Annotated in this window: 42 protein-coding genes and 3 pseudogenes; 22 read left to right on the forward strand and 23 right to left on the reverse strand. The window is 68.7% G+C overall.

Annotated elements, in window-relative coordinates; genetic code table 11:
* Window positions 1-16: 16 nt before the first annotated feature.
* The 3 genes from ACFXC1_RS48835 to ACFXC1_RS48845 all read left to right on the forward strand — a co-directional run bounded on the left by ACFXC1_RS48835 (window position 17) and on the right by ACFXC1_RS48845 (window position 2,614).
* A complete protein-coding gene (locus tag ACFXC1_RS48835; RefSeq protein ID WP_381256277.1) occupies window positions 17-1,207 on the forward strand; it encodes a thiamine pyrophosphate-dependent enzyme in 1,191 nt (396 codons plus the stop codon).
* Window positions 1,204-2,001, forward strand: a complete 798-nt coding sequence (locus ACFXC1_RS48840; protein ID WP_381256280.1) for an SDR family NAD(P)-dependent oxidoreductase — start codon at window positions 1,204-1,206, stop codon at window positions 1,999-2,001. The genes ACFXC1_RS48835 and ACFXC1_RS48840 overlap by 4 nt, the downstream gene beginning before the upstream one ends.
* Before the next feature lie 64 nt (window positions 2,002-2,065).
* Complete coding sequence (locus ACFXC1_RS48845) at window positions 2,066-2,614, forward strand: VOC family protein (RefSeq protein WP_351716234.1); 549 nt, start codon at window positions 2,066-2,068, stop codon at window positions 2,612-2,614.
* 280 nt (window positions 2,615-2,894) lie between these two features.
* On the opposite strand, the gene ACFXC1_RS48850 is transcribed toward ACFXC1_RS48845, so the two are convergent.
* The gene (locus tag ACFXC1_RS48850; RefSeq protein WP_381256282.1) at window positions 2,895-3,500 is read right to left on the reverse strand and encodes a TetR/AcrR family transcriptional regulator; all 606 of its coding nucleotides are present in this window, start codon (window positions 3,498-3,500) and stop codon (window positions 2,895-2,897) included.
* A gap of 383 nt (window positions 3,501-3,883) precedes the next feature.
* On the opposite strand from ACFXC1_RS48850, the gene ACFXC1_RS48855 reads away from it, so the two are divergent.
* The 11 genes from ACFXC1_RS48855 (at window position 3,884) to ACFXC1_RS48905 (ending at window position 16,186) form a co-directional block, all read left to right on the forward strand.
* Window positions 3,884-4,954, forward strand: a complete 1,071-nt coding sequence (locus tag ACFXC1_RS48855) for a lipocalin family protein (RefSeq protein WP_381256285.1) — start codon at window positions 3,884-3,886, stop codon at window positions 4,952-4,954.
* 207 nt (window positions 4,955-5,161) lie between these two features.
* On the forward strand, window positions 5,162-5,803 hold the full coding sequence (locus ACFXC1_RS48860; protein WP_381256288.1) for a (2Fe-2S)-binding protein: 642 nt from the start codon (window positions 5,162-5,164) through the stop codon (window positions 5,801-5,803).
* A 12-nt stretch (window positions 5,804-5,815) separates the two neighbouring features.
* Window positions 5,816-6,796, forward strand: a complete 981-nt coding sequence (locus ACFXC1_RS48865) for an FAD binding domain-containing protein (RefSeq protein ID WP_381256291.1) — start codon at window positions 5,816-5,818, stop codon at window positions 6,794-6,796.
* Window positions 6,793-8,979 carry a xanthine dehydrogenase family protein molybdopterin-binding subunit gene (locus tag ACFXC1_RS48870; RefSeq protein WP_381256293.1) on the forward strand — a complete coding sequence of 729 codons (2,187 nt, stop codon included), beginning with the start codon at window positions 6,793-6,795 and terminating at the stop codon, window positions 8,977-8,979. The genes ACFXC1_RS48865 and ACFXC1_RS48870 overlap by 4 nt, the downstream gene beginning before the upstream one ends.
* A gap of 97 nt (window positions 8,980-9,076) precedes the next feature.
* On the forward strand, window positions 9,077-10,210 hold the full coding sequence (locus ACFXC1_RS48875; RefSeq protein WP_381256296.1) for an XdhC family protein: 1,134 nt from the start codon (window positions 9,077-9,079) through the stop codon (window positions 10,208-10,210).
* A gap of 633 nt (window positions 10,211-10,843) precedes the next feature.
* Window positions 10,844-12,427, forward strand: a complete 1,584-nt coding sequence (locus tag ACFXC1_RS48880; RefSeq protein WP_381256299.1) for a sugar ABC transporter ATP-binding protein — start codon at window positions 10,844-10,846, stop codon at window positions 12,425-12,427.
* Window positions 12,427-13,443 carry an ABC transporter permease gene (locus tag ACFXC1_RS48885; RefSeq protein ID WP_381256302.1) on the forward strand — a complete coding sequence of 339 codons (1,017 nt, stop codon included), beginning with the start codon at window positions 12,427-12,429 and terminating at the stop codon, window positions 13,441-13,443. The genes ACFXC1_RS48880 and ACFXC1_RS48885 overlap by 1 nt, the downstream gene beginning before the upstream one ends.
* Window positions 13,444-13,773: 330 nt before the next feature.
* Complete coding sequence (locus tag ACFXC1_RS48890) at window positions 13,774-14,940, forward strand: sugar ABC transporter substrate-binding protein (protein WP_381256305.1); 1,167 nt, start codon at window positions 13,774-13,776, stop codon at window positions 14,938-14,940.
* Window positions 14,941-15,318 carry a nuclear transport factor 2 family protein gene (locus tag ACFXC1_RS48895; protein WP_381256308.1) on the forward strand — a complete coding sequence of 126 codons (378 nt, stop codon included), beginning with the start codon at window positions 14,941-14,943 and terminating at the stop codon, window positions 15,316-15,318. It abuts the gene before it with no gap.
* On the forward strand, window positions 15,276-15,734 hold the full coding sequence (locus ACFXC1_RS48900) for a nuclear transport factor 2 family protein (protein ID WP_381256311.1): 459 nt from the start codon (window positions 15,276-15,278) through the stop codon (window positions 15,732-15,734). Before ACFXC1_RS48895 ends, ACFXC1_RS48900 begins: the two co-directional genes overlap by 43 nt.
* A 62-nt stretch (window positions 15,735-15,796) precedes the next feature.
* On the forward strand, window positions 15,797-16,186 hold the full coding sequence (locus ACFXC1_RS48905) for a nuclear transport factor 2 family protein (protein WP_381256313.1): 390 nt from the start codon (window positions 15,797-15,799) through the stop codon (window positions 16,184-16,186).
* Between the two features lie 604 nt (window positions 16,187-16,790).
* Here ACFXC1_RS48905 and ACFXC1_RS48910 read toward each other — a convergent pair.
* From ACFXC1_RS48910 to ACFXC1_RS48950, 9 genes are all read right to left on the reverse strand, one after another.
* Entirely contained in the window at window positions 16,791-17,012 is a 222-nt protein-coding gene (locus ACFXC1_RS48910; RefSeq protein WP_381256315.1) for a hypothetical protein, read from the reverse strand.
* A gap of 82 nt (window positions 17,013-17,094) precedes the next feature.
* Entirely contained in the window at window positions 17,095-17,820 is a 726-nt protein-coding gene (locus ACFXC1_RS48915; RefSeq protein ID WP_381256318.1) for an MBL fold metallo-hydrolase, read from the reverse strand.
* 27 nt (window positions 17,821-17,847) lie between these two features.
* Window positions 17,848-18,786: a dioxygenase family protein gene (locus ACFXC1_RS48920; protein WP_381256321.1), complete on the reverse strand. Its 939-nt coding sequence runs from the start codon at window positions 18,784-18,786 to the stop codon at window positions 17,848-17,850.
* Window positions 18,787-18,797: 11 nt separating this feature from the next.
* Window positions 18,798-19,865, reverse strand: a complete 1,068-nt coding sequence (locus ACFXC1_RS48925; RefSeq protein ID WP_381256323.1) for a maleylacetate reductase — start codon at window positions 19,863-19,865, stop codon at window positions 18,798-18,800.
* A gap of 28 nt (window positions 19,866-19,893) precedes the next feature.
* On the reverse strand, window positions 19,894-20,490 hold the full coding sequence (locus ACFXC1_RS48930; protein ID WP_381256326.1) for a nuclear transport factor 2 family protein: 597 nt from the start codon (window positions 20,488-20,490) through the stop codon (window positions 19,894-19,896).
* 236 nt (window positions 20,491-20,726) lie between these two features.
* Entirely contained in the window at window positions 20,727-22,217 is a 1,491-nt protein-coding gene (locus ACFXC1_RS48935) for an aldehyde dehydrogenase (protein WP_381256328.1), read from the reverse strand.
* A 152-nt stretch (window positions 22,218-22,369) separates the two neighbouring features.
* On the reverse strand, window positions 22,370-22,777 hold the full coding sequence (locus ACFXC1_RS48940) for a nuclear transport factor 2 family protein (RefSeq protein ID WP_381256331.1): 408 nt from the start codon (window positions 22,775-22,777) through the stop codon (window positions 22,370-22,372).
* Window positions 22,774-23,736 carry a PDR/VanB family oxidoreductase gene (locus ACFXC1_RS48945; RefSeq protein WP_381256334.1) on the reverse strand — a complete coding sequence of 321 codons (963 nt, stop codon included), beginning with the start codon at window positions 23,734-23,736 and terminating at the stop codon, window positions 22,774-22,776. The genes ACFXC1_RS48940 and ACFXC1_RS48945 overlap by 4 nt, the downstream gene beginning before the upstream one ends.
* A 9-nt stretch (window positions 23,737-23,745) precedes the next feature.
* Window positions 23,746-25,038 carry a Rieske 2Fe-2S domain-containing protein gene (locus tag ACFXC1_RS48950; RefSeq protein ID WP_381256336.1) on the reverse strand — a complete coding sequence of 431 codons (1,293 nt, stop codon included), beginning with the start codon at window positions 25,036-25,038 and terminating at the stop codon, window positions 23,746-23,748.
* 337 nt (window positions 25,039-25,375) lie between these two features.
* Here ACFXC1_RS48950 and ACFXC1_RS48955 point away from each other — a divergent pair, with 337 nt between their 5' ends.
* Together ACFXC1_RS48955 and ACFXC1_RS48960 are read left to right on the forward strand one after the other, a co-directional pair.
* Entirely contained in the window at window positions 25,376-26,017 is a 642-nt protein-coding gene (locus tag ACFXC1_RS48955) for a TetR/AcrR family transcriptional regulator (RefSeq protein WP_381256339.1), read from the forward strand.
* A gap of 187 nt (window positions 26,018-26,204) precedes the next feature.
* On the forward strand, window positions 26,205-26,627 hold the full coding sequence (locus ACFXC1_RS48960) for a GlcG/HbpS family heme-binding protein (RefSeq protein ID WP_381256342.1): 423 nt from the start codon (window positions 26,205-26,207) through the stop codon (window positions 26,625-26,627).
* A gap of 282 nt (window positions 26,628-26,909) precedes the next feature.
* Here the strand turns inward: ACFXC1_RS48960 and ACFXC1_RS48965 are convergent, their stop codons facing one another.
* A complete protein-coding gene (locus ACFXC1_RS48965) occupies window positions 26,910-27,791 on the reverse strand; it encodes a LysR family transcriptional regulator (RefSeq protein ID WP_381256344.1) in 882 nt (293 codons plus the stop codon).
* A gap of 71 nt (window positions 27,792-27,862) precedes the next feature.
* Here ACFXC1_RS48965 and ACFXC1_RS48970 point away from each other — a divergent pair, with 71 nt between their 5' ends.
* From ACFXC1_RS48970 to ACFXC1_RS48985, 4 genes and pseudogenes are all read left to right on the forward strand, one after another.
* Window positions 27,863-29,068 carry a thiolase family protein gene (locus tag ACFXC1_RS48970; protein WP_381256346.1) on the forward strand — a complete coding sequence of 402 codons (1,206 nt, stop codon included), beginning with the start codon at window positions 27,863-27,865 and terminating at the stop codon, window positions 29,066-29,068.
* Window positions 29,065-29,760: a 3-oxoacid CoA-transferase subunit A gene (locus ACFXC1_RS48975; protein ID WP_381256349.1), complete on the forward strand. Its 696-nt coding sequence runs from the start codon at window positions 29,065-29,067 to the stop codon at window positions 29,758-29,760. Before ACFXC1_RS48970 ends, ACFXC1_RS48975 begins: the two co-directional genes overlap by 4 nt.
* Window positions 29,757-30,434 carry a 3-oxoacid CoA-transferase subunit B gene (locus ACFXC1_RS48980; protein ID WP_381256352.1) on the forward strand — a complete coding sequence of 226 codons (678 nt, stop codon included), beginning with the start codon at window positions 29,757-29,759 and terminating at the stop codon, window positions 30,432-30,434. Before ACFXC1_RS48975 ends, ACFXC1_RS48980 begins: the two co-directional genes overlap by 4 nt.
* Window positions 30,435-30,587: pseudogene (locus ACFXC1_RS48985) on the forward strand (IS30 family transposase); the annotation flags it as partial.
* A gap of 78 nt (window positions 30,588-30,665) precedes the next feature.
* On the opposite strand, the gene ACFXC1_RS48990 reads toward ACFXC1_RS48985, so the two are convergent.
* The 6 genes from ACFXC1_RS48990 to ACFXC1_RS49015 all read right to left on the reverse strand — a co-directional run bounded on the left by ACFXC1_RS48990 (window position 30,666) and on the right by ACFXC1_RS49015 (window position 38,637).
* Window positions 30,666-32,459, reverse strand: coding sequence for an RICIN domain-containing protein (locus tag ACFXC1_RS48990; protein ID WP_381256355.1), 1,794 nt, complete (start codon window positions 32,457-32,459; stop codon window positions 30,666-30,668).
* Between the two features lie 129 nt (window positions 32,460-32,588).
* Window positions 32,589-34,343: an amylo-alpha-1,6-glucosidase gene (locus tag ACFXC1_RS48995; protein WP_381256358.1), complete on the reverse strand. Its 1,755-nt coding sequence runs from the start codon at window positions 34,341-34,343 to the stop codon at window positions 32,589-32,591.
* A 54-nt stretch (window positions 34,344-34,397) separates the two neighbouring features.
* Window positions 34,398-35,222 (reverse strand): carbohydrate ABC transporter permease, encoded by an 825-nt coding sequence (locus ACFXC1_RS49000; RefSeq protein ID WP_381256386.1) that lies wholly within the window; start codon window positions 35,220-35,222, stop codon window positions 34,398-34,400.
* An 11-nt stretch (window positions 35,223-35,233) separates the two neighbouring features.
* A complete protein-coding gene (locus ACFXC1_RS49005) occupies window positions 35,234-36,205 on the reverse strand; it encodes a carbohydrate ABC transporter permease (RefSeq protein WP_381256361.1) in 972 nt (323 codons plus the stop codon).
* A gap of 20 nt (window positions 36,206-36,225) precedes the next feature.
* Window positions 36,226-37,473, reverse strand: coding sequence for a sugar ABC transporter substrate-binding protein (locus ACFXC1_RS49010; protein ID WP_381256364.1), 1,248 nt, complete (start codon window positions 37,471-37,473; stop codon window positions 36,226-36,228).
* 132 nt (window positions 37,474-37,605) lie between these two features.
* On the reverse strand, window positions 37,606-38,637 hold the full coding sequence (locus ACFXC1_RS49015; protein WP_381256366.1) for a LacI family DNA-binding transcriptional regulator: 1,032 nt from the start codon (window positions 38,635-38,637) through the stop codon (window positions 37,606-37,608).
* Between the two features lie 371 nt (window positions 38,638-39,008).
* Between ACFXC1_RS49015 and ACFXC1_RS49020 the strand changes: the two genes are divergently transcribed.
* Window positions 39,009-42,668 (forward strand): LamG-like jellyroll fold domain-containing protein, encoded by a 3,660-nt coding sequence (locus tag ACFXC1_RS49020; protein ID WP_381256369.1) that lies wholly within the window; start codon window positions 39,009-39,011, stop codon window positions 42,666-42,668.
* Window positions 42,669-43,418: 750 nt separating this feature from the next.
* Here ACFXC1_RS49020 and ACFXC1_RS51270 read toward each other — a convergent pair.
* The 6 genes and pseudogenes from ACFXC1_RS51270 to ACFXC1_RS49055 all read right to left on the reverse strand — a co-directional run.
* A pseudogene (locus ACFXC1_RS51270) lies at window positions 43,419-43,771 on the reverse strand (transposase); the annotation flags it as partial.
* Between the two features lie 75 nt (window positions 43,772-43,846).
* Window positions 43,847-44,402 (reverse strand): annotated as a pseudogene (locus ACFXC1_RS49035) (hypothetical protein).
* Window positions 44,403-44,926: 524 nt separating this feature from the next.
* Complete coding sequence (locus ACFXC1_RS49040) at window positions 44,927-49,507, reverse strand: phosphorylase family protein (RefSeq protein ID WP_381256372.1); 4,581 nt, start codon at window positions 49,505-49,507, stop codon at window positions 44,927-44,929.
* A gap of 320 nt (window positions 49,508-49,827) precedes the next feature.
* Entirely contained in the window at window positions 49,828-49,974 is a 147-nt protein-coding gene (locus ACFXC1_RS49045) for a transposase (protein WP_381256373.1), read from the reverse strand.
* 445 nt (window positions 49,975-50,419) lie between these two features.
* A complete protein-coding gene (locus ACFXC1_RS49050) occupies window positions 50,420-50,944 on the reverse strand; it encodes a hypothetical protein (protein ID WP_381256375.1) in 525 nt (174 codons plus the stop codon).
* A 9-nt stretch (window positions 50,945-50,953) separates the two neighbouring features.
* Window positions 50,954-54,382 carry a CHAT domain-containing protein gene (locus tag ACFXC1_RS49055; protein ID WP_381256378.1) on the reverse strand — a complete coding sequence of 1,143 codons (3,429 nt, stop codon included), beginning with the start codon at window positions 54,380-54,382 and terminating at the stop codon, window positions 50,954-50,956.
* A gap of 182 nt (window positions 54,383-54,564) precedes the next feature.
* Between ACFXC1_RS49055 and ACFXC1_RS49060 the strand changes: the two genes are divergently transcribed.
* A complete protein-coding gene (locus ACFXC1_RS49060) occupies window positions 54,565-54,792 on the forward strand; it encodes a hypothetical protein (protein WP_381256381.1) in 228 nt (75 codons plus the stop codon).
* The last annotated feature ends 1,284 nt before the right edge of the window (window positions 54,793-56,076 follow it).

Genomic DNA, 56,076 nt, shown 5'->3' on the forward strand with positions numbered 1-56,076 from the left:
TGTGTCCCTCTAGAGCGTGGGTCTCTTACCGCCCTTCCCACCAGCAGGCGGGGCCGTCCGCGCGCCGGTCCGCCCCCCCCCCCCCCCCGCCCACCGCATCGTCGATGCGCTGAGCACCGCCCGGCGCCCCGTCGCGCTGGTCGGCAAGTCCTTCGTGACCGCCGAAGCCCGGGCGCAGTTGCACGAGTTCGCCGCCCGTACCGGAGTGCCCCTCTTCTCCGACTGGGAGGGCCTCGGAGCGATCGTCGGCTCCGAGCAACACGTCGGTCTCATCCAGACCCTGGCCACCGTCCCCGAGGACGAGCGACCCGACCTGGTCCTGCTGCTCGGCCTGCGCTTCGGCATGACCACCCAGTTCGGTACGGGCCGGCTGCTTCCCAAGAGCTCCCGGTTGTTCCAGATCGACCCCGACGGGCGTGAGCTCGGCCGTCTCCAGGATGTCGAACTCGGCGTCCAGGCCGACCCGGTCGGCACGGTCGGCCTGCTGAACGAGCGCCTGGGCGACGGCCCTGTGCCCTCCGGGCGCGACGACTGGCTGAAGACCCTGCGCGAGGTCTCGGCCACCCGGCGGTCCGCGCTCGCGGACGAGACCGAGCAGCACGAGGGCGCGATCCACCCGTACCTCGCCGTCCGCACGATCGCCGAGAGCGTCCCCGACCAGGCCACCGTGGTCGTCGACGGCGCTCTGACCGAGCTGTGGCTCTCCGAGACGATCGCCCTGGCGCCGCTGGCCCACTACTTGGGGCACGGCTACCTCAGCTCGATGGGGAGCACCTTCGGCGTGGCCGTCGGAGCGCAGTACGCGATCCCCGACAAGGCGACCATCCTCGTCACCGGAGACGGAGCCGTCGGCTACAGCCTCGCCGAGTTCGACACCCTCGTCCGGGCGGGGCTCCCCGTCGTCGTGATCGTCCTCAACAACCAGGCGTGGGGCGCCACCCTGCACACCCAGCAGTTCATCTTCGGGGAGAACCGCGTCACCAACAACCGCCTGGAGAACGGCTCCTACAGCGGCGTGGCACGAGCTCTCGGTGCGGACGGCGTCGACGTCACAGAGCTGGACCAGCTGCGCCCGGCGATCGAGGCGGCCCTCGCGGCCCGCCGGCCGACGTGCATCGACGTACGCGTCAGCCTCGCGCCCATTCCTCCGGAGGAGCGCGTCCTGAACGGCGGGGCTCCGTTCGGTGGCATCGAGGTCGACTCATGAGCGACGAGCCGCCCGCCGCGGACCGGCGGCGGCGATTCCTCGGGAAGACCTGCCTCGTCACCGGCGGCAGCAGGGGACTGGGCCTGGCAGCCGCACGGGCCTTCGCCCGCGAGGGCGCCCGCGTGGTCATCGTCGCGCGGGACCCCGACCGGCTGAAGACGGCGAGCGATCTGATCGGCGACGGCACGATCGCCGTGTCCGCGGACCTCTCCTCCGTGGCCGGCATCAAGGCCGCGTTCAGCGAGGTCGCCGCACGGGTGGAACGTATCGACGCCGCCTACGTCAATGCCGGGCAGGCGGGCATGAAGCGCCTCGACGACATGGACGAGGCCACCTGGGACTCGGTGTTCGACACCAACGTCAAGGGCTCGTTCTTCGTGATGCAGAGTCTCAAGCCTCTGCTCTCCCCCGGCGCGGCGGTCGTCTTCTGCGGCTCGGCGGCCGGTCGCAGGGCCAGCGCGGGGACCGCCGCCTACGGCACCAGCAAGGCGGCGCTCGAGCACCTGACCCGCATCCTCGCCGCCGAGGTCATCGCGGAGGGAATCCGGGTCAACATCGTCATTCCGGCCGGCATGAACACCGATATCTCCGCACGTACGACGGGCCTGCCGCCCGGCGGGGCGGACGCCTTCCGGGAGCGGCTCAGGCTCAGCACTCCCATGCTCCGAGAGGGAGAGCCGGAGGAACTCGCCGACGCCGTGCTCTTCCTGGCCTCGTCCGAAGCCGGCTACATCACGGGGACGGCCCTTCTCGTGGACGGTGGCCTCACCGGCTTCTTCCGCCCCTCGGCATAGCGGCGAAGGCCGCTGTCGATCACCCGCAGAGCCGCAGGACCCGACCCGAGTGAGGACGACCACCATGCAGTTTCCCTTCGGTCAGCCGACGGACGCCATCATCCAGGTCGCGTACATGGTCCCCGACCTCACCGCCGGGATGCGCTGGTGGACCGACGAACTCGGCGTCGGGCCCTGGTTCGTGAACGGAAGGCTCGGCGGCGAGGGCTCCACCTACCGCGGTGAGCCGGGGAAGGCGGAGTTCACCCTCGCCCTCGCCTTCTCCGGGCACATGATGGTCGAGCTGATCCAGACCCTCGACGACGAGCCTTCCATCTACAAGGACGCCCACGAACGCCATGGCTACGGCTTCCATCACGTCGCCAAGATCGTGCCCGACGTCCGGGAGGAGGTCGAACGTCGTGAGGCGCGCGGAGCGTCGGTACGTTTTCACGATCTGACCCCGGGCGGTGACGTCTTCTTCCTCGACGGCGGTGAGGATGGCCCGGGGATGATCGAGCTCGTCCAGGACAGCGAGATCACGCGAGAGATCTTCACATCGGCCTGGCGGGCATCGGTCGGCTGGGACGGATCGCGGTCGGTGCGCGACTTCGCGGAGTTGCTGCCGGCCTGACCGTGGGGCGGGCGAACGGCCGTGTCGGGAGGCGGCACGGCGGTGTCGGGCGAGGGGTGCGACACGGCCTGCCCGGGATTGTCCGCGGGACCAGTCAGCCCGGCGCATGCGACCGCAGTTACGGCGAGACAAGCACCGTCGGCGCCGGGCACCTGTCCGGGAACCGGGGCAGCGGCGGGCGGGCCGGCAGCGCTCGGTCGGCGTCAGTGCGACGGGCCGCCGGCAAACGACCGCCTCGCTCCGCCCTGCGGCCATGGAGCGCGGGCGGTTCGACACTTCCCTACCGGGGCTTCGCGCCGCCCGGGGCCAACAGGCCGTCCATCACCAGTCCGGCCAGGGCCTCCGCCCTGGCGAGACGTTCTGCCCGCGGCAGATGCTCGGGGCGCCCCAGGCGCCGGGCGAGAGCCTCATGCATCAGTCCTGACACCGGAGCGGTGATGGCGAAGAACAGGACGTCCATCGGAACCCGTGCGATGCGCCCGGACGCCATCAGCCGCTCGATACTGGGCACGACGAGAGCCAGTGTCGGCTCGATGTGACGCTGGTAGAGGTAGTCCAGCCGCTCGGTGTCCCGTGCGAACGCGTCCTCCATCAGCAGGGCCAGCCGCGGTTCGTCGATGTGAATCCGGTAGAACTCCAGGACGAACTGCCGTACCACGGCCTCGTCCTCGCTTCCCGGCGGGGGCGGCGTCATGCGCGTGAGCTGAGCCCCGAGGGCGGCATCCACCACCGCACGCCAGAAGGCCGCCTTCGACCCGTAGCGGTCGTTGATGAAGACGTGGCTGACCCCCAGTCGGCGCGCCAGCTCCCGTGCCGACGCCCGGTCGTACCCCAGCTCCGCGAACGCCTCCAGGCCCCGCAGCAGGACGTCCCGCTCCGTGGGCACCGCAGGGGAATCCCCGCTGGGGCGCCCCGGGCGTCGGGTGGTACTCGCCTTGCCTCCCACGTGTCCTCCTCAGACGGTTGTACGCGTGTGCCCACGACTCGGGGCCAGCGTAGCCACCCTGATCGGTGCATCTGCGCATCGCCCCAGATCAGCGCCTCGCACGAGGGCAGATGCGGCGGCCTCGTCGGATCAGCGGTTGACATCGGCCGAGCGCCAGCTAATCTTACAGGTGTCAGTTATCGCAAGGGGGTACACACCAGCCCCCCTTCCGGCACCACGGGTTTTCCTCCCACGGGTTACGTGCACCCATCCATGGTACGAAACCGTTTCGTACATGATGGTGCTCTGTGCATCCGTGCGGGACATCCGCGCAAGGAGCCATCATGCGCAAGACCACCGTAGGCGCGGCCGCCATCGCATCCGCGCTCGTCGCCTCGCTCACCCTCGCCTCGGGGGGACCGGCCACCGCGACAGCCGCCGACTACACCGCGACGCACAAAACCACCTCCGGACCTGGTCTGGCACAGACCGACCTTCCGGTTCTCGTCGACCCCGCCGCGGACCTCGCCGCCACCACCGACCGGCAGAACCAGTCCTGGTACGTGACCGCACAGGTGACCGCCGGGGGCCACCGGTACGGATTCCTGGCCCACTACGTGAACATCGGCGACGTCAAGAACGGGTTCGGCTCGTCGGCCGTGTCGATCATCGACCAGGACACCGGCTGGTACACCAAGTCGGAGATCCGCCTCCCCGCCGGGTCGGGTCTGTCCGACAAGCAGGGCGTGGACATCCACACGGACAACATCACCTGGACCGGCGACACCAGCGAGCAGAAGCTGCGCGCGAAGGTGCCCGAGGGAACCATCGACGTCACGCTCCGCCCGCGCGGAAACGTCCTCTACAACATGGGGACCGGGTACTTCCCGATGTTCGGCGACGCCAAGTACCCGAACTACGAGTACGCCCTCCCCACCATCGACACCTCCGGGACGCTGACGATCAACGGCCGCACCGACAAGCTCCGGGGGCAGTCCTGGCTGGACCGCCAGTGGGGCCCCCTGCCCCTCAGCAACACCGCCGACCGCGCGTGGACCTGGATGAACCTCAGCCTGTCCAACGGCGACCGGATCAGCGTCTGGAACACGAAGCTGGAGAAGAAGAACAACTTCGCGACGATCCTCAAGCCCGACGGCACCCAGACCGTCGCCGAGGCGACCCTCACGCCCGGCGAATCCACCCTCTGGACCAGCCCGACCACCGGAAAGACCTACCCGACGCGCTGGAAGGTCAGCATCCCCGGCGAGGACGCCAAGTTGAACGTCGTCTCCTACACCGCGAACCAGGAACTGCCGGAAACCGGACCCCGCTACGAAGGCAGCGCCGCCGTCACCGGAAGCTACGGCCACCGCCCGGTCACCGGCACCACCTACGTCGAGGTCACCGGCGGCTGAACGGCTGAACGGCGGCCGGCCCTCCCGCCTGCCGCACGCCCCCCGGCGGATTCGGCCGGACCAGGGCAGGAGGGCCGGCCGCGTCGCGAGCACTCAACCGGCGGCGCGGCCGGATGCCCTCACCTGTGCAACCCCTTCGCGCGACTCCCTCCCGGTGAGTCCGCCCCACGCCCTGACAACCCACGCACCCATCGAGGGAGAGTGGACATGTCCACCGAACGTCCCGTCCCGGTCGGGACCTCATCCGCCGAGTCCGAATCCGCGCCCACCCGGCGTACTTTCATCGCCACCACCACCGCCGTCGGAGGAGCCGTGGTGATCGGCGGCCTGGCCACCGCGCCGCCCGCCCTCGCCACCGACGAAGCGGTGGCCACCGAGGCACCGCCCGACAGCCTGGTGTCCCTGACGGTCAACGGCGTCCGGCGCACCGTCACGGTCGACAACCGCACCTCGCTGCTGGACCTGCTGCGCGAACACCTCGACCTGACCGGTTCGAAGAAGGGCTGCAACGCGGGTGCCTGTGGCGCCTGCACGGTCCTGGTCGACGGAAGACGGGTCGCCTCCTGTCTGACGCTGGCGGTGCGGCTGGAGGGCGCCGAGGTCACCACGATCGAGGGCCTGGAAAAGGGCGGCCGACTCCACCCGCTGCAGCAGGCGTTCATCGACCAGGACGCCTTCCAGTGCGGCTTCTGCACGTCGGGGCAGATCGTGTCCGGGGTCGGCTGCATCCAGGAGGGCCACACCGGATCGCAGGACGAGATCCAGGAGTGGATGAGCGGCAACCTCTGCCGCTGCGGCTGTTACGTCAAGATCGTCCGCGCGGTCCAGCAGGCCGCCGACCGGATGTGAGGTCCGATCCCCATGCATCCCTTCACCTACACCAAGGCCGCGGACACGCGGGAGGCCCTCGCCGCCGGTGGGCGCGGCGGGCGTTACATCGCCGGCGGCACCACGCTCGTCGACCTGATGCGGGAGACCGTCGAACGCCCCGGAGCCCTGGTCGACATCAGCGGCCTGCCCCTGCGCGAGGTCACCGTCACCGCGCGCGGCGGTCTGCGCATCGGCGCCCTGGTCCGCATGGCCGAGGCCGCCGCCCACCCCGAGGTGCGGTCCGGCTACCCGCTCGTCTCGCAGGCGCTGGAGCTGAGCGCCTCGGCCCAGCTGCGGAACATGGCCACCATCGGCGGCAACATCATGCAGCGCACCCGGTGCACGTACTTCCGTGACGTGACCGCCGTCTGCAACAAACGCGAGCCCGGCTCCGGGTGCGCCGCGCTCCACGGCTTCAACCGCGGCCATGCGATCCTCGGCACCTCCGACAGTTGCGTGGCCACGCACCCTTCCGATCTCGCGGTCGCTCTCACCGCCCTGGACGCCGACGTCCACCTGCTGGGCCGGGAGGGCGAACGCACCGTGCCCTTCGCCGACTTCCTGCTCCGGCCGGGCAACACCCCGAACCGCGAACAGGCCGTCCGACCGGGCGAGTTGATCACCGCCGTGGAGATCCCGGCCCACCCGCGACCACTGAAGTCCGGCTATCTGAAGGTGCGCGACCGGCAGTCCTACGAGTTCGCGCTCACCTCCGCGGCGGTCGCGCTGCACATCCGCGGCGGCGTCGTCCGCGAGGCGAAGGTCGCCGCCGGCGGTGTGGGCACCGTGCCGTGGCGGCTGCCCGCCGTCGAACGCCGCCTCGTCGGCGAGCGTCCCTCCGACGCGCTGTGGGCCGAGGCGGCCGGGCACGCGGCCGACGGGGCCCGTCCCCTCGCGTACAACGGCTTCAAGGCCGAGCTGCTCAAACGCACCGTCGAACGCCAGCTGCGCATCGTAGGAGGCACCGCATGAGCCAGCCACAGGCAGCGGTCGGCGCGGAGGTGCGCCGGGTCGACGCACGGCTGAGGGTGACCGGCAGAGCGAAGTACGCCGCCGACAACAGCCCCGACGGGTTCGTGCACGCGGTCGTCGTCGACAGCCGCGTCGGCAAGGGCCGTATCACCGGCATCGACACCCGCGCCGCCGTGGCCCAGGCCGGCGTCCTGAAGGTGATCAGCCACCTCAACGCGCCCAAGCTGCCGCCCCTCGCGGGGGGATACCCGCCGGGTGCGCCGCTGCGCGCCTTCCAGGACGACCGGGTCCGGTTCTTCGGCCAGCCCGTCGCGGTCGTGGTGGCGACCACGCTGGAGACGGCACAGCACGCCGCGAGCCTGGTCGGCGTCTCCTACGACGCCGAGCCTCCCTCGACCGACATGACCATCGCCGACCCCGCCGGCGACGGCCAGACCTATGCCCGAGGTGATGCCGAGGGGGCCCTGGGCTCTTCCGCCGTCCGGCTGGAGATGACGTACCAGACGGCCCGCAATCACCACAACCCGATCGAACCGGCCGGCATCGTCGCCCGCTGGGACGGCGACCGGCTGACCGTCTGGGAGAAGACCCAGTGGGTACAGGGTGCCGTGTCGACCCTGGCCGGCGAGTTCGGCATCCCGCCGGACCACATCCGCGTCTTCTCGCCGTTCGTCGGCGGCTCCTTCGGCAGCCTCGGCCGCACCTGGGTGCACTCCGTCATCGCGGCCATGGCCGCCCGCGAGGTGAAGCGCCCCGTGAAACTCGTCCTCACCCGCAGGCAGTTGTACTTCGGCGTGGGATATCGGCCCGCGTACGAGTACGGACTGCGGCTGGGCAGCGACCGGCGGGGCCGCCTGACCGCGTCGGCGCACGAGGTCCGGGCCGAGACCTCCCGCTACGAGACGTACACCGAAGAGGTCCTCAACCCCGGCCGGATGCTGTACAGCACCCCCAACGTCCACCAGACGTATTCTCTGGTTCCGCTGGACGTGAGCACGCCGTGGTTCATGCGCGGCCCCGGCTACTCCAGCGGCGCCTATCCCGTCGAGTCGGCGATGGACGAACTCGCCCACGAACTGGGCATGGACCCCATCGAGCTGCGGCTGCGCAACGAACCGGCCGACGACGAGTCCAGCGGGCTGCCGTTCTCCACCCGCCGCCTGCGCGAGTGCTACCGGGCGGGCGCCCGCGCGTTCGGCTGGGACCGGCGCAGCCCCGAGCCCCGATCGACGCGTGACGGCGACTGGCTCATCGGCATGGGGATGGCCGCCGGTGTCTACGACACCCTGCGCAGCCCGGCCCAGGCCTCGGTCAAGCTCGACGCCGACGGCACCGCCCTGGTGCAGTCCGCGACCAGCGACATGGGTCCCGGCACCGCCACCTCCATGACCCAGGTCGCCGCCGACGCCCTCGGCCTGACCATGCGCCAGGTGACCTTCGGGCTCGGCGATTCCAGCATGCCCACGGCCCCCATCCACGCCGGCTCACTGACCATGGCCAGTGTCGGATCCGCCGTCCAGGACGGCTGCGACACACTGCGCAAGCAGGCGATCACGCTCGCGGTCGCCGACGAGGATTCACCGCTGTACGGCGCCGCGGCCGCCGACGTCGTCGTACGGGGCGGTCGGCTGTATGTGAAGGACGAGCCCGCACGCGGGGAGACGTACCAGCGGCTCCTGACCCGCAACGGCCGGACCCACCTGGAAGTGCTCGGGTCGTACGGCGGGCCTTCGGGACCTGAGCGGTTCTCGCTGTACGCGTACGCGGCGACGTTCGCCGAGGTGGCCGTCGACGCCCGGCTCGGGCTGGTGCGGGTCCGGCGCATGGTCGGCGTGTACGACGCCGCACGGATCATCAGCCCGACACTGGCCGACAGCCAGGCCATCGGCGCCATGACCGGCGGCATCGGTCAGGCCCTGCTCGAACACACCATTACCGACCACCGCGACGGCCGGATCGTCAACGCCAACTTCGCCGACTACCTGGTGCCGACCCACGCCGACATGCCCGAGATGAAGGCGATCTTCATCCAGGGCGAGGACTACGAAGCCGACCCCATCGGCGTCAAGGGACTCGGCGAGATCGTCATCGTCGGGGTGGCGCCCGCCATCGCCAACGCGGTCTTCAACGCCACCGGCCGCCGGGTCCGCGAGCTGCCGATCAAGCCCGAGGTCCTGCTCTGAACCCCCGGGTGGCCGCCACGCCACCGGTCACCCGGGCCCCAGGGCCGTTGCCGTACCGCCGGCCCGCCACGACCACCCACCGAACAGAGAGCCCGCCATGCTCAACATCGCGGACACACTGCACCTCTGGTGTAGCGAGGCCCGCCCCTTCGCCCTCGCCACCGTCGTCGACGCCAGCGGCAGCTCCCCCCTGCCCCTCGGCACCGCCCTCGCCGTCGGCGTGGACGGCGCCGCGGTCGGCGGCGTCTCCGGTGGCTGTGTCGAGGCGGCGGTCTACCAACTGTGCCAGCAGGTCCTTGCGCACGGCGGGCCACCCACCCGCGCGAGATTCGGCTACTCCGACGACGACGCCTTCGCCGTCGGCCTGACCTGCGGCGGAGAGATCGACGTACTGGTACAGCGAGTGGAGCCCACCGCCGAGCCCCACCTCGCCTCCGCCCTCGGTGCCGTGGCAGCGGGGCGCCCCCTGGCCGTGGCCCACGTCGTCGACGGCCCTGATGAGCTCGTCGGCCGTGTCCTCCATGTCCCTGCTGAGGGCGCCCACGAAGGCGCTCTCGGCGAGGAGACCGAGGACCGCGCGGTCGTGGCGCATGCCCGTGCCCTCCTGCGGGCGGGCCGCACCGCCCGGATCGAACTGGGCCGCGCCGAGGGCGAGTCGGAGAACTCGGGGGACGACACCTGCCCGCGGCAGCTCACCGTTCTGGTCCACGTCCACGCGCCCCGACCCCGGATGCTGATCTTCGGCGCCATCGACTACGCCTCCGCTCTCAGCCAGGCAGGCAGTTTCCTCGGCTACCGGGTCACCGTCTGCGACGCCCGCCCGGTCTTCGCCACCGCCGCCCGCTTCCCGCACGCCGACGAGGTCGTCACCGACTGGCCCCACCGTTTCCTCGCGGCCACCGAAGTCGACCCCCGCACCGCCATCTGCGTCCTCACCCACGACGCCAAGTTCGACATCCCGCTGCTGCGCCTGGCGCTGACGCTCCCCGTCGGCTACATCGGCGCTATGGGCTCCCGGCGTACCCACGAGCGCCGTCTCGACCTGCTGCGGGAGGCCGGCGTCCCCGAGGACCGACTGGGCCGGCTGAACTCCCCGATCGGCCTGGACCTCGGCGCCCGCACCCCCCAGGAAACGGCGATTTCCATTACTGCGGAGATCATCGCCCGGGCCAACCACCACACCGGTCTGCCCCTGTCGCAAGGCACCGGCCCCATCCACCGCGCAGCCTAGGCCGACGGCCGACGGATCGACTCGGAGGCCGTCGGAGACAACTGGTGCCTGTCGACACCGACGGTGAACCGCTGAGCAAGCCTGGCCGTTCCGCCGCCCGGAGGGCACCGTCCTCACCCTGTTGGCCTTCGACGTCAGCAGCGGCTGGACCTCGATGGCCACGGGATGCCGGTTCGACAGATCCTTCGAAGCCGTCATGACTGCGTCGATCCTCCAGACCGTATGCCCGAACCTGCCACCCGAACCCTGCAGCAGACGCCTCCTGGATGGTGCACACCGGAGCTACCGATATGGGTGACTTGTTCGTCCAATGAACATGTCCATTGAGCGTGACGGGAGTCACTTCCTACCTTGTCGCTGCTCGCCGGTCAGTCACCGTGTCGAGCGTTCTGAATCAGGTTTGGTTGAAGAGCCACGCGGAGGAGCTCCGCGAAGGCCCATGGGGCGGTTCGGCAGCGGTGCTGCCGGGATGACCGCGACAGCAGCACCCACATCCGGGGCCGGCAGCGGACGTCGGTCCCGACAGCAGCGCTTCGTGCGCAAGGAGTCGTCCATGGTTCCGACCGATTCACCCAGCCCTTTCCGTCCCCGGCGGCGTCCAGGAGACCGAACCGCACTGCAGGTGCGGTAGTCATGGCCGATGAATCCGCGACCCCGCCGGTCCCCCGGCTCCAGGTCCGCAATCTCACCAAGACGTTCGCCGGCGTCGCGGTCCTCGAGAACGCGAGCCTGACGATCGCCCCGGGAGAGGTGCACGCCCTCGTCGGGCAGAACGGCTCCGGCAAGTCGACACTCATCAAACTGATCTCCGGCGTCTACTCGGCGGATCCGGGCGGCGAGATCCTCCTCGACGGCGAGCACATCGGTCCGCCGATCAAGGCGAAGGCGCTGCACGGACAGGGTCTCTCGTTCGTGCACCAGGATCTCGGTCTCGTGCCCGACCTCTCGGTGCGCGACAACGTGCGGGTCGGCCGGCACGCGGTCAACCCGATCACCCGCAGGATCCGCACCTCCGAGGACGCCGTCGCCGTCGGTGAGACGCTGAAGTACCTCCGCACCGACATCGACCCGTCGGCCAAGGTCTCGACCCTGCTGCCCAGCGAGCGGGTCGCGGTCGCGGTCGCACGCGCCCTCCAGGACCGGACGCCCGGCACGGGTGTCGTGGTCTTCGACGAGTCCTCGCGCGCCATCCCCCATGAGGCACTGCCGGCGTTCTACGACATGATCCGCCTGCTCACGAGCCAGGGCACGGCCGTGCTGTTCGTCAGCCACAACCTCAAGGAGGTGCTCGAGATCGCCGACCGGGCGACCGTCCTGCGCAACGGCCGGGTCGTGGAGACGGGCATCCCGACGGCAGGGCTGGACGAGGCCGAGCTGACCGGCCTCGTCCTCGGGCGGGCCGCAGAACTCGGCGACATCATGGAGAGCCTGCCGACCGCGCCCCGGCCCGAGACGGTCGAGTTCGTCGACGTCTCCGGCGGACGGGTCGAGGGCGTGAGCGCCGCCATCCGCCGCGGCGAGGTCGTCGGCTTCACGGGGACGGTCGACTCTGGCCTGTCGGACCTCGGGCCGCTGCTCGGCGGCGACCGGCGCGGCACCGGCCAGGTCAAGCTCGGCGGACGCGTCGTCGACCTGGCCCGGGCCAGGGTCGTCGACCTCCTCGACGCCGGGATCGCCTTCATCCCCGCCGATCGGCACGACAAGGGCGTCGCCCTCGAACTGACGGTCGAGGAGAACGCGACCCTCCCCCACCTGCGCAGCCGGGGAAAGCCCTGGTGGACCGGGTTCAAGTGGCAGCGCGCCGAGACCGAGGGCATCATCGAGCGGTTCGACATCCGGCCGCCGAACCCCACGATGCCCGTCGCCGCGATGTCCGGCGGCAACCAGCAGAAGGTGCTGCTCGGCAAGTGGCTCCTCGGGACGCCCGACCTGCTCGTGCTCGACGACCCCACCCAGGCGGTCGACGTCGGCGCGCGTCACGCGATCCTCACGGCGAGCCGGCAGGCCGCCGCCGACGGATCCGCGGTCATGGTCTGCTCCGCCGAGGTCGAGGACCTCGCGGCGATCTGCGACCGGGTTCTCATCCTCCAGGACGGCCGGATCGTCCGCGAGATGACGCGACCGTTCGACGCGGACGCCGTTCTCTCCGCGATCTTCACCGTCGATGACGCGGCGCACGCTCTCCTCTCCGCACCGACTCCCGCAAATGAGGCCTGATGGCAACCACACGGTCACAACCCACGATCACCGCGGGCGCCACACCTCAGAAGACGGGCGTTCCACTCACCCGGGCGGCCACCTACCTGCTCCAGCGCTACAGCCTCGTGCTGCTCTGGATCATCATGGTGGTGCTCTTCCTGGTGCTGCTCCCGAACAGCGTCGCCCTCGGAAACGCCTCGCGCGCGGTCCTGGGCCAGCAGACACCGGTGGTCTTCCTCGGCCTCGCGGTCATCACCACGATCGCCGTCGGCGAGTTCGACCTGTCGTTCGCCTTCATCTACGGCCTGGCGGGAACCGCGTTCCCGGCCCTGGTCGTCCTGCACGGCTGGCCGGTCCCGCTGGCGATCCTCGTGGCCCTCGCCGCGGCGGTGCTCGTCGGCCTCATCAACGCGGTACTTGTGGTCGTCGTCGGGATCAGCTCGATCGTCGTCACCCTCGGCACGGGGAGCGTCGCCCTGGGGATCGCGCTGTTGATGTCGAACCAGTCGAACGTGAGCGGCCTCGACCCGGGGCTCGCACAGGTCGCGCTCGGCAGTTTCCTCGGTCTCCCCGCGGTGTTCTGGTACGGCGTCGTGCTCGTCATCATCACCGCGTACGTCATGACCGCGACCCCGCTCGGCCGATCGATGCTGTTCGTCGGCTCCAACCCGAACGTCGCGAGGCTCGCCGGCATCCCCGTCCGCCGCATCCGCTTCGGGGGCTACCTGATGGCCGCTCTGCTCAGCGGCGTCATCGGCATCATCCTCGCGTGCGGTGTCGGTGGGTTCAGCACCGCGACGGCCCAGGTGCAGATGATGCCGGCTCTCGCCGCGGTGTTCCTCGGAACGATCGCGGTGGTCCCCGGGCGCTTCAACGCGATCGGCATGTTCATCGCCGCCTACTTCCTGCTGACGGGCATGTTCGGGCTGCAACTGCTCGGGCTGTCCGGATGGGTGACGAACGTCTTCTACGGCGCGGCGCTGATCATCGCCATCACCGTGTCGCTTCTTCTCCGCCGCCGCGCACGCGCCTGAACCGGCTCCTGCACGGCACCTCCCTGTTGACCGCCGCCCGCGGCGCAGGAGTCCTCGGCCGGTCGGCGTGCTCCTTGCTGGCTTCGACATCGTCCTGATCGCTGTCGCGTCCCTGCTCGACGACGCGGCGCGGTTCGGGACGCGCGATACCCGTCCGCCCGAACGGTGGCGAGGCCCCGAACGCCGACATGCCGTTGCCCGGCGTATCTCCTTCGCTCTGTTGCGACACACCCGGGCCGGGACGGTGATGTTCCCTGCCCGCGGACGGGAAGCGCCCTGCTCTCGGGAGAGGGCGAAGTGATTACACACTCAAAGAAAAGAGGCAATCTCATGCTGAACGGGCGCAATCGGTCGCGCGAACTTCTCGCGGCCTGCACGGTGTTGGCACTCACCCTCGTCGGCTGCGGCAGCACCAAGACGGACTCGGGCTCGTCGGGAGACGGCAAGGGATCCGTTCCGGCCGCCGTCGCGGCGGCGGTCAAGTCGGCGAGACAGCCGATCGACACGTTCGCCGCGCCGGGTCCGGCCATCGACACGTCGAAGATCACCGGCGGCAAGGTCTACGTCATCGTGCCGGCGCTCGAGGTGCAGGACTTCTCGGTCGTCGCGAACGAGATCAAGAGCGTGTTCTCGCGCTTCGGCGTCGATGTGGAGGCGTGCGGCACGACCGGCGGCTCGCCGGACGGTGTCGCCAACTGCCTCCAGCAGGCGATCAACGCGAAGGCCGCCGGCATCGTCACCGTCGGCATCACCCAGAACACCGCTCCGAGCGCGATCGCCGCGGTCGCGAAGGCGGGCATCCCGCTGGTGAACGGCGTCACGACGTCCTCCGGCCCCGGCGACCCGAAGCTCGTCAGCTACGTGACTCCCAGCTTCGTGAAGCTCCACTCCTGGCTGACCGATCAGTTCATCGTCGACTCCAAGGGTTCAGCCCATGTGCTCGCGATGCGCACGACCTCGAACGACATCACGCCGGCCTGGGCCAACGACGGCGTCGTCAAGGTGCTGAAGGACGACTGCGGCGGCTGCTCGTCGAAGGTGATCGACGTGAACACGGTCAACCAGGACAAGATCCCCACCGAAGTGTCGACATCGCTGGTGGCGGACTCCAACATCAAGTACATCGTGGCCGGTACGAACAACTACGTCCCCGATGTCGTCTCGGGAGCGCAGGCCGCCGGCCGTAGCGCCACGAACACCCAGATCGGCACCGTGGGCGGCTCCCTGGCCGTGATGCAACAGCTCGGCAAGTCCCAGTGGACCGGCGCGGTCGCCGCGTTCAGCCTTCCGGCACTCTCCTGGTACCTGTCCGACTCGCTGCTGCGGCTCATGGTCGGTCAGCCGCGCAAGGGCGAGCTGGACTTCCCGTTCCAGCGTCTGTTCACGTCCGCCAACGTCAGCGGTCTCGACCTCACCCAGAAGGGGTGGTCGAGCGGTTCGTGGTACGGCAAGGCCGACTACGTCGACGGATTCCTCAATCTCTGGGGCAAGAAGTAGATGACAGGCGACGAAAGCATCGAGCGCAACAAACAGGTTGTAGAGGCGTTCGTCAACGACGTGGCGATCGCCAAGCGACTCGACCGTCTCGACGACCTCGTCGCGGTCGACTACGTCCAGCACAATCCACACGCCGGGCAGGGGCGAGAGGGCGTCCGTGAGTACTTCGCCGGATTCCATCGCGCACGCGAGAAGGATCTCGATCCTTCCGGGACCGTCGAGGTCCACCTGATCGGCGAGGGGGATCTCGTGGTGCGTCACGAGATCCGCGTCAACGGGCTCCACATCGACATCTGGCGGGTCCGGGACGGCATGCTCCAGGAGCACTGGGACGCGTGGCGTTCGGCGCCGGGCTACGACCCGCCGGCGGGCTCGTGACGGCGGGGGCCGGAGCCGGTGAGGCAGCCGCGTCGGAACCCGAGCGGCTCGAACGCAACAAGCGGCTCGTCGAGGACTTCCTGGCGGTCGCCCACGGCGATCTCGCGCGTCTGGACCGGCTCGGCGAGTTCGCGGCGGCCGACTACATCCAGCACAACCCAAACATCGGGCAGGGCATCGAGGGACTGCGCACGTTCTTCACCCACATCCTCTCGCTCCCGCCCTCCGAGCGCCTTGACCCCTCCAAGGAGCTCGAGGTGCACCTCATCGCGGAGGGCGACTTCGTCGTCCGGCACGAGATCCGCGAGGACGGGTTGCTCATCAACGTGTTCCGTCTCGAGGACGGCCTTGTCAAGGAGCACTGGGACGCATTCCGCCCGCCACCCGGCGGCGCGGTGATCCACGGTCTCGAATAGGGACTCCTGGCGCCCCGCGCACGGGCTTCTTCCGGGATTCCGATCCAGCGAAGGGATTGAGCATGGCTGACGAGATCCACGATCTCGAGCGCAACAAGCAGATCGTCGCCGAGTTCTTCGACGTCGCCCACGGCACTGTGGCGGGACTGGAGCACCTCGACCGTTACGTGGCCGAGGACTACATCCAGCACAACCCGAACATCGAGCAGGGCCGCGAGGGGCTCCGCAAGTTCTTCACCTACATCCTCTCGCTGCCCCCGGAGGAGCGGCTCGACCCGGCGAAGGAGATCGAGGTGAACGTCATCGCCGACGGCGAGTTCATCGCCCGTCAGGCAATCCGCGAGGACGGGATGCTGATCGACGTCTTCCGCGTACGCGAGGGGCTGCTCGTCGAGCACTGGGATGCCTTCCGTCCGCCGCCCGGCGGCAAGGTCATCCACGGACTCGAGTGACCCCGACCGACTTGAGCACCGGCGCCATCCGGCCCCTGCCGGAACCGGATGGCGCCGGCACCTCCGCGTCAGCGACGCGGATCGCCCGTGAGTGCTCTCAGGACATGGACAGCATGGGCTTCACCACTCGCCGGACGTGGTGTCGGTCCAGGCCGTCGCGATGTCGGTGAACGGACGGGTCCGCACGAGCCTGTCGAAGGGGAATCGGCCGGGTCTCCAGAGCTCGATCAGCTTGGGGATGAGCGTCGCCGGGATCGCGGATGCCCCAATGCCGGCCTCGCGCGTACAGGTGAGCGGTGTCGGGCGTCCATTCGCCGTGAGGCGCGGCCACGAAGCCGCGGGGGCCCACGGCGTCGACCACGAAACGCGTGACGCCCCACCCGTGCCGCCATGACCGCGGCGAGGCCGACCCCCCGGGGCCGAGGACGACGTTGGAGTCGCCGGGCCTCGCTGACCGACCCGGCGCCGGTGATCAACGCAGGCCAACGGCCCGGGAGTCTGGTGCGGCACGTCATCGGGACCCTCACCACGCTCCCGACCGCAGCGACCGCAGAGGTGGTGAGCGGGGACTGCCCGAAGAACAAACCGCCCATCCGCACCGGGGTCATCGCGTCGGCCGCCGAACGCGACGAGCATGCCCTCGCGGCCGTAGGTGGGTCGCCCGGTGCGGCATCTGGGGCAGACCGCCGCACATGCCGCCGGAGAGGACGACATGGTCGTCGGCCGCGAACCCGTCGGCGCCCACCCGCTCCACGACCACAGGGATGCCGCGCCCGGCGTGCGCGTAGATGTCGGTGTGGCAGATCCCGGTCGTCACGACGCCCACCAGGATCTCATCGGCGCGCGGCTCCCCTAGCCCGGTCTCCTCGATCCGCGGGACCGGTTCCCCTGCTGCGCCACGCGAGACGTTACGGCTTGCCGGGTATGGAGGACGCCAGCGTCGCTTCCAACCCGCTCAGCACCCGGGGGTCCGCCACCGGGTCGCCGTGTCCGGGGCACAGAAGCGCGACGTCGTGGGCGGCCATCGCCGCGGCGGAGCGGCGGGCCATGGCCGCGTCGTCGTTGAAATGGCCCAGCGTGGGCTCTGCCGGAATGGTGACGATGAGGTCGCCGGTGAACAGGACACGGGACTCCGTCACCAGGAGGCCGATGCTGCCCTCCGTGTGCCCTGCTCCGCTGATCACCGCCGCTCCGCCCCCGATCGCGACGATGTCCCCCGCCTCCACCTCTGAGTCGACGCGACACGGAGGGGCCGGTGGGATGCCGGCGGACAGCCGCTCGAATACCGCGCGTTCCTCGTCGGTGAGCGTCCGGCGCGGGGGCCGGCGCTCGCCGCGGATGATCGGAGCGTCCGCGCGATGCGCGACCACTTCGACATCGCCCCAGCTCGCCACGTCCGCGGCCGCGCCCGCGTGGTCCTCGTGGTGATGTGTGAGCACGAGCCGCCGGAGGCCCGTGGTACGGAAGCCCAGCTCGGCGAAGGCAGCGGCGAGCGCGGGCTCGTCCCCGGGAAACCCTGCGTCGATCATCGTGATCTCCGCTCCGTCGCGCCAGACGTAGACCTGCGGGAAGCCCGTCCGGATCATGAAGAGATCGGGAGCGAGCTCGCGGATCTCCGTCGGTCGATCGCCCATGGGCCGTCTCGTCCTTGTCACAGCGCCTCATACGCCCGCGGGGGCGAGAACGATGTCGAAGCGCACCCGGCTCCACGTGCCGTCGATCACGCGGCCGTCGGGTGTCGGCGTGCCGGCCGGCTGTCGTGCGAACCGCTTGATCAGCGAGTCCTTCACGCCGAAGACGGTGTCCTTGCGGCCTATCGGGTCACCCTCGGGGAAGATGTGGGTCACCAGCGTGCGCGCCCCCTCGTGGGAGACCATGAAATGCAGATGGGCGGCGCGCAGCGGGGAGCGGCCGACGGCGTCGAGCATCTTGCCGACGGGTCCGTCGTCGGGGATGGGATACGGCGTCGGAGTGAGGCCCCAGAAGCGGTAGCCGCCGTCGGCCGCGGAGAACAGGTGTGCCCGGCCGGCCCGCTTGCCGGCGTCGTACTGCACGTCGTAGAGCCCGTCCTCGTCGGCCTCCCAGACCTCGATCCGCGCACCGGCGAGCGGATTGCCGTCGGTGTCGGTGACGGTGCCCTCGACCCAGCAGGGCTCACCGGGGGCGCCGAAGGCAAGGTCCTCGCCGAGCTCGATCGCCGGGGCGTCCTGAACGAAGAACGGCCCGAAGACAGTCGCCTCGGTGGCGCCCTTGTAGGCCTGGTTGTTGACGTTGATCGTCTGCATGCTCGCGCCGAGGGTGTCGGACAGCAGGATGAACTCCTGCCGGACGTCGTCGGTGATGTGACCGGCCTGGGTGAGGAAGCCGATCGCCTCCCCCCACTCCTCCTCGGTCAGCCGGACCTCGCGGATGAAGGAGTGCAGGTGCTTCACCAGGGAGACCATGAGTTCCTGCAGCCGCGGGTCCTCGCAGAGGCCGAAGGAGGCCACGACGTTGTCGACGAGCCTCTGCTCGACCGCCCGCTGCTCCGGCGACACCTCGCGGTAGATCGTGACGTCGGCACCGGCCTGGGCAGCGCCGGGATTGACGTAGGTAGCCATGACGGCCTCTTTCAGTTGACCGGATCGCCGGCCCACGCGGCCTGCAGCAGCATGGTCAGGTTCGCGTAGGTGACGCGGGTGGGGTTGCTGGCCGGGATCGCCTTCATGATCGGTCCCAGCGACCTGGCGATGCCGTCCTCGGGCATGCCGTAGTCGCGCAGCGCACTCGGCGCGTTCAGCACCTGGCGCAGGGCGGTCAGACCCTCGTTCGCCGTCGGAGCGGGGAAGGCCGCTCCGAACGCCTGAGTGATCCGCGCCTCCGCCTCAGGGGCGTGCGGGGCGTTGAAGGCCAGTACGTAGGGCAGCACGACCGCGTGGGTCTGTGCGTGGGGGAGGTTGAACATGCCGCCGAGGACGTGGCAGATCTTGTGGTGCATTCCGGAGCCGGCCGAGGCGAACGCGACGGCCGCGAGGTAGGCGCCGTAGAGCGTCTGCTCGATGCCCTCGACGCCGGCCGAGTCCTCGGCGACCGCCAGCAGGCCGGTGGCCAGCGCGCGGATGCCTTCCTGCGCCAGTGCCCGGTCGATCGGGTCGGCACGTGGCCCCCACATGGAGTCCACGCAGTGCGCCATCGCGTTCAGGCCGCTGGCGACCGTCATCTCGCCGGGCAGAGTGCTCAGGAGAGCGGCGTCGTAGACGACCGACGCGGGCAGCACCTTGCCGTCCACGCCGGTGGTCTTGGTCTCCCCCTCGGTCAGCCCCCACACGTTGGTCGCCTCGGAGCCGGCGTAGGTGGTGGGTACCGCGACGATCGGCAGCCCGGTGGTCAGCGCCACCGCCTTGGCCAGACCCGTGGTCGAGCCGCCGCCGACGCTGACCAGGATGTCCGCGCCCGCGTCGGAGGCCGCACGAAGGGCTCGCCCGGCGACCTCGACCGGTACGTGCATCACGACCTCCTCGTGACGCAGTACGAGCGGGATCTCCTTGGCGATCGGATCGGCCAGTTCCCTCTCACGGTCCGACGCGATCAGCATGACCTTGGAACCGCCGAGTGCCTCGACCTCCGCCGCCACAGCGGCGGGCGACTCCCCGGCCGCGAACACCACCCGCTGGGGAAGGGTCTCGTGCGTGAATCTCATCGCTTGCTCCTTCGGTGGGTCTGCGGCCTCAGGCCCCGGCCAGCCATCGCGTGCCTTCGGAGTAGAGGTGCTCGACCGCTGGGCCGGTGAGACCGGGGAGCCCGTCCTTCACCATGAAGCCCGCCTTGGTCTGCAGGTAGGCCAAGTGCCGGTAGCCGGTCGGGAACCGGTCCAGGAGCTCGGGATCCAACGTCAGTGAGACAGCGGGGTCGACGACGTCGAGCCGGTCCTTCTCGTAGATCGGTTGCCGACGCACGAGGGTCCAGCGCCCCTCGTGCCGGGAGAGGAAGTCGTAGAAGCGGCCGGTGCAGACGACATCGACCTCGACGCCGTCGATGGTCTCGCGCTGGTTGATCGTCATCTTCGTCTGGGCGACGGCCCGGTCGCCGGCGATGTCCGCGGTGTGACCGCCCAGGAAGTGCAGAATGCTGACTCCGTTCTCGAAGCCCTCACGACTGGCCTTGATGAAGTCGGTGGCACTTCCCTGGAACCAGGTGGCGCTCATCCAGCCGTCGCGCGGATGCCAGACCGTGGCGAAGCGGCCCCAGTCCCCGGCATCGCGCCACAGCGCCCAGTTCTCGATGAGCTGCCGGATCTCGTGGCGGTCGTTGTCGGCCTGCGACATTGTTGACTCCTTGGAAGGGTGGAGATCCCTGGTGCAGGGGCCTCGTCAGAAGGACCGGAGGAACTCCTCCACCTCTCGGTGGAGTTGCTCGAGGGCCTCTGTCTCCCGGACCTCCGCCAGCCATGCCGCTCCTACCGCCGGGCTGAAAGCCGCGGCAAGGCACCACATCCAGCCGGGCAGGGCCCGGGGGCGCGGCGCACGCCGTGTCACGTGCGCCCTACGACCTCGTCGCATCGTCAGATGGGGTAGTGGCGGGATCCGGACTGGATGGTGATCCAGCGCAGCTCGGTGAACTCCTCCAGCGCGGCGCGGGAGCCGAAGCGGCCCCAGCCGCTGGCGCCTACACCGCCGAAGGGCATCTGGGGCTCGTCGTGCACGGTGGCGCCGTTGATGTGGCAGATGCCGGACTTGATCCGACGGGCGACGTCGAGTGCCGCGGCCGCGTCCTTGCCGAAGACCGCTGCGGAGAGTCCGTACTCGGTGTCGTTGGCGACCGTGACGGCCTCGTCGGTCGAATCCACCTCGATGATCGAGACCACCGGTCCGAAGGATTCCTCGCTGTAGATGCGCATGTCCGGCGTGACACCACGCACCACGGTGGGCTGCACGAACAGGCCGTCGGCCGTGCCACCGGTCAGGATCTGCGCGCCCTTGGCACGGGCGTCCTCGATCAACGCGACCACGTGGTCCCGGGCGACGGTGTGGACCAGCGGGCCGATCTGTGAGGCGGGGTCGCTCGGGGGCCCGACGACCAGCTTGGCGGCACGCTCGGCCAGGCGGGAGGAGAACTCGTCGGCGACGGTCCGGTCGACGATGACGCGCTCGGTCGACATGCAGATCTCGCCCTGGTTCATGAAGGCGCCGAAGCTCGCCGCGGCGGCGGCCTCCTCCAGGTCCGCGTCGGGGAGCACCAGGAAGGGCGCCTTGCCGCCGAGTTCGAGGACCACACGGGTGAGGTGACGGCCACCGAGTTCGCCGATGATGCGGCCGACCTTGCTGGATCCCGTGAAGTTCACACGGGTCACGGCCGGGTGGGCGATCAGGGCCTCGACGACGCTCGGACCGTCCTCGGGGGCGTTGCTGATGAGGTTGACCGCTCCGGCGGGCACGCCGGCGTCGTGCAGCACCTGGACGATGGCGGCCTGGGTGAGCGGCGTCTGCTCGGAGGACTTCAGCACCACGGTGTTGCCCCACACCAGCGGCCACACGACGGCACGCACACCGAGGATCAGCGGCGCGTTCCACGGCGCGATGCCGACGACGACACCGACCGGCTGGCGCACACCGAGTGCGGTGAGGCCGGGCACGTCCGACGGGATGACCTCGCCGACGGCCGCGTACGCCTGGGCCGCCGCCTCGACGAGCATGCCCTTCGCGACGTGGACGTTGAAGCCGCACCAGGGCAGGGTGGCACCCATCTCGCGGCTCATCGTGGCGACGATCTCGTCGGTGCGCTCGCCGAGCAGGACGGCCGCACGTTCCAGGACCGACCGCCGCCCGGCCGGCGGAAGGCCCGACCACTCGGGGAGGGCGGTCGCCGCCGCGTCCACCGCGAAGTTGACATCGTCGACGGAGGCTGCGGCGACCCGTGCGATCGGCTCGCCGGTCAGCGCCTCGGTCGTCTCGAAGTAGCGGCCGTCCTTGGCCGGGACGTGCTCGCCCGCGATGAGGAGGTCGCTGGTCCGGACCGCGCCGGACGTGGGTGCCTTGATCTCAGTAGCTGACATTGTTGTCGCCTCGCCTCCACAACAGCGGCGATCGTCGTCGATCGCCGCGGGAACCTTCATGTCGAACTCTCTGCCGCCGGCCGCCCGCCCTGAAGCCTCTTGTCCGTTCATCGAACAGCGGTGTGAGGGGACGCGGCCGGCCTTCTCGGGTGTCAGGCCGGCGGCATGCGCTTGGACTGGTGCATGTGCGCCAGGCGCCAGCCCTCCGCGGTCTTCTCCCAGACCCGGGTCATCACTTCCTGTACGGGGAAGGGCGGGAGGTTCTCGTCGAAGATGATGTGCATCTCCTGGAGACAGGTGGTGATCGCGGTGTCGCCGTGGACCGTGATGCTCAGTTCCTCGGCCTTGGCGAAGACGGTGCGGCGGCGGGTCGAGGCGAAGTGGGCGAAGGCCTCCCGGCCGTCGACCTTCCCGACCGGGCCGTGGACGACGTGACTGTCCTCGACCATGAGGGCGATCAGCGCCTTCTCGCCCTCGACGAGAGCCACGAGCCAGTCGACTTCCGCCTGTTCGATCGCCTGGAGGGTCGCGGTGGCTGCGGTGGACGTGGTCGTTGTCATAGGTCCAGCTCCAGAATCGGTGAGAGTGCTCGCGATGAGCAGGTGGTGAACATGCCGTCGGCGCGTTCCCGATCGGTGAGGATGTCGTCGCGGTGGTCGGGCTCTCCGGCGAGGACGCGCACGATGCACTCACCGCAGATTCCCTGCTGGCACGAGTAGGGGGCGTCCACGCCGTTGGCGAGCAGGACGTCGAGGACGCTCTGGCCCTCCTCGATCCCGTACTCGCCGCCGGTCCTGGCCAGCCGCACTCGAAAGGCCCCGCCGGCCTTGTGCGCCTCGGCGTCCTCGACGGGTGCGAAGCGCTCCTTGTGGATCGCTTCGGCAGGCCATCCCGCCGCGAGCGCGGAGGAGATCACGAAGTCCATGAAGCCTCCCGGTCCGCAGACGTAGATCGCCGTGTGGGGATCGGGCCGGCCGATGTCGGTGGCGATGCCGAACCGCTGGTCGTCCGGGCCGTCGTCGAAGTGGAGCCGGACACGGGGGTTGTGCTCCAGTTCGTCGAGGAACGCCGAGTCACCCCGGCTCCGCGCGCAGTAGTGCAATTCGTACTCCGCGCCGCTCGCTTCGAGCGCGTGCGCCATGGCCAGCAGAGGAGTGATGCCGATACCGCCGGCTACCAGCAGATGGCGTCGTGCCTCGGCCGAGACCCCGAACCTGTTCCGGGGACGGGAGATCCGCAGCCTGTCGCCCTTGCGGAGCCGATGCATCCCCAGCGAGCCGCCGCGCGACGCCGTCTCGGCCAGCACCGCCAGCCGATAGCGGGTGCGGTCGTGCGGCGGCCCGCACAGGGAGTACTGGCGGACCAGCCCGGCGGCACTGTCGACCAGTACGTCGACATGGGCGCCGGCGGCGAACTCCGGAAGCTCGGTGTCGTCTGGCCTGACCAGGTCGAGCACCACGATCCGACTGGTCGCGTCGCGCCGGGCGTCCACGACGGTGTCGAACCACTCGTTGTTCATGATCGTCGCTCAGATTCCAGCGGTGGCCGGCGCGTCGGCGTCGTCGCCCGCGGGGCGCTTGCCGAGGGTGAAGAGCCCGGACTGGGTGCGGTGGACCTCCGAGGGGTCGCGGACGATGTTGATCGGGTCGCGCCCGGCCTCGACGTCGTCGACCATCGTTAGCAGCATGCGGCGCAGCATGGCGACGCCGCGGTCCGAGGTGGCCAGGGTCTCCACGGAGTCCAGGGTGATCGCTCCCTGGGAGCCCTGGGCCTCCGCGTCACCGGGGAAGCGGTGGCGCTCCTCGTCGGTCAGCTCGTGGTTCTGCTTGCCGTTCTGCGTGATGCCGATCACGAAGCGGACCATGCGCTCGGGATCGTTGGTCCGGATCGAGAAGAAGAGCCGGTTGGTGGTGTCGTCGGAGGGCACGAGCCACAGCAACTGGTCCGGATTGTCGGGGCTGATCTTCACGTAGTCCGGCAGGCCGAAGATGTTGGGCAGGTGCTGCTCGACCGCGAAGCCGTACTCGGTGACCTCGCCGTCCTCGCCCTCGACCTCGAATCGCTGGATGTACTTCACGCCGTGGTCGGTACGCTCGTACGTCACGCGGTCGGCGATGGTGGCCGGGTCGAAGAAGCTCTCGGGGTAGCCGAAGGTACCGGTGCCCAGCATCTGGAAGCCGCTGTGCGTGGAGTGCAGCCAGGTGACGTGCACCGGGTCGGCGCCGTTCTCGTACATGTTGAGCCAGTTGAAGTCCGCCGGCATACCGAGGACCGCTGCGTGCGGGACCGGCCAGCTGGCGAAGTACTTCTCGTCCTCGGCGGGGTTCTCCAGCGCGTCGAAGCGCGGGAGTTCGGGCTTGAGCTCGGGCGGGCCCATGTAGACGAAGACGAGGCCGTAGCGCTCCTGGACGGGGTACCACGGCTGGCGGGCGGCGTCGCGCCTGCGCCCCAGGGCCGGCTCACACGCCTGCTCGACGCAGCGGCCCTCGACGTCGAACTTCCAGCCGTGGTAGCAGCAGCGGATGCCGTCGTCCTCGACGCGGCCGTAGTAGAGGCTGGCGCCGCGGTGGGTGCAGCGCTCGATCACGACACCGGGCTTGCCCTGTCCGTCCCGGAACACGACCAGGTCCTCGCCCAGTACACGGGTCTTCTGCGGCAGGGCACCGGCGAGGAGCGTCTCCGAGCTGGCGATCGGGTGCCAGTAGCGGCGCAGGGCCTCGCCCATGGGCGTACCGGGCCCGACCTCACGCAGACGGGCGTTGTAGGAGGGCTTCGGACGACCGTAGCCGGTACCGGTGTCGATCTCTGTAGTGGTGGTCATCGTCATTGACTCCCGTGCGGCTCGGGCGCACAGCTGGTGGCGCGTGCAGGGCTGTGGGGGATCACCTGCGAGGGCACCGTTCTGCACGACCCTCGAATGAGATTGTTGATTCACATTCGCATTTCACTTCATGGTGCGTCAAGGGTCATGTCCAGGTGTCCGCTCGGCGAGGAGAGGCTGCTTTCCCGACGCCCGCGCCCCAGCTCCGAGCCGGTCACGCACGGCGCCACCCCCGCACGGCACAAGCTCGCCGACCCGATCGCGCTACTGCTCACGGCCCAGAAAGGCCAGGCGCAGGGCCGCCGGAACGCATGCCGACCGCGTATACGCTGAGGCGGTGACTACCCAACCTTCACTCGATCTGCCGCCGGCGCAGCAGGCGCGCAGCCGACTGACCCAGCAGCGGATCCTGGAAGCGGGTACGGCCCTCCTGACAGAGGGCGGCACCGAGGCGCTCACCATCGCGGCCGTCGCCGCTCGAGCGGGCGTCTCGGTGGGGAGTGTCTACCGACGGTTCGGCGACAAGGACCGTCTGATCGCCGCACTGCAGCACGACATGATCGATCACTTTCGCGCCGACATCATCCGCCGCTTCGCTCCTCTGCGCACGGACCCGACCACACTGATCGCCTCGGCGGTCGCCGGGATCACCGAGACGTTCGAGGCACACGCTCGCCTGATGCGCGTCTTCATCACCGCGGGCACCACCGATCCGGCGGTCTCCGAAGTCGGGTCCGACGCCAGCATCGACGCCGGCCAGGTGTTCCGGCAGTTCCTGGAACCGATCGCGGCGATGATCAGCACGCCGGAGCCGGACCTGCGGCTGGATGTCACCTTTCGCCTGGTGTACGCGGCGTGCATGAACCGCGTGCTGCACGGCGAACGATTCGAGTCCGCGCGACCGCTGACATGGCGTCAACTCACCGACGAGCTGGCGAACGTTGCCTGTCTGTACCTGCTGGGCGCCTCGACGGAGTGAGCTCCCGGGCCGCCTGATGCGAATGCGAGGTACGCTTCACATTCACCTCGGGCCGCGGCATACTGTCGCGCGTTTCCAGCGTTTCCAGCGTGTCCGGAATCAGCGATGACCTGGACTGCCGACGCTCCGGGGATCCCACGGAAGACGTCCGGCCGGCCACTCGGCCGCCAAGGGAAGGAACCACCCCATGCGAGAGCCGCTCAGCTACGAGATCGCGCACGGCGCCGCTCTGGCCGCTCTGGAAGCGGGAAGGGCCGAGGGGCACAATGTGTGCGCCGTCGTGGTCAACCGAAGCGGGGTCACGAAGGTTCTCCTCAGCGACGACGGCGTCGGTCTTCTCGGCGTGGAAACCGCGCGGCGCAAGGCCTACACCTCGGCCGTGAGCGGTGTCCCGACGGCCAAGTTCGCGGCCTTCGCCGCGTCCCCCCAGATGCAGGTGGCACCTCCTCACCTGGTCGATGCCAACCTCCTGCCGGTCGCCGGCGGCGTCCCGATCGTGACGGCCGACGGCGAGGTCATCGGCGCCATCGGCGTGGGCGGGGCGGACGACGTCACCGACGACCGCATCGCGCATCACGCTCGAGACTCCGTCACGAAGATCGTTGCGTAGGCGTTTCTCCCGGTCGGCGAGGCGGCGACGTCGGGCCTTGTGGCGGTCGTCGCGCGCCCTGGGCATGCCCGGAGCGCGTGAGGGCCTCGCTCAGCAACCGCCGGCCGGCCTGAAGGTGTCCTTTCCTCGCGTTGCCAGACGAGACCAGGAAACGGCCGTCGAGAAGGCGCTCCGCTCCGCACACCGATGACGCCGGGCCACCACCCGCACTCCCGCTCCCGCCGCCCACAAGGCAGGGCTGTTGCGCGGTGCGAGGGTCGGCCGATCCGGCTTCGGTGCGCGTCAGAACATCGCCTCAATAATCCCTACGGTGCGCACAAGGTGCGGTTCGGAGCGCTCGGCGCGGTGGGCGACGGCCAGTTCCACCCGCGCGTCGGCCCCGGCCAGCGGTAGGTAGACGACACCGTCGAGCGCCAACGCGGTCACGGGCTCGGGCACGACCGCGACACCGAGGCCCCCGGCCACCAGGGTGACCAACGTCGAGGTCTCACCGACCTCGTGGCGAATGTGCGGTTCGACACCGGCCTCGCGAAGGAGGCCCAGGACGACGTCGTACATCACCGACCGGCGGTCGGCGGAGTGCACGATCAGGTCGGCACCGGCGAGGTCCGCGGCACGCAGGCGCTTCCGGCGGGCGAGGGGATGGCCGACCGGGACGGCGACGACGAGCCGGTCCCTGCGCAGGGTGCGGACGGTGAGGGAGGGGTCGGCCGCCAGAGGGCGCAGCAGCCCGACGTCGATGGCGCCGGCGCGCAGCGCCTCGACCTGGTCGGGCGCGAGCATCTCGCCGCGGAAGGAGAAGTCGACACCGGGCAGTTCCTCCGAGAGCCGCCGCGAGAGCGCGGGCAGGAGGCTGTACGTCGCGGAGCCGACGCACCCGATCGCCAGGCGGCCCACCGAGCCGGCGTCGACGAGGCGTGCGTGCTGGGCGGCATCGTCGACGTCGGCGAGGATCGTGCGCGCCCGCTCCAGGTAGGCCCGTCCGGCCTCGGTGAGGTCGACCCGCCGTGTGGTGCGGTGGAGCAGCTCGACACCCAACTCGGCTTCGAGCTGGCGGATCTGTGTGGAGAGCGGCGGCTGGGCCATGTGGAGCCGCTCGGCGGCGCGGCCGAAGTGGCGCTCCTCGGCCACCGCGACGAAGTAGCGAAGATGGCGCAGATCCATACTTCGTCCATATCAATCGCTGCGGATATACGTACTTCAGAATATCGCGGTCCGGGGCTAGCGTCGCTCTCATGAGTGCTTTCATCTACGCCGCGACGCGCACGCCGTTCGGCCGCTTCAACGGCGCGCTGGCCGGCGTCCGCCCCGACGACCTCGCCGCCGCCGCGATCACCTCGACGCTCGCCCGGGTGCCGGACCTCGACCCCGCCGCGATCGGCGACGTGGTGTGGGGCAACGCCAACGGCGCCGGCGAGGAGAACCGCAACGTCGGCCGCATGGCCGCGCTGCTCGCCGGACTTCCGGTGAGCGTGCCCGGCACCACGGTCAACCGGCTGTGCGGCTCCAGTCTCGACGCGGCGATGACGGCCAGCCGGACCATCGAGTCCGGCGATGCCGAGGTGGTGCTGACCGGTGGCGTGGAGTCGATGACGCGTGCGCCGTGGGTGCTGCCCAAGTCGGCGAAACCGTTCCCGGCCGGCGACGTCACCGCGGTCTCGACCACGCTCGGCTGGCGGCTGGTCAACCCGCGGATGCCGAAGGAGTGGACGGTCAGCCTCGGCGAGTCCAACGAGCAGCTCCGCGAGCGCTTCGGGATCTCCCGCGAGCGGCAGGACGCGTTCGCCGCCCGCTCCCACCAACTCGCCCACCAGGCCTGGGAGTCGGGCTTCTACGACGACCTGGTGGTGCCGGTCGAAGGTGTCGACCTGACCCGCGACGAGAGCATCCGGGCCGGATCCACGCCGGAGGTGCTGGCGGGGCTCAAGCCGGTCTTCCGCAACCCGGAGCAGGGCGGCACCATCACGGCGGGCAACGCCAGCCCGCTCAACGACGGCGCCTCGGCGGTGCTGCTGGGCAGCGAGCGGGCCGCGGCCGCCATCGGGGCCGACCCGATCGCCCGTGTCGCCGGCCGCGGAGTGATGGCGCTGGAGCCGCAGGCCTTCGGCTACGCGCCCGTCGAGGCCGCCAACCGTGCGCTGGCCCGGGCCGGGATCAGCTGGGACCAGGTGGGCGCGGTCGAGCTCAACGAGGCCTTCGCCGTGCAGTCCCTCGCCTGCGTCGACGCGTGGAAGATCGACCCCGCCGTCGTCAACCAGAAGGGCGGCGCCATCGCGATCGGACACCCGCTGGGCGCCTCGGGCGGTCGCGTCCTCGCCACCCTGGCCAAGGTGCTGCGCGAGACCGGGCAACGGTACGGCGTCGCCGCGATCTGCATCGGGGTCGGCCAGGGCCTGGCCGTCGTACTCGAGAACTGCGACACGGCGGGGGCGGGCCGGTGAGCCGGGCGGAGATCGTCGAAAGCACCGACGCGGCGGTGGCCGGGATCGAGGACGGATCCACCGTGCTCGTCGGCGGGTTCGGTCTGGCCGGGATGCCGTTCGACCTGATCGACGCGCTGATCCGGCAGGGCGCGAAGGACCTCACGATCGTGTCCAACAACGCGGGCAACGGTGATGTCGGACTGGCCGCGCTGCTGGCCGCCGGCCGGGTGCGCAAGGTGCTGTGTTCCTTTCCGCGCCAGGTCGACTCCTGGGTCTTCGACGGCCTCTACCGCGCGGGGAAGATCGAGCTGGAAGTCGTGCCGCAGGGCAACCTCGCCGAGCGGATGCGGGCGGCCGGTGCCGGGATCGGCGCGTTCTACTGCCCGACCGCGGTCGGCACACCGCTGGCCGAGGGCAAGGAGGAGCGGGAGATCGACGGCCGGAAGTACCTGCTGGAGTACCCCATCAAGGGTGACTACGCGCTGATCGGCGCGCACGTCGCGGACACGCTGGGCAACCTCGTCTACCGCAAGACCGCCCGCAACTTCGGACCGGTCATGGCCACGGCCGCGACGACGACCGTCGTCCAGGTCGACCAGGTCGTCGAGCCCGGGAAGCTCGACCCGGAGGCCATCGTCACCCCGTCCATCTACGTCGACCGGGTCGTCCAGGTGACGGCCCGTCACTACACCGTGCAGGGGGCACGATGACCACCACGTACGCAGGGGTGCCGACGGGCGCCGACCACCGGCTCTCGATGGACGAACTGGCCGCCGTCATCGCACGCGACATCCCGGCCGGCGCCTTCGTCAACCTCGGAATCGGGCAGCCCACCAAGATCGCCGACCATCTGCCGGCCGACTCCGGGGTGGTGCTGCACACCGAGAACGGCATGCTCAACATGGGTCCGAAGGCCGAGGGCGACGCGGTCGACCCCGATCTGACCAACGCCGGCAAGGTCCCGGTGACCGAGCTGCCGGGGGCCGCGTACTTCCATCACGCCGACTCCTTCGCCATGATGCGCGGCGGACACCTCGACGTCTGCGTCCTCGGCGCCTACCAGGTCGCCTTCGACGGCGACCTCGCCAACTGGACCACCGGCAGGCCCGACGACATCCCCGCCGTCGGCGGCGCCATGGACCTCGCCATCGGCGCCAAGGACGTCTACGTGATGATGACCCTCTTCACCCGCTCCGGCGAACCGAAGCTCGTCCCGCGCTGCACCTACCCGCTGACCGGCGTCGGCTGCGTCAGCCGCGTCTACACGGACCACGGCGTCTTCGACGTCGGCCTCGACGGCGTACGGATCCGGGAGACATACGGCATGGGCGCCGACGAACTCGCGGAACGACTCGGCATCACGCCACCTGCGCGTCAGCCTTAGGTGCTCCGCAAGTACCTGCCCAAGGGGACGAACCTGTCGACCTTCAGCCAGGACGACACCAACGCCATCGCGGCGAAGCTCAACAACCGTCCGCGCAAGTGCCTGGGCTTCCGGACACCAGCAGAGAGCGTTGCCTTGACCGGTTGGATCTGAGGTCCGTCGCATCAAGGAGACACGCTCTGGGCGGCCCAGGACCCCTCGGTCGGGCTGACGAGGGGTCCTCACCGGAGTTCAGCCCTTGCCGGGCAGGCGCCAGATCTGGTTCTTCTTGGTGCTCAGTGCGCTCGCCGCGTCGCAGGTCCACTGGTGGATCTTCGCGCCGGCCGTGGTCGACACATCGCTGACGTCGACGCATTTGCCGCTGTGGACGGCGACCAGTTGGTAGTCCTGGGCATTGCCGAGTGCGGTGACGGGGTTGAGGGTGAACTGCTGGTTGGCGGCGCCGTTGCAGGTGTACTGGATGACGGCGGCGCCGTCGGCAGTGGACGCGCCCGAGACGTCCAGGCACTTTCCGCTCAACTCGTTGACGACCGTATAGGTGTTGCTCGTACCACTCACCGGCTTCAGGTCGAGCAACTGCTGGTAGCCGCCCTCGCAGTAGTACTGCTGGTACTGGGTGCCGTTGGCGGTACTGACACCCGTGTCGTCCAGGCACTGGCCGCTGTTCTGGCTGACGGCGACCGTGGAGACGGTGGTGTTGGACGGGGGCAGCAGGGTCACGGTGTAGCCGTCCTTGGCGTTCGTCCACGGCAGGCTCACCGAGGCGGCGTTGCCGCTGACCGTGAGGGTCGTGTCGGAGATCGTCTCAGGGCCGGTGACCGCAGCCCCGCTGTTGTACGGGATGCGCTGGACGACGGCGCGGACGTGGCCGTTCGTCACGACGGACGTGGTGTTGAGCCCGGTCAGGTTGACAGTGACAGTGCCGGTGTTGCCGCTGCTGCCGAGCAGCACCCTGGCGTTCTTCGCGGAGTTGTCCTTGGTGGCCAGGCCGTCGGTGCCGGTGCCGGGGACCAGATTGACGATGTTGCCGGTCTGGGAGCCGTAGTAGCGGTACATGAACCACTCGCCGAGCGGCAGGTACTGGCCCGCGCTGTTCTTGGTGAGCAGGTTGGCCTCGTTGTCGTGCAAGGCGGTGCCGGAGGCCCAGTTGCCGCGCAGTCCGTCGGCGCCGGCGCGTTCCAGGCGGCCGATGAACCAGGCGCCGCCGCCCGGGGACTGCATGGAGAGGGTGGCGTACTCGTTGATCTGGTAAGCGCGGGTGTTGGTCAACCCGGCTGCGGAGAGGGAGGAGTTGGCGCGGCCGACGTCGGTGACCGGGTCACCGGGTTCGTCGTGCCAGCTGTAGATGTCGGGGGCGACGTTGTTCGCCTTGACGTAGGTCAGGTACGTCGTCCACCAGCTGTTGGAGGAGTTGGGCTGGCCCGCGGTGCTGGGGCCGACGATGAGCTGGGCGGGGAAGGCGGCGCGCACCCTGGCGTAGAAGCGGGACCACATCTGCAGGTACTGCGTCTGCGAGGCGCCCCAGAAGCCGCTGCCGTCCGGCTCGTTCCACAGGTCCCACTGGACCGTCATGTTGTTGGCCTTGACGTCACCGATGAGCTGGGTGACGAAGGCGTCGAACTGCGTCCAGTCGCCGTTGTCACCGGGCCAGCCCTGGCTGGTGGTGCCGTCGGCGCCCCACAGGTCGTGCGGGAGGAGGACGAAGGTGCCGCCGAGGGCGGCGGTCCGCTTGTACTGGGCGAGAGTCGATGCCCAGCGGGTCTGGTAGTCGGCGAGGCTGGTGGCATAGCCGCCGCTGTTGAGCTGGGCGCCACCGGCTCGCATGAAGTGCCACTTGATGTCGGTGAAGAAGTGGTCCTGCGGCAGCGAGCCGTCCGGGGTCATCCCGTAGATCATGCCGGAGGCGTGGTACGTGGGGGCACCGCCGGCGGTGGAGAAGTCGACGGTGACGGAGGTGTCCGCGGCGTGGGCCGTGGTCGCGGGGAGCGTGAGAGCGGCGAAGGAGGCGAGGATCGCAGCGACCACGGCGGCCCTGCGGCCCCTCGGGACGGGCGGTCTGGAGGTGCGTCCGCCCGGGGAACGGAATCGAGGTATGCGCATGTGCGGGTCTCCCGAAAGGGGAACTTCCTGGGCGCGGCTCGCCCAGGGGGTCTGTCAGCCGACGGCCTCCGCGGCCTCGGCGCGCCTCAGCTCATGGGCCTCGGCGAGGAGCAGGTAACTGCTGGCGGTCCAGGTGTAAGCGCGGTCGCGCAGGCCCGCGCCGGTGAGTGCGTCGAAGTTCTCGGCGAACCCCGAGGTCTCGCACAGCGCCCGGAATCGGCTGCTGATCTCGTCGGCGAGACGGTCGTGTCCTGCACGGCGCAGGCCGTCCTCGATCAGGACGGTGGACGGGGCCCAGATCGGTCCGCGCCAGTAGCCGTCGTCCAAGTAGTGCGGTGAGGTGGGCAGTTCGGTGGCGAGGCCGTGCGCGGTGAGGTGGGCCCCGATGCGTTCGGCCAGCGCGTCGCCGATGTCCTCGGGCAGGTGCTCGCCGAGCACGACGGGCATCAGGTCGAGCAGGCTGGAGCTGGTCCAGGTGGCCCCGCCGTGTGCCGAGCGGGCGACGAACCGGTCGCCGGTCCACAGCTCGTCGAACAGCGCAGCCTGCGTCGCGTCGGCCGTCCGCGTCCACTTGCGCGTGTCGTCCGGAAGCCCCAACTCGGCCGCCAGCAGCGCGAGTTCGCGCAGTTGGAGGATGAGGAAGGCGGCCAGGTCGGCGCTGACGATCACGCGTTCGGGGTCGAAGGTGGTGGCGTTGTCCCAGCCGCTGTCGTTGCCGTGCTGGTAGTGCGGGAGGGCGGAGCCGGGTGCGCGGCGCATGGTCAGCCAGAACTCCGTCCAGCGGGCCAGCCGGTCGTAGACCTCGGTCAACTCGGCCTCGCCGAGCGGCTCTTGCAGCCGTCGGCGCAGGTGTCGGAGGGCCCAGCCGTGGATGGGGGGCTTGACGAAGTTGTAGAGGATCTCGGAGTGGGTCACCGAGTCGGGCAGCGCGCCGGTCTCGTCCTGGTGGTCGAAGGGCAGTGAGAACTGGTCCAGAGCGAGCCCCGGCGAACCGGGGGCCAGGGCAAGGGCGTTGAAGCAGTGGTCCCAGCTCCACACCTTGTCCATCCAGTGCTTCGACATCAGCACGGCGGGCCGGGTGACCAGTCCGGCCGGGCGTACGGTCGCGGACCACACCACGTACGCGGCGAGTTCGGCGGCCGGGGTGTCCGGCGAGCGCCAGGGCGCCACCCTGTCGGCGAAGGCCTCGAAGGAGCGCCGGACGGCGGTGACCACCTCGTCGAAGGTCGTCGGGGAAGCGTACGGGGGCCGCGCCGTGTCGAGTTCTTCCACGGCGGCCTCCCAGACACCGTCGGCACCCGCGCCGATCGTGACACCGCGACCGGCACGGCCCAGCGTCTGAGCACCGGCGATGTCGGTCACGCCGCCGGACAGGACGGTGATCCGGTAGCGCCGTCCGGTCTCATAGGAGGTGAAGACGTGCGCGTCGGCCACGGGGTCGTGGAAGAAGTACGTGCCGCTGAACGGAGTCAACTCCCCCGCCACCGCTTTGACTTGCAATCCGAGACCGGTACCGCGCAGCCGCACGGTGTCCGGCGACTCGTAGGCGAGGTCGACGCGCCCGCCGTCACCGGTCCAGCTGAGCAGAGCCGGTGTCGCCTGCACGCGAACCCTGGCCCGCTCCCCTGTCACCGGGTCGAGGGGGACGATGCCCAGGACGGCGTGCATGCCGTTCTGGTGCGAGACGAGATGGAGGTCCTCGGCGCGGGTCTTCTCCGCGAGCACGGGAGAGATACCGAACCAGGATCCGTACGTGCTGAACGGGATGTCGTGGACGGAGAAGGCCGGGCCGGAGCAGGCGACGGTCATGGAGGTGTGACTCGTTTCTCAACAGGGTTTCTACGGCAGGAAAGTGACGAGCCGTCAGTCCTTGACGGCACCGGCCGTCACGCCGGCGGCGACAAAGCGCTGGGCGAGGACGAGGATCACCGCGGCGGGCAATGAGGCCACGACAGCGGTGGCCATGATGGCGTTCCACTGCTGGTTGTTGTTGCCGATGTAGTGGTAGATGCCGAGGGTGATCGGCTCGTGCGCGCCGCCGTTGGCGAGGGTGCTGGCGAAGACGAAGTCGGACCAGGACCACAGGAAGGCGAACAGCGACACGGTGACGACGGCGTTGCGGCTCATGGGCAGCACGATCGACCAGAAGGTGCGTACGGGCCCGGCGCCGTCCGTCTTCGCGGCCTGGAGCAGTTCGCCGGGGATGCCGGACATGAACGCGGTGAAGATCAGTACGGCGAACGGGACGGCCAGTGTGGAGTCGGCGACGATCAGGCCGGGGACCGACTGGAGCAGGCCGAGGCTGAGGTAGATGGCGTAGAAGCCCATCGCCATGATGATGCCGGGGATCATCTGGGCGACCAGGAAGAGGAAGCTGAGCACGCCGCCACCGCGGGGGCGGAGCTTGGCGAGCGCGTAGCCCGCGGGTGCCGCCAGTGCCACGGTGACGACGACTGTGCCGAGGCCGATGACGAGGCTGGTGCCGAGGTAGGGCAACTGCTGGTCCAGGACGGCCCGGTAGCCCGCCAGGGTGCCGTGCAGGGGGATCAGGTCCGGTGGGCTCTTGCGCATGTCCTGGTCGCGGGTGAAGGACACGTTGAGCATCCAGTAGACCGGGAAGAGCATCACCGCGGTGAACAGGACGCCGATGGCCGTCTGCCGCCAGGTGCGGTTGGTGCGTCGGTTCATGACCGTGCCGTTCATGACAGTGCCTGCTTCCGCTGGACCCGGACGTAGACCAGGCCGAACACCAGGGCGGCGACCACCAGGAGGTTTCCTACGGCCGCTCCGGGGCCGAAGGCCGGCAGCAGGTTGCCGAAGCCGAGCTGGTAGGACCAGGTGGCGAAGGTGGTGGAGGAGTCGGCCGGGCCGCCCTTGGTCATGATCCAGATGATGTCGAAGACCTTGAGGGTGTAGACGAGGCCGAGGAGGAGGGTGATCGCGGACACCGGGCGCAGCAGCGGGAAGGTGATCCGCCAGAACCGCTGCCAGGCGTTCGCCCCGTCGAGAGCCGCGGCCTCGTAGAGGCTCGCGGGGATGGACTGGAGGCCGCTGTGGAGGACCACCAGGTTGAACGGGACGCCGATCCAGATGTTCGCGATGATCACCGAGGCCAGCGACCAGCCCGGTGCGGTCAGCCAGTTGACCGGTCCGATGCTGACGGCGTGCAGGACGGCGTTGACGACACCGGAGTCGCTGTTGAGCATCCACGACCAGGTGGACGCCGACACGATCAGCGGCAACAGCCACGGCACCAGGAAGAGTGCCCGCAGCGTCGCGGAGAGCCGGAAGCGCTGGTTGAAGAAGACCGCGAGGGCCAGACCGATGGCGTACTGGAAGACCAGGCACACGGTGGTGAAGACCACGGTGTGCAGCAGGGCCGGGGCGAAGGTCGGATCGTCCAGCACCGTGCGGTAGTTGGCGAAGCCGGTGAAGGGTGCGTCGCCCTGGACGAAGGACCGGACCGTGTAGTTGCGCAGGCTCAGGTCGATGTTGCGGTAGAGGGGATAGGCGTAGAAGAGGACGAGGTAGAGGGTCACCGGGGTGAGGAAGCCCCAGGCGGCCCACTGTTGGGAGGTGGGGCGACGCCGTGCCCGGGGCGGTGCGGTGGGGGCCGCACCGCTGTGGTGGTGCACGGGCCGCCGTTGTGGCACTTGGGTCATGTGAATCATCAACTGGCCCTGGTCTCCGGTTATTTGACGGCCGACTGGGCGGCGGACAGCGCGTCCTTCGGCGACTTCGAACCGCTCAGCGCGGACTGGACCGCCTTCCACAACTGCTCCGAGATCCTCGGGTACTTGGTGCCCAGGTCGTCACTGGTGCGCCCCTTGGCCGCCTTGACCGCGTCGACCCAGGGCCTCAACTCGGCGTTCGCCGCGACCTGTTTGTCCTGAACCTCGGTGGTGGGTGCCACGTACGACAGCGTGGTGTCGGTGTTGAGGAGGTTGTCGGTGCTGGTCAGGCAGGTGACGATCTTCTGGGACGTCGCGTAGCGGTCGGTCTGGCCCTGGACCGGGACAGTGACGAACTCGCCGCCCGTCGGGGCCGCCGCGTTGCCGCCGTCAGTGGCCGGAACGGGGACGACTCCGTACTCGAAGCCGGCCTTCTTCGCGTTGGCCAGCTGCCAGGTGCCGTTCTCGCTGAACGCGTAGTCGCCGGTCGCGAACTCCTGCCAGCTGGTCGTCTGGGTGTTGTTGAGGACCGAGTTGGGGGCGTAGCCGTCCTTCAGCCAGCCCTGCCACAGCGTCAGCGCGGAGACCGCCTTGTCGGAGTCGAGCGTGGTGAGTTGGGCGCCCGATCCCCAATACCAGGGCAGGAACTGGAAGGTGCCCTCCTCCGTGCCGATCGCGGAGAACGTGATGCCCTTCTTGCCGGCCTTCTTGACCTTCGCGAGCGCGGCGGTCAGCGACTTCCAGTCCTTGACCGAGGCGATGTCCACACCGGCCTGCTTCAGCACCGCCTTGTTGTAGTACAGGGCGAGGGTGTTGGCGCCGATCGGCATGCCGTACGTCTTGCCGCCCGCCTGTCCGGCGGCGAGGAGGTTGGGGTTCACCTTCGAGGTGTCCAGCTTGTTGTCCGCAGTCGTGGTGAGGACGCCTGCCTCGGCCAGGGTCGACACCACCGGGTTGTCGACGATGAGGACGTCGGCGGAGTTGTCCTGCTGGGCGGCCAGCAGCGCCTTGTTCGCCAGGTCACTGGTGTCGAACGCGGTCCGCTTGATCTTCACCCCGGCCTTCGTGCCGCACGCGTCGAGCAGCTTCGCCCACGCGGAGGTCTTGTCGAACTGCGGGTACGGGTCCCAGATCGTGTAGGTACCGCTGTCCGCGGCCTTGGTGCCGGTGCTGCCCGAACCGGAGGAACAGGCGGTGGCGGTGCCGGCCACGGCGAGGACCGTCACGGTTGCGGCGGTGAGGCGAAGTCGTCTGAGGGAGCTGTGCATCGCGCGTTCCTTCGTTTTTGGCACGGGAGTGCCGAGGGAGGGTGACGAGGGGGGAAGCGGGCATGCCGAACAGCCACGGAGAGGGGGGTACGCCCGTGAACCGCGATCAGGAAGTGGTGTCGGGGGTCGAGGTCAGCGCGCCTCGGTGGCCGGCGTGCCGGTGCCGGGCCCGGTGCTGGCACGGAGCGAGATCGGCGGTGCAAGGAGGTGGTGTCGGGGTGTCGCGTCGGGGCGGTCGATCCGCTCGACGAGGAGGTCGACGGCGTGTCGGCCCATCTCCTCCGCCGGGACATCCGCCGCCGTGAGCTGCGGAGTCACCGTCTCCGCCCACCGGCCGGCCACGACTCCCGTGACGGAGAAGTCGCGCGGTACATGACGGCCGGCCTGGGCCAGTCCGCGGTAGAGGCCGCCGAGCGCGGCCTCGTTGAGGGTGACCAGGGCCGTGGTGGCCGGGTCGTCGTGCAGGATCTGTTCCAGGCACGCCTGGCCGGATGCCGCGTCGTCCCCGCAGCAGTACGTCCGCACGGTCAGTCCCCTCTCGGCCGCGGCCTTCGTGAAGCCGTCGAGGCCGTGATGGGCCGACTCGTATCCGGCCCGCAGCAACTGCTCTGGACGGTTGACGAAGGCGACCCTGCGGTGGCCGAGGTCCGCGAGGTGGTGCACGCACGCCGCCGCGAGCGCGGTGTGGTCCAGGCCGACCCACCAGGTTCCCTCGGGATGTGCGGTACGGCCGATGGCGACGGAGGGGAAGCCGAGGGCTGCCAGGTGATCGACCCGGTCGTCCTCCAGCCTGATCTCCATCAGGATGGCGCCGTCGACCCGCCGCTCCCCCAGCATCCGCTGAAACGAGCGGTCGCTGTCGACGCCGCTGGGTGACAGCAGCACGTCGTAGTCGTGGGCCGCGGCGGCCTCCACCACACTGCCGATGAAGTCGAGCTGCATTCCGGTGTAGTGGTTGCCGGCCGGCGGGAAGACCAGGCCGATCGTGCTGGTCCGGCCGTTGGCCAGCGCGCGCGCACTGGCGTTGGGCCGGTATCCCAGCTCGTCGATGACGTCCTGGATCTTCCGCCGGGTTTCCTCCGACACAGGGCGCTTGCCGCTCAGCGCGACGGACACGGTGCTCCGCGAGACACCGGCCCGCCGGGCGATCTCACCAATGTTCACGGGCACTCCTTGGACGGGTCGAACCGGTTCGAAGGCTCCGAGCCTCGGAACCAGTCGTCGAACCGGTTCGCGTGAAGTGAAGGTAGGAACAAGCCAGGCACCTGTCAACACTTCGGACCGCAGTTTCCGCAAAGACCCTGTAACCCGCCGCGCATGTCGCAGGTTCCCTATGTCGGGGGGATTGCTGGCCGGTTTCCTCGGTGCTAGCTTCGCCGAACCGGTTCGACTCCCTTCACCCCACCACCCGCACGCCACGGCTGCCCTCTTGGCCGGCGGTAGTACTCACCCTGGCGGCCGTTGGCCCGACCGGGGCTGAAAAAGAGGCGTGGGGCAACCGGCACCGTGGCCCCTCAAGGATGAGGACGTAATCCATGCCATCCGCTCACAGATCCCGCCGCCGAGTCTCGGCCGCCGCAGCCCTGGCGGTCGGCGTGGGCCTGCTGACCGCACCGCCGGTCCCCGCGCAGGCGGCCGAGGCGCCCCAGCCCGCCGCCCGCTACACCTTCGACCAGGACGACCTCGCCTCGGGGAAGATCACCGACAGCTCCGGAAACGGTCTGACGGCGAGCCTGGTGAACGGCGACACCGCCCAGTCCGTCGCGGGTTCCGAAGGAGGCAAGGCACTCGCGCTGCCCGGCGGGGCGCCCACCTCGAACGGCGCGTATGTCCGCCTTCCTCGCGAAGTGCTCGGCGACGCAACCGACTTGACGGTCTCGGCCCGCGTGAAGTGGAGCAGTGACACATCGCCCTGGCAGCGGATCTTCGATCTGGGGACCGACAACACGAAGTACCTCTTCACCACCCCGTCCAACAACGGCGGGGTGCTGCAGACCTCGGTGACCACCGGCGGAGGCGGCGCGGAGGCACAGGTCCGCGGCTACGCGAAGCTTCCTGCGGACCAGTGGCGGACCGTCACCGTCACCCTCGACAGCACGGCCGGCCGGGTCACCACCTACCTCGACGGCGTGGCGGTCTCCTCCGCCGAGACCGGCGTCAAGGCGAAGGAGTTGCTGGACGGCTCGGCGACGTCCGCCGGTTACCTAGGCAAGTCCTTCTACCCCGACCCACTGCTCAAGGGCGCGATCGACGACTTCACCGTGTGGCACACGGCGCTCAGCGCCGACCAGGTGGCCGGCACGGTCGGTAGCCTTCCCACCCTCCAGGAGATCTCGCAGACGTCCTTCGAGGTCCGTACGACGACGGGAACCGCCCCGTCCCTCCCGGCCGCCGTCCGCGCCTCCTTCTCCGACGGCTACGACCGCGACACGCCCATCACCTGGGACGCCGTACCGTCCGACGAATACGCCCGGCCCGGCACCTTCACCGTGGCCGGAACCGCGTCCGGTCGCGTGGTGAAGGCGACCGTCACCGTGGTTCGAGAGGGACAGCTCACCGTCGACCTCGGCTCGGACACCGGCGCGTTCCACGGCGGCGCCTCCGGCACTCTCTACGGGGTGTACGGACCGGACGTACCCACCAACAACCTCATCGAGGGCATGGGCCTGCGCACGGTCTCCACCAAGGCTCAAGACGGCCCGCAGCACCCCGGTGCCGACGCGCTGGACGTGGTCGGACCGCTGGCCGACTCCACCGACGGTGACGTGTACATCTACATGACGGACATCCACCGCGGCTTCCCCTACCAGTGGCCGGGCGACACCCCCGCGGAGAAGCTGAAGCTCTACATGGAGAAGATCGCCAAGCAGGTCGACCAGGTCCTGCGGTTGCCGCACGAGTACCAGGACAACATCGTCTTCGTGCCGTTCAACGAGCCCGAGGGCAACATGTTCGGCACCGGCGAGTGGAGCTACGACAAGGTCAGTTGGCTCGCCGACCCGGACGCCTACTTCGCCGCCTGGGACGACGCCTACAAGCTCATCAAGGGCAAGATGCCCGACGCCCGCATCGCCGGCCCCAACACCAGCGTCCTGTACGACCAGGTGAAGGGCTTCCTCACGCACGCGCTGGCCGCCGGCACCCTCCCGGACGTCATCACCTGGCACGAGCTGAGCCACCCGGAGGCGGTGCGCGAGAGTGTCGCCACCTACCGGGCGTGGGAGAAGGAGCTGTTCAAGGGCACCTCCCGTGAGGGCACACAGCTCCCGGTCAACATCAACGAGTACGCCTTCAACTACCACACATCGGTCCCCGGCCAGATGATCCAGTGGGTGTCCGCGATCGAGGAGTCCAAGGTGGACGCCGACATCGCCTATTGGAACATCGACGGCAACCTCTCCGACTCCGCGGTGCAGTCCAACCGCGGCAACGGCCAGTGGTGGCTGCTGAACTCGTACGCCTCGATGAGCGGGCACACCGTGAAGGTGACCCCGCCGTTCCCCGGCGAGAACTACACCATGCAGGGCGTCGGTACGCTCGACCGGACGAAGAAACAGGCCCGGCTGATCTTCGGCGGCTCCACCGGCAAGGGCCACATCACCTTCGGCAACGTCCCGAAGAGGCTTTTCGGGGACCGCGTGCACGCATGGGTGCGGGAGATCGAGTGGACCGGGCAGGTGGGCGACTCGCAGGGCCCGAGGTTGCTCACCGAGCAGAACCTGAAGGTCGCTGACGACGGCACGGTCGTCGTCGACTTCGGCGACGGCGCACTGCCGAAGCTGAAGGAGTCCTCGGCGTACGAGATCGTCCTCAGCCCTGCCGGAAAGGCGAAGGGGGCGCAGTCGCCGCCCGTACGCTGGCAGGGTTCGTACGAGGCGGAGGACGCCGCCCACACCGGGGCCGGCTACTCCAAGAACGGCCCCGAGGGCTCGCCCGGCGACGTGTCGAAGTTCTACACCTCCGGCGGCTACGACGTGGGCGGCCTGCGCACCGGATCGGACGTCACCCTCGACACCACCGTGGACGTGCCGCAGGACGGTACCTACGATCTGAGCGTCTTCGCCAACTCCCTCAACACCTTCGACAAGGTGAAGGAGCAGGGCCAGACCAACGTCTTCCTGCGAGTGGACGGCAAGGCCGACAGTGAGCAGGAGCTGTATCTGCCGCTGGGCTACAAGTGGGTGGTGTGGGACCACACCGATACCGAGGTGAAGCTCACCAAGGGCAAGCACACCCTGACACTCGCGGCGAAGAGCCTCGACGGAAAGCGCGCCACCAAGGGCGACGCCATCGTCGACCGGCTCACCTTGTCCTTGCCGGCCGCTTCGACCGACACACAGGTGTACGAGGGCGAGCTGGCCTGGCTTTCCGATGGCGCGCGTCCCGTCTACAACCTGCCGAAACAGGCCGGCACCCCGGCCACCGGTTCGGGCGCCGTCCAGCTCAAGAAGGGCCAGACCGCCACGTTCTGGGTCTACTCCCCCACCGACCGCGAAGCCACCCTCGGCGTCAACACCCTCGGCGCCGCGAACGCCCGCCTCTCCGTCAACGGGCACGACGTCCTGCGGGTGGCCAACGGCAAGCACAGCATCGCGGTCTCCCTCTCGGGCGGCGTCAACAAGGTGACGGTGACCGGGGGTTCGTACACCACTCTCGTCGACCGCCTCACCGTCACCCCCACCGAGGGTGCGCTCCCGGCACGCACGTACGAGGCACAGGACGCGAAGCTCGCGGGTTCGGCCACGCTCACCCCGCTCTCCCTGGCCACCGACGGCACAGCGATCACCGGCATCGGAGGCGAGCCAGGCAACGGCAACACCGCGACATTCACCGTCACCGCCGACCGGACCGGGCTGTACGCACTGCGCATCCGCTACTCCAACCCCGAGCAGGCCGAGGCCACGCACTACAACCCCGATCCGCTCGCCCGCCACGCCGACATCAGCGTCAACGGAGGCGAGACACGGCGCGTCAGCTTCCCGCACAGCTTCCACCAGAACAACTTCTGGGAGCTGACCGTCCCCGTCCACCTGAGGAAGGGACAGAGCACGATCACCTTCCGCTCCGAGGAACTGCCGAACTTCGACGGCACCACCTACGCCTCGGACACCTTCCCCGACGTACCCCTGCGCTCCCGCTACGCACCGCTGATCGACCGGATCACCCTCGCGCCCTACGCACGGGAGGCGCGATGAGGTAAAACCCACCGCCGCAGGTCCTGCGGACGGGGGTTGAGGTTGCGTTGGTTCGAGTCCGAGCCGCGTTCCTGGTAGAAGGCGACCGGTCAGCACAGCGACCTGCCTCAGCCCCCGTACCGCACACGGGCCAGCACCCTGGCCTGGCGGAACAAGTCCTCTATTTTCCCTGGCCACGACACCAAGGGTGATGTACCACCAGCAGACGAAGAACCTTCTTTGTTCTTACAGCCCTCAGAAGCTTGGCTTCTTCTAGGGCCTCAAGTGGGTTGCCTGGAGGCACTGTTGCACTCCAGGCAACCCGTCGCAGAGAATACCCACTGTGATCGATTAATTCCTTAAGGCTACATTCTGGCGCCTCAAGAGATTCCTGCCGGACCATTCGCGGACCAACAAAGCTCCGACGGACACGATCCATCAGCCACAAGCGCAGCAGTCCGTCGATACCGGGATGCTGCGCCGAACAGTGGGCGGTGCCGTGGACGAGGCGGGCATGGCGAGGGTGACACAGCGGTGCCAGATGCCCAGTCTCCGACTTGGGCTATCGTCCAGTCTGGCCATGCCCTTGCCGGACCAGAAGGTCTCCTCGACCGTCCAGCTGCGTCCGGCGACCTGCACCAGGCTGGACAACGCACCCGGATCGCCGAGCAGCAGCGCCAGAAGGCGAGTTCGCCAGCACGCCAGTTGAGACGGACAAGCAGTTGATGGTGTCCGAGCCGATCTTCAGCGATGCCCGCCAGGACCCAGGGGCTGCACGCCCACCGTGTCCGCGCCCTTCTTCAGGTCGCCGGCCTCATCCACGATCAGCACCGCGTGCCCGTGGCGTAGGCGCTCGACCACTAAGCCGCGGATGTTGTCACATACCACGTCGGTATCCCACGTAGCCCTCGACATCAAGTGCCACAGACCGTACAGGTGGCGCCCCCGGCCCGTTCGGTGAGCGTCCAGCAGCTTTCGCGCGGCAACTCCGACAGCAGACCGAGCCCGAACGCCCGTGCCCGACGCCGGGGTTCCACCCAGACGAACCGTCCCGTGACCCGGCCCATCAGGACCTCGAACGCCGCCTGCCAGCGGGCAGGATCTACGCTGTGGCCCGCGGCCACCGTCTGATCCTCTGACTTCACACACCGATGATCACCGCTGGCCGCGCCTGTTCCTGGACCGGCCCACAAGTACGATCACTCGCGTATGGAACGCTGCCCGCCCCAGCCGGTTGCGGCCACCACCTCCCGCGCGATGGCGATGACAGGCCGCAGGTCCGTCATCACCCGCACCGTCCCTGCGGTGGCCCGCTGGTCCAGGAGCCGTCCTGTACAGACACTGCCTGCCAGCTCCTTTCCCAGCTCCGAGCCGATTTCCCGCCCCACCAGCCGCTCACGAGCAGTCCCGTCGGAGGTGGTGAGCAGAACCCGCGTCATCCGCACGTTCGCCCCCACGCCGCGCTCAAACATGCCCGTCGCCTGAGGCAGCACACTCACCGTGTTCGTATAGATCAGACGACGGCAGCCGAGCCGCGCGTAGTTCTCCCATACCGCCGTCAGATTCCTCTCAGCGATCTCCCGGCGGTGGGGGTCCCCCTCTGGTGCCGGATGCACCTGCCCCATGAAGTCGCCCTCGATGACCGCATGAGGGACCGCCACAGCGCGCAGCAATGCCGAAACCTCCCAGCCCACCGTCGTCTTGCCGACACCGGCCCGCCCGCCCGCCGATGAGCAGTACTTCCGCGTGATCCATGGCGGCAGCGTGCCAGTTGGCGACCGCCTCACGCGATCCCAAATCGCCCCGCCCTCAGAACCTCACCCGACACCAAGATCGCGATCTACGGCTGGAGCACTAGCTTGATCTTTAACGTCTGGGTCGTTGGTCAGCCGTTGAACGGGGTCGAGGTGATCTCAGGCCGCGTGGGACCATCTCGGCATGCGCCTGGTAGCTGACGGAGCCACGCCGACCTCACGGTTGGTACTGGCGAAGGACTTCGAGACTGACGACGGATTCGCCTTCGTGCTGGCGAGTCCGTTCTTCCTGGCCGCCAGTGATCGAGTCGCTTTCGAAGACGGCAGGCCTGTTGTCGTGCGGGCCAGTGGAGAGCGACTGTCACCGGCCGGCGACTGGTCAACGCGTTGCGGACCCGGATCTCTGCGCTGCCGGTAGAAGGTGCTCCTCGAACCGCGTGTCGTTGCCAAGGGCCCACCGAGCTGGCCGAGTTCGAGGACATCCAGTACTTGGGCACGAGGCAGGCGGAGGGCCTCGGCCTGAAATCAGGGCATCGTGAAGAAGATCTTCAGAGCCCTCACACGCGCTTCGCCCTCCAGGCCAGCCAATAGCCGCAGGATGATGGGGCCAACCTGTTCCGGCTCGGTGAGCTGCCTCACTGTGCTCACCAAACGCTGTACGACTTCCTTCAGGAGGTCCGTGTCCGGAGCGAACGTCCGGACCTCTTGCTGTGCTTCGTCAAGGAAAGCTGGAAGAACTGATCCGCCGCCCAGTTCGAACAGTGTCCAGGCCACGATCGCGCCAGCAACGGCAGGCACGGTCCGCGGAGCGGCGACCAGACACAGCCCTCGCAACGCAGCGATGCCCCAGCGCGCGACTCTTTGGGGGTCTTTCTCGGGTAGCAACCGGATCAAGTCTGTGTACGTGCGCCAACCGTCCGGCAGCGGCTGCCAAGTCGAAGGACGTGAGAAAAGGAAGGCGGCGTAACCGTGCGGATTCCACTGCTCATTGCGGGCGATCGCGATCAAGCGATTGCGCACGGGCAATTCGGCCACGGGTAGTTCCATGAGCTGGCGATAGGACTGCTCAAGAGCCTCTTCTGGAAGCACCCCGTCCTGGACGAGGACTTCCAACAGATGCAAGCTGCCGAAGGCAGATACCCCTTGATTGCGGGCAAGAGCACGCAAGGCGGCGTCATCTGCGAGCAGGCTGACCCCGCGCTCTCGCGCCAGGCGGATCGGCGCGCTCCAGACGCCGTGCCTCTCGTCGTGGTGATCGGGAGGTGCATCGGGCAGGACATCACACGCGTCGACGGCAGCGGCCAGGGCATGGGCTCGATCACTCCACGACCCGGTGACTTCCTCGGAGTACTCAGTGAACGAGGGCTGCTCAGTTCGCGAATCCCATCCGAGCCAACCGGAGCTGCGCATAGCCAACGTAGAACGGGCCTGCAGGATGTCATCGCGTTGGGAGGCGGCGACAAGGAGTTGCTCGAAGTGGGCCGTCAACCGCGTCGCCGGTTCCAGCGCGATCGGAGAGAAGAACAATGCCGAGGTGTCCACAACTACGGAGGTATCAAGCGCGCGACGGGCCGCAGCGGTCTCCTCGGCGTTGGTGCCCTTGTCGGGATCACGGATCACGTAGCAGCCCATGGCGTTACGGATCAGAGTGTCCGTGTAACTGCGCCCGAGGGCAGCAGCACAAGCGCTGATCGGAAGCTGTCCGGCAACGGTCGCGCGCTGCATCTGACGCACGGCGTCCGACATTGGTGACAAGCGGGCCCGGAGAAATTCCTGAAGGCCTTCAAGCGCATCGTCGATCGGGACCTGTTCGATCAGCTTGCTGTCGGGGAAGTGTTCGAAGAAGTGCTGCTGCAATTGGCGAGCTCGGGTCAGCGAGCCGTAGTTGTGTTGCTCCCCCGTCGGCGTCACGAAGGCGGTCATCACCGCAGTGGCGACCAGTTCTTCGTCGTCCGGGAAAGCCTGCGCCGCCTGGGTAGCTGCGGTCAGGACCTCCGCCTGCGTGATCTGGGTTCCGTCGGCCCTGCTGGTGAGGCCGCCTTCACCGACCAACGGCGCGATCGTGCGCAGCACGGAGGCGATCAGCCTCGCTTGGGACCGGCTCTGTGGTTCGAGGCGCGGCTCGGCCCTGATTGCCTCGTAGGCATCTTGCATCCGGCGACGCTGATATAGGGCGTGTGCCTGGGCCCACCGGTATTTGATCAAGCTGTCATCCCGATTTGGGTCGCTCTCGGCGATCTCCTCGTCGGCGCTGAGCCGGCGCGTCTGCTCCAGGACCGCATCCCAGTCCTCTCCACGGGACGCTGCCTCGACAAGGAGTTCGCGGGCTGTTCGGCGACGTGCGGCATCGGCGCTGGCGGCGAGGCTGGACGCCAGACGCTTTGCGTCGTCCTCGCTTCCGATGGTGAGTGCCAAATGCGCCGCATCGAGAAGGTGTCGTTCATCGTCGTGGCGCAGGGCGAAGCGCTCCATAGCCTTGACTGCGTCTGCAGTCTTGCCCTGCTGCATGAGCGCCTTGACTCGGATCTGGAGCGCCGCATCGGAGTCGGGATAGCGGCGGGCGAGGATCTGGGCTTGGGTGACGTTGCCCAGAGACAGCAACGACTGCGCGCGGACCAAGTCGGCGCTCTCCGGTTCGCGCGCGTCGAGCTCGGACAGCTCTTCCTCGTCGAGGGTCGCAACAAGCGACAACCCGATCAGGGCTCGGAATCGTTGATCACCATGAGTGCCAGAGGTGGTCTCCTCAAGCACGCCGCGGAACTCGGCGGCTGCCTCGGGATGGGTGTCCTTCCTTGCGGTGAGTGTGAGCGCGGTCACCAGCCTCCGCTCAACTGGGTCAGCGATCTTCTCAGCGAGCTCAAGCGCCAAGTGGATGTCTCCAACTTGCGCGGCCAGCCCAGCTGCTGCTTCAACGACGGGGTTCGACGTCGCCTCGACGCCCCCAGCGGTGCCTGCGGGTGGTGGCATGAGCATGCGCAAGGCGCCGCGAGTGTCGCCTCTTAGGCCCCGCGCCTGCGCTGCGAGAACGAGTGCATCGGCGGTAGGGCCACCCCAGTCCCGCCGACGATCACGCGCGACGAGCGCGAGATCCTCCGCACGGGTCAGCGCGACATCTCGGTCGAAACCTGAGATTCGGCTGACAGAATTGATTCCCTTCACACAGAGCGCTCTCGCCAGTTCCAGCGCCACTCCGGAGGCTCTTGGCCCGGTCAGAGCAGCGACCGACGACGCGCCCGCTGGGTTGCGACGGTACGGCGAGAACCCACCTTCGATGTTTTCCAAGAGGATCAGAGCGGCGTCGATCTGGCCAGGATTCGTACGGAGGAGTACAGCCGCCGCCAGTGTGGCGATCAGCCTGGTGGACTCGAAGAAGGCCGGATAGAGGTCGGCGAACTCCTCGACGAACGCCATGAACTCACCATCCGGCTGATGATGTGCCGGCTCGTCGCCAAGAAGGGCCAGAGCTGGCCTCGGCAACGGCAGTTCGAGCGTTCCCTCCACCGCCAACAACGCAGGCGCCACCGCAGTGATGTCAGGGGCGAGACCGACGCGATAGAGCTCCCACAGCGGTCTGCCAGCGGGCTCGGCTGCTTCTGCTCGATCCAGCAGTTCGTTGCTCTTCTCTCGGTCCCCGTCGCGCGCGGCGGCGACTGCGCCTTCGCAATACAGGTACGCCGACAGGAGGTCTCCCTGCCAACGCTGCGCGGCCTGCTCGAAGAACCAAGACGCGGCAGGATGCTCATGTGCGCTGGCGAACTCGGCAACCAGAACCCACAGAGCCTTGCTGCCCTCACTGCGGAACTCCTGAGGTGGCCGGTGTTTGAAGCGGCTCAGCCACGTGGCCGGCTGACTGCCCAACTCCACCAACTTCTTGAGGACCGCAGTCGCGCGTACCCCCACCAGTGGCTCGGCCCACTCGTAGGCGAGCGCCACCTGCGGAGCGACGCGCAGCAACAGATGGACTGGCGACAGACCAGCGGAAGACGGTGGCCTGACAGCCGGCAGCATTGGGGCCGCCGGCCTCGGCAGATCTTCCGGTTCGGCTCTGCGTAGCAGGGCAAACGCGAAGGCCGCGGCGTGGTGGGCCGCCCGCGGCTGCCACTCACGATCCGCGTTGGGAGTCTTGTTCTCGACGCAGTCGGAGATCCCGCGTACGGCGAGCGCGGGCAAGCCGTCCTTGTGGGCGGCCTCGTAGAGTCCTAGTGACTCCATGTCCACCGCCGCCACGTCGTTGAGTTGCGTGCGCACCTTGTCCATGAGCGCCGAGCGGCCGTCGCTGTGCACGACGGCGCCCGCGGCGATCGCCTTGATCTCGACCAGTGGCGCGGTTCCACGGATGTTGAGAGCCTGGCCGGCGGTCAACTCGGATACCCAGTCGTTGCGCCGCACGTTCTTGGCGAGATGTACAACACCGTGGGCAGCGAGGTAGGACAACGGCCTCGTCAGATGGACCGACCCTTGCTCCTCGTCCCAGGCGTCCTTGCCGCTGTGCAAGTCGTAGACCCGGTCGGCGACTACCACGTCTCCGTGAACCAGGTCATCCGGCTTGACCGAGGCTGCAACGCCCACGAAAAGCACCAGGTGAGGATCGAGCGCCGTGATCGCCGTGCCGACCTCGGCAGCAGTGCCGATGTTGCCCGCGCCCAACTCCGCTACGTGCACGCTCCAATCGACATGGTCGCCGGGGAAGTCCCCCACCTCGAAGCGCGTCGTTCGCACACGGTCGGACCGCCGGTCGGGCAGATGGGAGACCACTGCCTCGTACTCGAGCTGCAGCGCAGTGAAGATCACCGCTCTCAGAGTGAGGCGCACCTTGTCGTCGCCTCTCTCTCCTTCCGCCGCCCCGGAGGACTCGCGAAGCCAGTTGCGCATCATCTGGCTGCTCAAATCGATACGCCACAACTTTGAGCGGCCTTCGGTGCTTGCGACCACGAAGCCGGCCCTCTGAAGCACTTGAAGCGTGGACGTCGCAGTGGTGGGCGCGACGTGAAGCGCACGAGCCAAGGCGCGACCGCTTACCGGAGCGCTAGAACCAGCAAGCGCCTCCAGCGCGTGGAACGCGGTCTCGCCCAGCAACGTGCGCAGTTGGTCAGCGGTCGAAGTCACCGCTCTACGGTAGCAGCATGTCCAGCACTTCTGGACATGCCTGTTACACAACCTCCCCTAACCTCCCCGCTCCCGCCCTCCCTTCGATGAGCAGCAATGCGGAGCGTTCCATCAAATCGGCTCCCCCGTTCGGACTTGGCGAGCGCATAACAGCGGGTGGGCCCATCGTCGGGGCCCGGCATGCTGTCACTGTCAGCGGGTGGACAGGAACTGCCACTGCGGACTCGACGTGATCAAGTCGTCCAGTTGCCACCCCGTTGCCAGCGTCGGAACAGGTCATAGACACGGTCCCAGGGCCCATACCGTTCGGGCACATCCCGTCACGGCGCTCCGGTCCGGGTCCGCCACCTTATGCCGTCGACCAACTGGCGACGCGTCCACGTCGGTGGCCGGCCTGCCTTCCTGCCCTGCGGCAGCAACGGCTTCAGCCGGGCCCACTGGCCGTCTGTCAGATCACCACGCCCCACGGCCCGTGATCATCCACTTTCGCACCACGCCCTAGCTGTATTGACCCGCGGCGTTGTTTACACGGCTGATGGGTGGCTGGCCCATCCCGGTGCGTATCCAAACCCAGCACCACCTCCCCCGCAAGGGGCGGGCCCGCGGAACCGACGCCGTACTGGGCACGGTCGAACTGGACATGCCCGTCCCGTTCCTCCTTTCCGGTCCGATGACGGGTCGCCTTGCCGGCACCGGGCCGCGTCAGACGATCAGAATCGTGAGGTCCGGGTAGGCGATATGTCGGCCGGTGTGACCGGTGCAATCGTCTCCGACGCGACCTAACGTGTGATCGCCTGTGGCCGACGTGCTGCTCTGGTGATGGCCTTCGGTACAGGAAGTCGTCCTGATGACGGCAGACCCCGGATTGCCGTCCGCGCGAACCATGAGCCGGCTCACTGCACAGGCGAGCAGTCATACAGGTGGCTGCTGGGCCAGGCCCAGTGCTGTCAGCAAACGTGCGAGGGGGCCGTCGGCCGCGTACCGCACTTCGGACACCTTCACGGTCTTACGCCCGTCCGTCTCTGTGATCACCTCCACCTTCTTCTCCACGGCACGTCCCTTGCGGTGATACTCGCGAATCAGCAGTGCGGCGGCCAGCGTCACGGCACCCAACTCCGCGATGAACATGCTCTGCCCTGCCTGACCGACCGCATCCACGAACAGGGGAGCCGTGTCCGGACGGTCTTCCAGTGTCCGAAGCATCGCAAGCCGCAAAAGTTCGGCGCGCTCGGAATCCGCTGCCAGCTTGTCGACCGCCTCCTTGACGCGCGCGCCTTCGTCCGGGTCTGCGAAGCTCGCCTGCCAGAGATCCGCGACTTCGTCTTCGAGGTCGACATCGAGTGCGCCCAGGAGATACGTCCGTGCCGCCTCGTCGAGCGCCTTGCCGCCGAGACGCCCGAGTGTCGTGCGGGCTTGGGTCACGTCGATGTCATCCATCATGGCTCCTCAGATCGTTGGGTTCACGGGGCCCGAGTGACCGTGCAGCACGAAGGCGTCGGCCACCCGGGGAGGCACGGAGTCCCGTAACGAGCTACGCGTTCGCTCCAGTTGGAGCGCCAGAGGCAGTACCGGCTCTGCCAGACAGCGCGCGAGCAATTCGTTGACGACGAGCTGGGCGGGGCCGACAGCGACCGGCCATAGCGGCGCCACGAACGCCAGGACCCCGGATGTGAGGAAGGCGCGCGCGAGTCCGGTCTGCTCCCCTCCGAGGGTGACGCCGGAGCTGCCGCTCATACAAGCCGTTGAGAGCACGGCACGGCAGCGGCTGCGAGTGTGGGCTACGTCGGTCCAGTCGTACAGGTAACGAGGGCCGTAATCGGGCCGGTTGAGCACATCTGGCAGCGACGGGGGTGTCTGTTGGCCGTCGGAGAGGAGGAGCCCGAAACGGCCGCGGGCGCGTTCGGCCACGCCGTGGCAACTGAGCTTGAGCCAAGTCGACTTCTTGACGAGCTCGGCGACAGCGGCCCGTGTGGCAGCCGTGCCCGAGGCCACCTCGTACGGAGCCCCGTACTCCGTGCACAGGGCCCGCAGCCTCTCGCCCCCTTCGGTCAGCGTGGTCACGAACGGCTCGAAGTCACCGTGGGACCAGCAGCAGACCTCCCCGACCGCGTCGGCCTGCCGGACGGCCGCGGTCGCCTCGTGGGCGAGGGAAACCGCGACGGCCAGGCTTGGGCTCAGGGCCATAGCACGGTCCGGCATGGCCATGTGGACCGGTATGCCGACCATCGGGGCGGACGGCACGACCGTCAGCGGTGCGACCGGGTCGATCGGAAGCCGTACGAGTGCATCTGCCATCGCATCGCGGAATGCACGGAACCGGGCAACACCTTCGAGGACGTCACGGGAGTCCAGCGCCAGTGTCCGGTTCAGGCGCCCCGCGATGCGCTCCCCGAGCCGGTGGACGAGCTCGGTGCGCAGCGGCTTTCCGCGGTGCACGGTGGTGCCGTCCCCGACGACTACCAGGAGCGGCACCTGGGCCTCTCCGCCGTCGATCCACTGCAGAACCTGCAATGAGGTTCCCTCCGGCGCGCACACATCGCGGCCGACCGGCAGATGCTCGCGCGCGATCTGCAGGGAGAGCTGGAGCGACGAACCAAGGTCCGCGACCGTGCTGAGTGTGCGGTCGTGACGGGGCTCCTCGGGAGCGGCGGTGAGCCGGAGACCGAGGTGGCGGACGTCGGCGAGCGTGTCGGCGAGGGTCACGGTGGTGGAATCCACCGTCGCCGCATCGGCGAACTCCGTCATGAACGTGGCAGCCTGCTCGACATGGCGGCCGACGTCGTCCCACCGCGCATCGTCGATGGCCATCTCGGCCGCCGTGGTCGCGGCGTGCAGGCCGAGGAGCGGATGGCGGAGGGTGGCGAGCGCGGTTTCGACCGTGTCCCGGGCCAGTGCGGTGTCGCCAGCCAGACGCACTGCTGCCGCCCAGGTGAGCGCAAACTCCGGATCGTGTGTAGCGCGCGCCGGTAGGCCGAATCGGCGCGCGAGCTCGACCGTCTTCGAGCTCAACTCCGGGCTGGGCTCGGCGCACCGCAGTGCGGCGACCGCGCCGGCGCCGAGCGTGAGCAGATGCAGGCGCGCCGAGACGAAGGGGCTCGTGCGTATTGCGTCGAGCAGCGGCGGGGTCTTCTCTTCCCGGCCCAGGTTGAGGGCGTTGGTCTGCCACGCTGCCATGAAGCGTGTCAACTGGTCGTCGAGCGGCTCTGCTTGTGCGAGTTCGGCTGCTTCGTCGAGTACAGCCTGTGCTTCCTGCCACTGACCGTTACGCTGGAACGCCAGCCCGAGGGCAAAGAGTGCATCGAACCGCTTGCGTCCGTCGAGGCCGTCGAGAAGTTCCCGGATCTCCGCGATCGCTCGTGGCAGGTGTCCGGCCTCCCGCAGTGCTCGTGCGCGGTTGAGGCGGAACAACCGGACGTCGTCATCGTGCCCTTGCCCTTCGATCGTCACGAGCGCTTCGTCGTACGCCGTCAGCGCCGCTTGTGTGTCGAGTAACGCGAGCAGGGCGTTTCCGCGGGCATTGAGCAGGCTTGCGCGGCCTGTTGCGGCCGCGTGCGGATCGAGGGCATCCCAGTCGAGCGCTTTTTCCACGTCGCCGATTAGCGAGAGAGCCTGACGTGGCTCCCCGCTGTCCGTCAGCCGCTTGGCAAGTGTCCGCGCAGTCGGCAGCACCATGTTCAGCCGTGCGGGCTCGAGTCGATCGAGCAGCAGGGGCACCAGCGAGACCGCGTCGTCGATCGGTGCGGAGTCCGCAGTTTGTGCGAATGCCTCGGCGACTGCCTGGGGATCACTTCCGCGCTCGGAGGCCACGGCGAAGGTGGTGTCGACATATTCGGCGATGTTCTCCATGGGCCCATGGATGCGCAGCCGGTCGCCGTATCGCCGTAGCACCTCGACGCCGTGGCCCAGTGCGGAGGCGATCGCCACCATCTCCTTGACCTGTTCCTCATCGTCAATCGACGACCGTCTGGCGAGGATGGCGCGCAGGATGTCCTCGGTGTCCACCAGCCCGCGCCACATGGTGGGATCGTCGTGCACCTTCACGCCTCGACGGATGGCCGCCACGAGGCCCTCGGCCAGTTCCCGGCGACGCGGGGAGCGCCGCTCGCCCGCGGCGGCCCCGAGGGCAGCGTCGATCACGACAGGATCCGCGGGTTCCTTGCCGCTCCGCGCCACCAGCGCGATGGTGTGCAGCACGCGCTCGTCCTCGAAACAGGCGGGCACAAAGTGCTCTTCGACAGCGGCGTACGGGTCAAATCCCGCGAGCGGCGTCCCGGCGAAGACCTCGAAGAAGCCGATGGTGAGCTGGAATCGGCGCGTCTCCTCGAGCCGGGACCGAGCCTCGTCCTGTGTCACGCCATCCGAGAGCTCGGTGAAGACCAGGACTCCGGGGCGCCCGACCAACGCGAGCGCGGCATGGTAGGCGCGATCACGTGGCCCAACCGGCGCCAACGGCGGCAGGCCGTCTCCGGGTGTGCCGCGGACGATTTCCGCCAGCGTGTCCAGGCGAACACGGCCCAGGGCCGACATCCCGACGGCTTCCCGGAACTCCGCCATGTCATGGACGACTTCCGCTCTCCAACCCTCCGGAAGACTCGGGAGCACGGCGTGGAGCAGGTGGCCCAGGTCCTCGTCGGACGAGTCGGTCGGCGGTCGAAGCAGAACTAGCTCGGCAGGCGCGATCGACACGATGTAGATGCACTCGACACGCACATTGTCACGCAGACACTGTGGACACACGCCGAAGCGCGATGCCCCGGTGATCACATGCTCGATGTCGTCGAAATCTTTCGGGAAGCCGGCCAGAACGACCTCAAATCCCCCTGCCTGAACGTCGAACGCGCAATGCGGGCACGCCAGCGTGCCATCTTCCCCCATGTACCGACGGTACTGCCGAACTACGGCAGTGGGGAGTGTTTCATCCCGAAGCGTCCATGACCGTCCGTGCGACGCGGGAGTCGGCCCCTGCACCAGCACGAACCCCAGCCCGACGCCCTGCTACTCGACTGTGCCTTCTCAACTTCCCGAACCCGGCACTGGAGGAGGAGACAACGGCGGAGATGCGCGCGCTGCCTTCGCTCCTGCGGTTCACCACCGAGTCGATCGAGCGCATGGTGCACAACTACATCGGACAACTGACCGATCTTCCCGCGGCCGCCATGCCCCGTGCGGCGAAGCTGGACGGCCTCCCGCGACTGGCATCGTCTCGCCATGTACGACGATTGAGACTGCCCGGCGACCTGCTCGCCCGCCAACTGGAGGGGTCCGGCATGCGTAACCGGGCGTAAGCGGCGCTCGGCATGCCCCACGGGCACCCCCGCCGAGGCCCTTCGCTGAAGGAAGCAAACCGCACGTTCGACCCTTTCTGGGCCGTACCCACCCGGCTGACCGGCCGCCGCTGAAAAGGGCCCTGCTGCTTCGAGCTCCGAAAACTGAGGCTGGCCCGGGTTTTCACTTCGGGCGAGCTAACGATCTCGATGGATGCAAAAAGGACCCGTGTCAGCGGGCGCCTGGTCGTCATCGCAGATAGATACGGTTCTGCCCATAGGGAAGAGTGGGGCGGGTGGGACTCGAACCCACGGCCGACGGATTATGAGTCCTTTGAGGATCTTGGCGACCCTTATCGATCATTGCTCATCTTGGCCGTTTTCCCAGGTCAGGTAGGGTTTGACGCCTCAGTCCTTCTCGGCCCTTGCCAGTCTTTTCCGATCCTTGTGTCCAACCTGCGTCCAGAACGCGTCCCGGATGGGCACGCGCACCCGGTTCACTGAACCTCTACCCAGCTGAGGAGAGGGTCCCGAAACCAGGCGCAGCGGATTTTCTTTCCAACGCGCAGCGACTCAAGAGTGGCTGGATCAGCCCCAAGTACGCGGGGCCGACATCAGAGCCGAGCAGTCCCACGACGGATTGCCGGAGCTATCCCATAGCCGAGGGGCCGACTTGAGGTCGGCGTACTGCTGGACACCGGAGTGAAGCTATCCCCGCGTCAACGGGGCCAGCTCCTTGACTGGAACGAACCCAGTCCATTTTGGGGAGTTATCACCGCGCGGGTGGAGCCGACGAGACCATCACTCACTTCGAACACCGCATCACGGAGCTATCCCCTCCCACGCGGGAATAGCTCCCCGCCCGTCGTCACCGTCACTGCGCGCACGTAGTGGGCCCCGTGCACGCGGGGATAGCTCTCACTCCCAGGCGAACACGATCAAGGCCTACGAGTCGGCCTCGCGTTATCATCCGAGATTCAAGTGAATCTGTCCCGAACCAGCTGCGGACCAAACGGCGTACCGTTTGAAGCGCTTCCGATTGGGGCGTCCAACGCAGCCGGCCAGAGCGATTACTACCGAGTTTGATTGATTGATGCCAGGCGGCCCTACCCACAGTCGACCCGCGCGCCTTGCGCGGTCTGAAGCGCGGTGGCCATGCCTCCGTGATCGCCGGTACCATTCTCGCCCCGGCCTCGCAACCGGTCTTAGCTTGTTCTTTTTCTTCCGGTCTCGAACGACGTCTCGAACGGGGTCACTCACCAGGGAGTTTGCCGGACGTGGGGGCGGCCTTCGTCTGATCCTGTG

This window comes from Streptomyces hokutonensis (assembly GCF_042751305.1).
Taxonomy (GTDB): Bacteria; Actinomycetota; Actinomycetes; order Streptomycetales; family Streptomycetaceae; genus Streptomyces; species Streptomyces hokutonensis_A.

Coding starts and splice junctions, on each gene's coding strand:
- ACFXC1_RS48840 (WP_381256280.1), top strand. CDS start 1,204: ATGAGCGACGAGCCGCCCGCCGCGGACCGGCGGCGGCGATTCCTCGGG.
- ACFXC1_RS48845 (WP_351716234.1), top strand. CDS start 2,066: ATGCAGTTTCCCTTCGGTCAGCCGACGGACGCCATCATCCAGGTCGCG.
- ACFXC1_RS48855 (WP_381256285.1), top strand. CDS start 3,884: ATGCGCAAGACCACCGTAGGCGCGGCCGCCATCGCATCCGCGCTCGTC.
- ACFXC1_RS48860 (WP_381256288.1), top strand. CDS start 5,162: ATGTCCACCGAACGTCCCGTCCCGGTCGGGACCTCATCCGCCGAGTCC.
- ACFXC1_RS48865 (WP_381256291.1), top strand. CDS start 5,816: ATGCATCCCTTCACCTACACCAAGGCCGCGGACACGCGGGAGGCCCTC.
- ACFXC1_RS48870 (WP_381256293.1), top strand. CDS start 6,793: ATGAGCCAGCCACAGGCAGCGGTCGGCGCGGAGGTGCGCCGGGTCGAC.
- ACFXC1_RS48875 (WP_381256296.1), top strand. CDS start 9,077: ATGCTCAACATCGCGGACACACTGCACCTCTGGTGTAGCGAGGCCCGC.
- ACFXC1_RS48880 (WP_381256299.1), top strand. CDS start 10,844: ATGGCCGATGAATCCGCGACCCCGCCGGTCCCCCGGCTCCAGGTCCGC.
- ACFXC1_RS48885 (WP_381256302.1), top strand. CDS start 12,427: ATGGCAACCACACGGTCACAACCCACGATCACCGCGGGCGCCACACCT.
- ACFXC1_RS48890 (WP_381256305.1), top strand. CDS start 13,774: ATGCTGAACGGGCGCAATCGGTCGCGCGAACTTCTCGCGGCCTGCACG.
- ACFXC1_RS48895 (WP_381256308.1), top strand. CDS start 14,941: ATGACAGGCGACGAAAGCATCGAGCGCAACAAACAGGTTGTAGAGGCG.
- ACFXC1_RS48905 (WP_381256313.1), top strand. CDS start 15,797: ATGGCTGACGAGATCCACGATCTCGAGCGCAACAAGCAGATCGTCGCC.
- ACFXC1_RS48915 (WP_381256318.1), bottom strand. CDS start 17,820: ATGGGCGATCGACCGACGGAGATCCGCGAGCTCGCTCCCGATCTCTTC.
- ACFXC1_RS48920 (WP_381256321.1), bottom strand. CDS start 18,786: ATGGCTACCTACGTCAATCCCGGCGCTGCCCAGGCCGGTGCCGACGTC.
- ACFXC1_RS48925 (WP_381256323.1), bottom strand. CDS start 19,865: ATGAGATTCACGCACGAGACCCTTCCCCAGCGGGTGGTGTTCGCGGCC.
- ACFXC1_RS48930 (WP_381256326.1), bottom strand. CDS start 20,490: ATGTCGCAGGCCGACAACGACCGCCACGAGATCCGGCAGCTCATCGAG.
- ACFXC1_RS48935 (WP_381256328.1), bottom strand. CDS start 22,217: ATGTCAGCTACTGAGATCAAGGCACCCACGTCCGGCGCGGTCCGGACC.
- ACFXC1_RS48940 (WP_381256331.1), bottom strand. CDS start 22,777: ATGACAACGACCACGTCCACCGCAGCCACCGCGACCCTCCAGGCGATC.
- ACFXC1_RS48945 (WP_381256334.1), bottom strand. CDS start 23,736: ATGAACAACGAGTGGTTCGACACCGTCGTGGACGCCCGGCGCGACGCG.
- ACFXC1_RS48950 (WP_381256336.1), bottom strand. CDS start 25,038: ATGACCACCACTACAGAGATCGACACCGGTACCGGCTACGGTCGTCCG.
- ACFXC1_RS48960 (WP_381256342.1), top strand. CDS start 26,205: ATGCGAGAGCCGCTCAGCTACGAGATCGCGCACGGCGCCGCTCTGGCC.
- ACFXC1_RS48965 (WP_381256344.1), bottom strand. CDS start 27,791: ATGGATCTGCGCCATCTTCGCTACTTCGTCGCGGTGGCCGAGGAGCGC.
- ACFXC1_RS48970 (WP_381256346.1), top strand. CDS start 27,863: ATGAGTGCTTTCATCTACGCCGCGACGCGCACGCCGTTCGGCCGCTTC.
- ACFXC1_RS48980 (WP_381256352.1), top strand. CDS start 29,757: ATGACCACCACGTACGCAGGGGTGCCGACGGGCGCCGACCACCGGCTC.
- ACFXC1_RS48995 (WP_381256358.1), bottom strand. CDS start 34,343: ATGACCGTCGCCTGCTCCGGCCCGGCCTTCTCCGTCCACGACATCCCG.
- ACFXC1_RS49000 (WP_381256386.1), bottom strand. CDS start 35,222: ATGAACCGACGCACCAACCGCACCTGGCGGCAGACGGCCATCGGCGTC.
- ACFXC1_RS49005 (WP_381256361.1), bottom strand. CDS start 36,205: ATGATTCACATGACCCAAGTGCCACAACGGCGGCCCGTGCACCACCAC.
- ACFXC1_RS49010 (WP_381256364.1), bottom strand. CDS start 37,473: ATGCACAGCTCCCTCAGACGACTTCGCCTCACCGCCGCAACCGTGACG.
- ACFXC1_RS49020 (WP_381256369.1), top strand. CDS start 39,009: ATGCCATCCGCTCACAGATCCCGCCGCCGAGTCTCGGCCGCCGCAGCC.
- ACFXC1_RS49050 (WP_381256375.1), bottom strand. CDS start 50,944: ATGGATGACATCGACGTGACCCAAGCCCGCACGACACTCGGGCGTCTC.
- ACFXC1_RS49055 (WP_381256378.1), bottom strand. CDS start 54,382: ATGGGGGAAGATGGCACGCTGGCGTGCCCGCATTGCGCGTTCGACGTT.
- ACFXC1_RS49060 (WP_381256381.1), top strand. CDS start 54,565: ATGCGCGCGCTGCCTTCGCTCCTGCGGTTCACCACCGAGTCGATCGAG.